At 50.8% G+C, this 57,671-nt stretch carries 54 protein-coding genes, 1 other RNA gene and 1 pseudogene (1 of these 56 running past the window's edge); 34 read left to right on the forward strand and 22 right to left on the reverse strand.

Translation table 11 applies throughout. The annotated features are described in order from the left end of the window. Positions 1-5: 5 nt before the first annotated feature. The 8 genes from K7X24_RS19490 to K7X24_RS19525 form a co-directional block, all read right to left on the reverse strand. Positions 6-722 (reverse strand): 4'-phosphopantetheinyl transferase, encoded by a 717-nt coding sequence (locus K7X24_RS19490; protein WP_224557761.1) that lies wholly within the window; start codon positions 720-722, stop codon positions 6-8. A gap of 149 nt (positions 723-871) precedes the next feature. After that, on the reverse strand, positions 872-2,149 hold the full coding sequence (locus K7X24_RS19495; protein WP_224557763.1) for a NupC/NupG family nucleoside CNT transporter: 1,278 nt from the start codon (positions 2,147-2,149) through the stop codon (positions 872-874). Positions 2,150-2,589: 440 nt separating this feature from the next. Further along, on the reverse strand, positions 2,590-3,387 hold the full coding sequence (locus K7X24_RS19500; protein ID WP_224557774.1) for a TatD family hydrolase: 798 nt from the start codon (positions 3,385-3,387) through the stop codon (positions 2,590-2,592). A gap of 114 nt (positions 3,388-3,501) precedes the next feature. Then, positions 3,502-3,690 carry a CsbD family protein gene (locus tag K7X24_RS19505; RefSeq protein ID WP_010284712.1) on the reverse strand — a complete coding sequence of 63 codons (189 nt, stop codon included), beginning with the start codon at positions 3,688-3,690 and terminating at the stop codon, positions 3,502-3,504. Positions 3,691-3,820: 130 nt separating this feature from the next. Beyond that, positions 3,821-3,982 carry a DUF1328 domain-containing protein gene (locus K7X24_RS19510; protein ID WP_003019081.1) on the reverse strand — a complete coding sequence of 54 codons (162 nt, stop codon included), beginning with the start codon at positions 3,980-3,982 and terminating at the stop codon, positions 3,821-3,823. A gap of 145 nt (positions 3,983-4,127) precedes the next feature. Beyond that, positions 4,128-4,736 carry a molecular chaperone OsmY gene (gene osmY / locus K7X24_RS19515; RefSeq protein ID WP_010296295.1) on the reverse strand — a complete coding sequence of 203 codons (609 nt, stop codon included), beginning with the start codon at positions 4,734-4,736 and terminating at the stop codon, positions 4,128-4,130. Positions 4,737-5,240: 504 nt separating this feature from the next. Beyond that, the gene (gene prfC / locus K7X24_RS19520) at positions 5,241-6,830 is read right to left on the reverse strand and encodes a peptide chain release factor 3 (protein ID WP_039481772.1); all 1,590 of its coding nucleotides are present in this window, start codon (positions 6,828-6,830) and stop codon (positions 5,241-5,243) included. 208 nt (positions 6,831-7,038) lie between these two features. Beyond that, positions 7,039-7,737 carry a YtjB family periplasmic protein gene (locus tag K7X24_RS19525; protein WP_224557785.1) on the reverse strand — a complete coding sequence of 233 codons (699 nt, stop codon included), beginning with the start codon at positions 7,735-7,737 and terminating at the stop codon, positions 7,039-7,041. A gap of 156 nt (positions 7,738-7,893) precedes the next feature. Between K7X24_RS19525 and serB the strand changes: the two genes are divergently transcribed. The 3 genes from serB to nadR all read left to right on the forward strand — a co-directional run bounded on the left by serB (position 7,894) and on the right by nadR (position 11,640). Next, positions 7,894-8,871 (forward strand): phosphoserine phosphatase, encoded by a 978-nt coding sequence (gene serB, locus K7X24_RS19530; RefSeq protein WP_224557788.1) that lies wholly within the window; start codon positions 7,894-7,896, stop codon positions 8,869-8,871. Between the two features lie 17 nt (positions 8,872-8,888). Beyond that, positions 8,889-10,271, forward strand: coding sequence for a DNA repair protein RadA (gene radA, locus K7X24_RS19535; protein ID WP_224557802.1), 1,383 nt, complete (start codon positions 8,889-8,891; stop codon positions 10,269-10,271). 115 nt (positions 10,272-10,386) lie between these two features. Beyond that, positions 10,387-11,640 carry a multifunctional transcriptional regulator/nicotinamide-nucleotide adenylyltransferase/ribosylnicotinamide kinase NadR gene (nadR, locus tag K7X24_RS19540; RefSeq protein WP_224557813.1) on the forward strand — a complete coding sequence of 418 codons (1,254 nt, stop codon included), beginning with the start codon at positions 10,387-10,389 and terminating at the stop codon, positions 11,638-11,640. Here the strand turns inward: nadR and K7X24_RS19545 are convergent. The 3 genes from K7X24_RS19545 to zapA all read right to left on the reverse strand — a co-directional run bounded on the left by K7X24_RS19545 (position 11,637) and on the right by zapA (position 12,911). Beyond that, complete coding sequence (locus K7X24_RS19545) at positions 11,637-12,284, reverse strand: 5-formyltetrahydrofolate cyclo-ligase (protein WP_224557823.1); 648 nt, start codon at positions 12,282-12,284, stop codon at positions 11,637-11,639. The genes nadR and K7X24_RS19545 overlap by 4 nt on opposite strands. 39 nt (positions 12,285-12,323) lie before the next feature. Continuing rightward, positions 12,324-12,507, reverse strand: a non-coding RNA gene (ssrS, locus tag K7X24_RS19550) — 6S RNA. Between the two features lie 74 nt (positions 12,508-12,581). Next, positions 12,582-12,911: a cell division protein ZapA gene (zapA, locus tag K7X24_RS19555; RefSeq protein ID WP_010284667.1), complete on the reverse strand. Its 330-nt coding sequence runs from the start codon at positions 12,909-12,911 to the stop codon at positions 12,582-12,584. 192 nt (positions 12,912-13,103) lie between these two features. Between zapA and K7X24_RS19560 the strand changes: the two genes are divergently transcribed. From K7X24_RS19560 to K7X24_RS19610, 11 genes are all read left to right on the forward strand, one after another. Further along, positions 13,104-13,691, forward strand: a complete 588-nt coding sequence (locus tag K7X24_RS19560) for a YecA family protein (protein ID WP_224557825.1) — start codon at positions 13,104-13,106, stop codon at positions 13,689-13,691. A 74-nt stretch (positions 13,692-13,765) separates the two neighbouring features. Next, entirely contained in the window at positions 13,766-15,091 is a 1,326-nt protein-coding gene (gene pepP / locus K7X24_RS19565) for a Xaa-Pro aminopeptidase (RefSeq protein ID WP_039493867.1), read from the forward strand. Positions 15,092-15,136: 45 nt separating this feature from the next. Next, positions 15,137-16,315, forward strand: coding sequence for a 2-octaprenyl-6-methoxyphenyl hydroxylase (gene ubiH, locus K7X24_RS19570; RefSeq protein ID WP_224557828.1), 1,179 nt, complete (start codon positions 15,137-15,139; stop codon positions 16,313-16,315). Between the two features lie 27 nt (positions 16,316-16,342). Then, the gene (gene ubiI / locus K7X24_RS19575) at positions 16,343-17,554 is read left to right on the forward strand and encodes an FAD-dependent 2-octaprenylphenol hydroxylase (RefSeq protein WP_224557829.1); all 1,212 of its coding nucleotides are present in this window, start codon (positions 16,343-16,345) and stop codon (positions 17,552-17,554) included. A gap of 348 nt (positions 17,555-17,902) precedes the next feature. Further along, positions 17,903-18,382, forward strand: a complete 480-nt coding sequence (locus K7X24_RS19580) for an Hcp family type VI secretion system effector (RefSeq protein ID WP_224557831.1) — start codon at positions 17,903-17,905, stop codon at positions 18,380-18,382. A gap of 115 nt (positions 18,383-18,497) precedes the next feature. After that, positions 18,498-19,151, forward strand: coding sequence for a hypothetical protein (locus K7X24_RS19585; RefSeq protein ID WP_224557833.1), 654 nt, complete (start codon positions 18,498-18,500; stop codon positions 19,149-19,151). Beyond that, positions 19,151-19,579 carry a hypothetical protein gene (locus K7X24_RS19590; protein ID WP_180783691.1) on the forward strand — a complete coding sequence of 143 codons (429 nt, stop codon included), beginning with the start codon at positions 19,151-19,153 and terminating at the stop codon, positions 19,577-19,579. Before K7X24_RS19585 ends, K7X24_RS19590 begins: the two co-directional genes overlap by 1 nt. Before the next feature lie 202 nt (positions 19,580-19,781). After that, positions 19,782-20,078, forward strand: coding sequence for a DUF2645 family protein (locus K7X24_RS19595; RefSeq protein ID WP_103861515.1), 297 nt, complete (start codon positions 19,782-19,784; stop codon positions 20,076-20,078). 90 nt (positions 20,079-20,168) lie between these two features. Next, on the forward strand, positions 20,169-20,492 hold the full coding sequence (locus K7X24_RS19600; protein ID WP_103861516.1) for a DUF2645 family protein: 324 nt from the start codon (positions 20,169-20,171) through the stop codon (positions 20,490-20,492). Positions 20,493-20,507: 15 nt separating this feature from the next. Further along, positions 20,508-20,942 (forward strand): hypothetical protein, encoded by a 435-nt coding sequence (locus K7X24_RS19605; RefSeq protein WP_224557835.1) that lies wholly within the window; start codon positions 20,508-20,510, stop codon positions 20,940-20,942. 40 nt (positions 20,943-20,982) lie between these two features. Next, positions 20,983-21,285, forward strand: coding sequence for a DUF2645 family protein (locus K7X24_RS19610; protein ID WP_103861518.1), 303 nt, complete (start codon positions 20,983-20,985; stop codon positions 21,283-21,285). 50 nt (positions 21,286-21,335) lie between these two features. Here the strand turns inward: K7X24_RS19610 and K7X24_RS19615 are convergent, their stop codons facing one another. Continuing rightward, positions 21,336-22,373, reverse strand: coding sequence for an NADP-dependent oxidoreductase (locus K7X24_RS19615; protein WP_224557846.1), 1,038 nt, complete (start codon positions 22,371-22,373; stop codon positions 21,336-21,338). Positions 22,374-22,467: 94 nt separating this feature from the next. Then, positions 22,468-22,974, reverse strand: coding sequence for a TIGR00645 family protein (locus tag K7X24_RS19620; RefSeq protein WP_010285299.1), 507 nt, complete (start codon positions 22,972-22,974; stop codon positions 22,468-22,470). Between the two features lie 325 nt (positions 22,975-23,299). Here K7X24_RS19620 and rhaT point away from each other — a divergent pair, with 325 nt between their 5' ends. The 4 genes from rhaT (at position 23,300) to K7X24_RS19640 (ending at position 25,919) form a co-directional block, all read left to right on the forward strand. After that, on the forward strand, positions 23,300-24,334 hold the full coding sequence (gene rhaT, locus K7X24_RS19625; protein WP_224557848.1) for an L-rhamnose/proton symporter RhaT: 1,035 nt from the start codon (positions 23,300-23,302) through the stop codon (positions 24,332-24,334). Positions 24,335-24,530: 196 nt separating this feature from the next. After that, positions 24,531-25,046 carry a hypothetical protein gene (locus tag K7X24_RS19630; RefSeq protein WP_224557850.1) on the forward strand — a complete coding sequence of 172 codons (516 nt, stop codon included), beginning with the start codon at positions 24,531-24,533 and terminating at the stop codon, positions 25,044-25,046. A gap of 16 nt (positions 25,047-25,062) precedes the next feature. Beyond that, positions 25,063-25,449 carry a DUF2750 domain-containing protein gene (locus K7X24_RS19635; RefSeq protein ID WP_224557852.1) on the forward strand — a complete coding sequence of 129 codons (387 nt, stop codon included), beginning with the start codon at positions 25,063-25,065 and terminating at the stop codon, positions 25,447-25,449. 71 nt (positions 25,450-25,520) lie between these two features. Then, the gene (locus tag K7X24_RS19640; protein ID WP_224557854.1) at positions 25,521-25,919 is read left to right on the forward strand and encodes a hypothetical protein; all 399 of its coding nucleotides are present in this window, start codon (positions 25,521-25,523) and stop codon (positions 25,917-25,919) included. A gap of 244 nt (positions 25,920-26,163) precedes the next feature. Here K7X24_RS19640 and K7X24_RS19645 read toward each other — a convergent pair whose 3' ends face one another. Together K7X24_RS19645 and K7X24_RS19650 are read right to left on the reverse strand one after the other, a co-directional pair. After that, on the reverse strand, positions 26,164-26,592 hold the full coding sequence (locus K7X24_RS19645; protein WP_224557856.1) for an SMI1/KNR4 family protein: 429 nt from the start codon (positions 26,590-26,592) through the stop codon (positions 26,164-26,166). Positions 26,593-27,124: 532 nt separating this feature from the next. Beyond that, positions 27,125-27,739 (reverse strand): YagU family protein, encoded by a 615-nt coding sequence (locus tag K7X24_RS19650; RefSeq protein WP_224557858.1) that lies wholly within the window; start codon positions 27,737-27,739, stop codon positions 27,125-27,127. 623 nt (positions 27,740-28,362) lie between these two features. Here K7X24_RS19650 and K7X24_RS19655 point away from each other — a divergent pair. Genes K7X24_RS19655 through K7X24_RS19670 form a run of 4 tightly spaced genes read left to right on the forward strand, consistent with a single transcriptional unit; the run spans position 28,363 to position 33,475 of the window. Next, positions 28,363-29,976: an ABC transporter substrate-binding protein gene (locus K7X24_RS19655; protein WP_188246973.1), complete on the forward strand. Its 1,614-nt coding sequence runs from the start codon at positions 28,363-28,365 to the stop codon at positions 29,974-29,976. Further along, positions 29,954-30,913, forward strand: a complete 960-nt coding sequence (locus K7X24_RS19660) for an ABC transporter permease (protein ID WP_029367586.1) — start codon at positions 29,954-29,956, stop codon at positions 30,911-30,913. Before K7X24_RS19655 ends, K7X24_RS19660 begins: the two co-directional genes overlap by 23 nt. Continuing rightward, positions 30,906-31,772, forward strand: a complete 867-nt coding sequence (locus tag K7X24_RS19665; protein WP_010285293.1) for an ABC transporter permease — start codon at positions 30,906-30,908, stop codon at positions 31,770-31,772. The genes K7X24_RS19660 and K7X24_RS19665 overlap by 8 nt, the downstream gene beginning before the upstream one ends. Continuing rightward, on the forward strand, positions 31,769-33,475 hold the full coding sequence (locus K7X24_RS19670; RefSeq protein WP_224557868.1) for a dipeptide ABC transporter ATP-binding protein: 1,707 nt from the start codon (positions 31,769-31,771) through the stop codon (positions 33,473-33,475). The genes K7X24_RS19665 and K7X24_RS19670 overlap by 4 nt, the downstream gene beginning before the upstream one ends. 119 nt (positions 33,476-33,594) lie before the next feature. Here K7X24_RS19670 and K7X24_RS19675 read toward each other — a convergent pair whose 3' ends face one another. The 4 genes from K7X24_RS19675 to rhaS form a co-directional block, all read right to left on the reverse strand. Continuing rightward, a complete protein-coding gene (locus K7X24_RS19675) occupies positions 33,595-33,900 on the reverse strand; it encodes a type II toxin-antitoxin system RelE/ParE family toxin (RefSeq protein ID WP_010296214.1) in 306 nt (101 codons plus the stop codon). Next, complete coding sequence (locus K7X24_RS19680; protein WP_010296210.1) at positions 33,888-34,178, reverse strand: CopG family ribbon-helix-helix protein; 291 nt, start codon at positions 34,176-34,178, stop codon at positions 33,888-33,890. Before K7X24_RS19680 ends, K7X24_RS19675 begins: the two co-directional genes overlap by 13 nt. A 61-nt stretch (positions 34,179-34,239) precedes the next feature. Then, entirely contained in the window at positions 34,240-35,094 is an 855-nt protein-coding gene (locus K7X24_RS19685) for a helix-turn-helix domain-containing protein (RefSeq protein WP_039507370.1), read from the reverse strand. Positions 35,095-35,118: 24 nt separating this feature from the next. Beyond that, positions 35,119-35,958: an HTH-type transcriptional activator RhaS gene (gene rhaS, locus K7X24_RS19690; RefSeq protein WP_103861532.1), complete on the reverse strand. Its 840-nt coding sequence runs from the start codon at positions 35,956-35,958 to the stop codon at positions 35,119-35,121. Between the two features lie 336 nt (positions 35,959-36,294). Between rhaS and rhaB the strand changes: the two genes are divergently transcribed. The 11 genes and pseudogenes from rhaB to K7X24_RS19745 all read left to right on the forward strand — a co-directional run. Further along, positions 36,295-37,785, forward strand: coding sequence for a rhamnulokinase (gene rhaB / locus K7X24_RS19695; RefSeq protein WP_224557887.1), 1,491 nt, complete (start codon positions 36,295-36,297; stop codon positions 37,783-37,785). Then, positions 37,782-39,044 (forward strand): L-rhamnose isomerase, encoded by a 1,263-nt coding sequence (locus K7X24_RS19700; protein ID WP_224557897.1) that lies wholly within the window; start codon positions 37,782-37,784, stop codon positions 39,042-39,044. The genes rhaB and K7X24_RS19700 overlap by 4 nt, the downstream gene beginning before the upstream one ends. A gap of 4 nt (positions 39,045-39,048) precedes the next feature. Then, the gene (rhaD, locus tag K7X24_RS19705; RefSeq protein WP_127031242.1) at positions 39,049-39,873 is read left to right on the forward strand and encodes a rhamnulose-1-phosphate aldolase; all 825 of its coding nucleotides are present in this window, start codon (positions 39,049-39,051) and stop codon (positions 39,871-39,873) included. Positions 39,874-39,982: 109 nt separating this feature from the next. Continuing rightward, positions 39,983-40,297: an L-rhamnose mutarotase gene (rhaM, locus tag K7X24_RS19710; protein WP_224557908.1), complete on the forward strand. Its 315-nt coding sequence runs from the start codon at positions 39,983-39,985 to the stop codon at positions 40,295-40,297. Positions 40,298-40,725: 428 nt separating this feature from the next. Continuing rightward, positions 40,726-42,303: a methyl-accepting chemotaxis protein gene (locus K7X24_RS19715; RefSeq protein WP_224557921.1), complete on the forward strand. Its 1,578-nt coding sequence runs from the start codon at positions 40,726-40,728 to the stop codon at positions 42,301-42,303. 412 nt (positions 42,304-42,715) lie between these two features. Next, positions 42,716-45,427: a magnesium-translocating P-type ATPase gene (gene mgtA / locus K7X24_RS19720; protein WP_224557932.1), complete on the forward strand. Its 2,712-nt coding sequence runs from the start codon at positions 42,716-42,718 to the stop codon at positions 45,425-45,427. A 437-nt stretch (positions 45,428-45,864) separates the two neighbouring features. After that, positions 45,865-47,814 carry a methyl-accepting chemotaxis protein gene (locus K7X24_RS19725; RefSeq protein ID WP_224557944.1) on the forward strand — a complete coding sequence of 650 codons (1,950 nt, stop codon included), beginning with the start codon at positions 45,865-45,867 and terminating at the stop codon, positions 47,812-47,814. 703 nt (positions 47,815-48,517) lie between these two features. Further along, complete coding sequence (locus K7X24_RS19730) at positions 48,518-49,186, forward strand: carbonic anhydrase (protein WP_411961357.1); 669 nt, start codon at positions 48,518-48,520, stop codon at positions 49,184-49,186. Further along, positions 49,183-50,652, forward strand: a complete 1,470-nt coding sequence (locus tag K7X24_RS19735) for a SulP family inorganic anion transporter (RefSeq protein WP_224557948.1) — start codon at positions 49,183-49,185, stop codon at positions 50,650-50,652. Before K7X24_RS19730 ends, K7X24_RS19735 begins: the two co-directional genes overlap by 4 nt. 414 nt (positions 50,653-51,066) lie before the next feature. Further along, positions 51,067-53,094 (forward strand): S8 family serine peptidase, encoded by a 2,028-nt coding sequence (locus tag K7X24_RS19740; RefSeq protein ID WP_224557959.1) that lies wholly within the window; start codon positions 51,067-51,069, stop codon positions 53,092-53,094. A gap of 278 nt (positions 53,095-53,372) precedes the next feature. Further along, positions 53,373-53,906, forward strand: a pseudogene (locus tag K7X24_RS19745) (HNH endonuclease); the annotation flags it as partial. 68 nt (positions 53,907-53,974) lie between these two features. On the opposite strand, the gene K7X24_RS19750 reads toward K7X24_RS19745, so the two are convergent. From K7X24_RS19750 to K7X24_RS19760, 3 genes are read right to left on the reverse strand one after another with little or no spacing between them, the layout of a single operon-like run. Next, positions 53,975-55,318, reverse strand: a complete 1,344-nt coding sequence (locus tag K7X24_RS19750; protein ID WP_224557961.1) for a HEAT repeat domain-containing protein — start codon at positions 55,316-55,318, stop codon at positions 53,975-53,977. A 40-nt stretch (positions 55,319-55,358) separates the two neighbouring features. Next, positions 55,359-56,147, reverse strand: coding sequence for a nucleotidyltransferase domain-containing protein (locus K7X24_RS19755; RefSeq protein ID WP_411961356.1), 789 nt, complete (start codon positions 56,145-56,147; stop codon positions 55,359-55,361). A gap of 4 nt (positions 56,148-56,151) precedes the next feature. Continuing rightward, positions 56,152-57,387 carry an RtcB family protein gene (locus tag K7X24_RS19760; protein WP_103157560.1) on the reverse strand — a complete coding sequence of 412 codons (1,236 nt, stop codon included), beginning with the start codon at positions 57,385-57,387 and terminating at the stop codon, positions 56,152-56,154. Positions 57,388-57,578: 191 nt separating this feature from the next. Between K7X24_RS19760 and rtcR the strand changes: the two genes are divergently transcribed. Continuing rightward, positions 57,579-57,671, forward strand: partial view of an RNA repair transcriptional activator RtcR gene (gene rtcR / locus K7X24_RS19765; protein ID WP_224557970.1) — the start only. The gene runs 1,485 nt beyond the window's last position; the window shows 93 of its 1,578 coding nt (coding positions 1-93); it begins with the start codon at positions 57,579-57,581; its stop codon lies beyond the right edge, outside the window.

Consider the following 57,671-nt stretch of genomic DNA (forward strand, 5'->3'; position numbering starts at 1 on the left):
CTTTTTTAGCAGCAGAGAAAGGTGGTGACGTCGTACTCTCTTAACAGATACGCGCCTTTAAAACGGCGTCCGGCGTAAAACATTGGCGTCAGATCGGTCAGCAGTTCCAGCTCGAACTCGCGTTTGGTGATATCCAGCGCCACCAGTCGGGCATCCAGAAAATCGAAATAGTGCCTAACTTGCGGGTAAAGCGCCTTGAACAGGCTCTCCTTCGCCGAGAAGCTGATCGTCAGCAAACAGCTAAATGCCTCATCCCGCTCCTGAAACCACTGGAACTCTTCATCGCCAATGATGCCGGGCCACAGCGACTGCGCACGCTCGTCGGACATAAATCCTTCGATATCCACACCCACGCACGATAGCGCATCGCTACGTAAATGGGCGGCGCAGAGTACGCTGTCTTTGTTATGGCTCAGCGAACCAGCAATATTTCCCGGCCACTGCGGCGAGCGGTCTTCTCCGCTATGCAGAACAAAACCAGGGTGATCCAGCTTGTTCAACACATGTTTGGCAACACAACGCCCAGCCAAAAATTCGGCACGTCGTTTCGGTACGGCGCGCTCTAGCGCGTCGGAAAAAGGAATGTTCGCCTCGGCAAAAAGCGCGTCGTCGTAGGCAGACAAATGGAAATGGCAGCGTGCAGTAATACCTGGGTAGGCGGCACCGTCCGTTGCCCGTGGAAAAGAAATCCATTCAACATCATCAATAAAAGCAGAAAGCATGTTGCTCCACTCAGGCAAGCATATCGCACCCGCATTCGGTAAATGCTGCGCAAGCCACGCTTAAACCCTGAATAATGTAGGGGCTTAAACGAACAATGGACGACTTTCGCCGCCCATCATCTCGCTACTGCAAGAATGCCTGGTTACATTTACAGGGCCAGGAAGAACCCTGCGATGCAGGCGCTCATCAGGTTAGAAAGCGTACCTGCCGCAACCGCTTTCAAACCAAAGCGGGCAATATCCTGACGCCGAGTCGGTGCCATACTGCCCAAACCTCCAATAAGGATAGCAATAGACGAAAGGTTAGCAAAGCCGCACAGCGCGAACGAAATCACAGCTTTGGTATGATCCGACAGAACCTGCAAACCAGCGGCCTGCACCACCTCATCCGCTTTCAGATATTCACTGAAATTCAGGTAAGCAACGAACTCGTTGACGATCAGTTTTTGCCCAATGAACGAGCCCGCCACGGTTGCCTCACTCCACGGGATACCAATCAGGAACGCGACAGGCGCAAAGCACCAACCCAGAATCAGTTCCAGTGACAGCTGCGGGTAGTCAAACCAGCCGCCAATGCCGCCCAGAATACCGTTCAACACGGCGATCAAGGCGATAAACGCCAGCAGCATCGCCCCCACATTCAGCGCCAGCTGCATACCGGACGCCGCACCGCTTGCCGCCGCATCGATGACGTTAGCCGGGCGATCGTCTTCATCGACAAAGCCAACCATCTCATCATGGTCGTGCGTTTTTTCCGTTTCCGGCACCATCAGTTTGGCGAACAGTAACCCGCCCGGGGCAGCCATGAAGGACGCTGCAATCAGGTATTCCAACGGCACGCCCATCTGGGCATAGCCCGCCATCACCGCACCGGCAATTGAGGCCAACCCACCACACATCACGGCAAACAGTTCTGACTGCGTCATGTTGGCAATATACGGACGGACCACCAGCGGCGCTTCCGTTTGACCGACAAAGATATTGGCCGTCGCAGAGAGCGATTCAGTACGGGAGGTGCCTAGCAGTTTCTGCAATCCGCCACCGAGTACCTTGATGACGATCTGCATAATGCCCATGTAGTACAACACGGCGATCAGAGAAGAGAAAAAGACGATAATCGGCAAGACGCGGAGTGCGAAAACAAAGCCACCACCGCCAAATACTTCGAACATTTTGTCGGAGACCAGACCGCCAAACATGAACGAAACGCCTTGATTTCCGTAGGCGATAACGTTTGCTACACCGCCCGTCAAACCTTCCAGAATCTTGCGGCCTACTGGTACATACAGCACCAGCGCACCGATACCGATCTGAAGAATGAAAGCACCGGCTACGGTGCGCAATCTGATAGCTTTACGGTTATTGGACAGCATAACCGCGCACAGCATCAGAACAATCATGCCGATGAGACTCATAACGAGTTGCATGTGTAGTTCCCTATAACGCATGAAAAAGTGAGAGCATAATAAAAATCGGGTCACCAGAACGGTAAACACGCGCTGGCGAACTAATCCCATACTCTAAATAATTCAAGTTTCAGGCAGGCGGCAAGCGAAGGCATCCCGATGAGCTTACTCAGGTAAGTGATTCGGGTAACTGAACGCGGCCAACGCACATGTAACTTGAAGTATGACGAGTATAAAGACAGGCCCGTGAAGGTCGCTAATTTATGTCACAAATACATACAACATCGAACAGTCAAAAACACTGAAAAGTGATCTTCATCACAATTTTATGGTTGGCATATGAAATCGAAATGACTGTTCTGCTTGTTGTTGCACAGAAATAACAGAAAAGCGGAAGCAAAAGATTCTTCCACTTGGGGGAATCGTAGTGGTGTAACAGTAGCGTCGTAACACTTTCAGCGTTACGTCGGGCTCAGCCGTCCAAACAGCCTGAATGAATTCTGCCACAGCGCTTCGGCAATCTCTTCAGGCGATTCTGCACGTAGCTCACACAGCGTTTGAAATGCGCACGAAATACGTTCAGGTCGGTTTGGCTGCCCCTGATAACCACTCATCGGCATATCGGGCGCGTCGGTTTCCAGCAGCAGCCGATCTAACGGCAGCTGCGCGATTGCCTGACGCGTTTTATTCGCTCTGTCATAGGTTATGGTTCCCCCTACGCCGATGTAATAGCCCAGCCGGATAAAAGCCTGCGCCTGTGCCAGGCTACCTGCAAACCCGTGAACCACGCCGGTACGCGGCACATCGATACGGCGCAGTAATTGCGCCAGCCTGTCGTGGCTGCGTCGCGAGTGCAGAATCGTCGGGAGATCGTATTTTTTCGCCAGCCGAAGCTGAGTATCAAGGAAGGTAAGCTGCCGCTCAAACTGCGGTTCCGGCATATAGAGATCCAACCCAATCTCCCCCACCGCCACCAGTTTGGCGGGTAACTGGCGCAGTTCGTCTTCCAGACGGAGCAGGTCGCTCTCCTGATGCTCGGCGATATAAAGCGGGTGAAGGCCCAGTGCGGCGTAGAGCGGTGAGTAAGTGCGAGTGAGCGTCAACACGCGCTCAAAATGCTGAGAAGCCACGGCAGGAATGATGATGCGCTCAACCCCAGCATCTTGCGCCAGATGCAAGCTTTCCGGTGCATCATCATAGAATAAGGGGAAATCAAAATGGCAGTGGGTATCGATAAAACGGTATCGTTCAGAAAGCACGTTGCTTCTCTCCGTCAAGATTAGACCCGTCAAGATAAGGCGACCTAATCTACGCCCAAGAACTATCCTGCCAAAACCTCATGGCAGAATCGGACTTGTCGTTGCGGTGAGGCCTCAGTGTAACGTGGTTTTCTCTGAGGATACCTCTTCGTGCGCTTTTCCGTAACCCTCTTGCAAGACACCGGACAGGTAATCGTTACTCCCTTCCAGCCAGGCGCAGTCGCTGTCAAACCAATCGGCCCACAGCGCGAGGAAATTCCCTTTCCACTGTTTCCATTTGCCAACAACGATATCGCTATTCATCATAAACCTCCTGATAAACTGTCGAAATGCAGCAAATACGTGAACAGTGTGCCGGTAAAATATGACAGCCGCGTGGCGCGGCTGTGTGCTCTGTATGACATTTCTTTCTATAGAGAAAGAATGCGCTGTGCTACGGCCGTTTCCGACCCGTGAACAAGCTAACCAGAAACAGAATAATACCGACTACAAAGACGATTTTTGCCGCGCCAGCTGCTGTGCCGGCCAACCCGCCGAAACCCAGTGCCGCAGCAATGAGTGCGATGACTAAAAATATAATGCCCCAACGAAACATACGCTCTCCTTACCAGACAAAATGAAAAATCATGGTGGTCATCCTGACGCGATTCTTGCGTCCTGACTGCGTATCCACAGGTGGTGTTTTATTATGCGGATTAGGTAGGGTTATCCGCCATTACGGATAACCCAGTATCAAATGGTTATTTAACTGTCAGGTCGTTCTTGACGCTTTTCACACCGTCGACGGCCTTCGCAATACTCTCAGCACGGTCGGACTGTGCTTTGTTATCCACCCCGCCGCTCAGTTGCACGACGCCAGCCTGCGTTTCGACTTTCACTTTACGGGACGGAACAATGTCATCCGCCAACAGCTTGGCCTTAATGGTGCTGGTAATCACGGCATCATCGGCATACGCGCCAACCGATTGTGATTGATTATCTTTCACCTGCAGTTTATCGCTGACAGACTGGACACCCTCAACCTGCGTAGTGATTTCTACCGCACGGGAGCTCAATTCCTGACTACCGACAAAGCCGCTCAGCGTGACGACGCCATTTGATGTTTCAACGGAAATATCGCTGCTGGTAATCGATTTGTCTTCCAACAATGCACTCTTCACTTTTGCTGTGATAGCGCTGTCACTGACGTAGCCAGAGGCTTTATTGGCGGAGCTATCGATTTTTGCACCCGTTGTGTCCGCGATACGCTCTACTTTCTGCCCTAACGTTTCTTCAGCCATAGCACCGCCAGCCAGAATCGACCCCAGAGCAACTACGATCAGCGATTGTGTCAATTTGGTCTTTTTCATCGATGTCTTCCTTCTTATGCTCTTCTATAAACCCGAAAAACCGATTTGGGTCACGTTAACGCCTGCACCGTCATCAGCAAATCAAGGTGATAATGACGTTATCAATACTCCGATGATTCCCTCTACTTGCATAAAAAAATCAGAGTATTGAATTGCAAAGACGAAACAAATCAAAATAATGAACCAACTTAAATTGCACTAACAGTTGAACAAGCTAAATCAGTTAACACGCTGTTAACTATAGCCTACAGAATGGAAAATCACAGAGGAACAGGGGAATAGGCGCAGCAATTCAGATTTGTCTGTTGCACTGAAACGAGAAATAAAAGCAGGAAGGAAAAAAGACTAATACATTGTTTTTTAATACATTTAAAAATAAAAACACCCGGCACTTTTGGCCTAAAGCCAAGCATAACCGGGTGATGATTATTTTAACAACATGGTCACTATTTAAACGCCACAGCCACTACTCTTTTCGTGAAACCGTGGCACTACCAATCAAAATTAATGCTCACGCGTTTGGTGGAACTTCACTTCTGGATAGCGTTCCCGCGTCAGGTTCAGGTTCACCATCGTCGGTGCGATATAGGCCAGATTATCACCGCCATCCAGCGCCAGATGCTGTTCGTTCTTACGCTTAAACTCTTCGAATTTCTTCACATCGCTGCACTCAACCCAGCGCGCGGTAGAAACGTTCACTGACTCGTAAATCGCCTCAACGTTGTATTCCGTTTTCAGACGAGCAACCACCACATCAAATTGCAGCACACCGACCGCACCCACGATAAGGTCGTTGTTGGTCAATGGACGGAAGACCTGCACCGCGCCTTCCTCGGACAGCTGTACCAGCCCTTTAAGCAGCTGTTTCTGCTTGAGCGGGTCACGCAGGCGGATACGACGGAACAGTTCCGGCGCAAAGTTGGGGATACCAGTGAATTTCATGTCTTCACCCTGCGTAAACGTATCACCAATCTGGATAGTGCCGTGGTTGTGTAACCCGATGATATCGCCGGGGTAGGCTTCTTCAATGTGGGAACGGTCGCCCGCCATAAAGGTCAGCGCGTCTGAAATCACCACGTCTTTGCCAGTACGCACCTGACGCAGCTTCATGCTTTTTTCATATCTCCCGGACACGACGCGCATAAAGGCCACGCGGTCACGGTGTTTCGGGTCCATGTTGGCCTGAATCTTGAACACAAAGCCGGTGAATTTCTCTTCCGCTGCCGTCACTTCACGCGTATCTGTTTTACGCGGCATCGGCGCAGGTGCCCAGGCGATTAGCCCATCCAGCATATGGTCAACGCCGAAGTTCCCCAGCGCCGTACCAAAGAAGACTGGCGTCAGTTCACCTGCCAGAAATGCGTCCAGTTCAAATTCGTGCGATGCCCCTTGCACCAGCTCCAGCTCTTCACGCAGCTGTGCAGCCAGCTCTTCGCCAACGGCGGTATCCAGTTCCGGGTTATCCAGCCCTTTAACGATACGCACTTCCTGAATCGTATGGCCTTTACCGGTCTGATACAGATAGGTTTCGTCTTTATAAAGGTGGTACACGCCTTTGAACAGTTTACCGCAGCCAATCGGCCAGGTAATCGGTGCGCAGGCAATCTTAAGCTCGCTCTCGACTTCATCCAGCACTTCCATCGGATCGCGGATGTCACGGTCAAGTTTGTTCATGAACGTCAGAATCGGGGTGTCGCGCAGACGAGTGACTTCCATCAGCTTACGCGTACGATCTTCGACCCCTTTCGCGGCGTCGATCACCATCAGGCAACAGTCCACCGCCGTCAGCGTACGATAGGTATCTTCGGAGAAATCTTCGTGCCCTGGGGTATCCAGCAGGTTAACCAGACATTCGCGGTAGGGAAACTGCATCACGGACGTGGTGATGGAGATACCACGCTGTTTTTCCATCTCCATCCAGTCGGATTTCGCATGCTGGTTCGAACCACGCCCTTTTACCGTACCGGCAGTCTGGATCGCCTGTCCGAACAGCAGGACCTTTTCGGTAATCGTGGTTTTACCGGCATCGGGGTGAGAAATGATAGCGAACGTTCTTCTTTTGGAGACTTCGCGGGCGTATTCACTTGGAGACATGATTTTCAGGTTTCTTTTGTTAGCCACCCGGCGTCAGCATCAAGTCAACAACACACCGATGTCAGATCGTCAGGCAAAGCGGAAATAAACTGTAGCCGAGCATTTTCCCTGATTTAACGTGCAGACACAATCGGTGATGGCATAAACAGCAAAGCAGGTCGCTATCACCTGCTTTGCTGTTTATTTAGTACGCCTAGCCACCAACGTATCAGAGGCTTTTCTCTTCCCCGTCTTTTTTCACTACCGCGCCGCTGTCCGGCAGCGTTTCACGTTCCACCTCATCCCCTTCTTCTTTCACTGGCGTACTGGCGGTGAGAAGGTAAGGCGACTGCTGCCAGCGAGTTCGATGATTCTGCAAGAGCGTACGGGTCAGAATGATGCCGATAGCCAGTGAAAGCAAAATCATCAGACGCAGAATATTGGTCGTGTTATCGACCTGTCTGGCTTCGGTCGCCAGCACATGGGTATCTAAGGTAATCCGCAGGAAGCCGATCGGCCCTTCTTTTCCCTCAATCGGCTGTACCAGTTGATGGTTAAAGTAGCTACCGACCCGATTGCCGTCCAGCGCCAGCCGATCTCTCAACTGCACTTGCTCACCAATATGCGCCACCAGCGAGCCGTCCTGCTGATACACGCCAGCATCCAGAATGCGGCTGTGATCGGTAAGCTGTTTAAGGATGGTATTAATTTTTTGACTATTATCATCCACGCTGCCCATCAGCGGAGAAAGGCTGTAAGCCACCTGTCTGGAGAGCGTACGCGCCAGATCTTCAACCTGTTCAGATCGTGCCATCTGGTGGCTCAAACTGAAATAGGACGCACCTTGCATTAATACCACTAGCAGAGCGAGGCAAATCAGCACAATTGCCGTGCGGTGTAGACGAAATTTCACCCGGGCGCGAACCATGATAATCCTTACACGATTTGGATACTTTCATGTTGCCAGAAGCGCCAACGATAGGATAGCTTGTTGCCCAGTTTTTGGAGGGATATGTTCGGTCGACGCCACATCCTTCTTTATCACACGACTTTATCGCACTACTGCCAGCAGAGGATTTACCCCATGTCGAATAGTCTGACCTATCGTGACCTCCCTGATGAGATCAACTGTTGGCCGGGACTGCCATTATCACTGAGCGGTGACGAAGTGATGCCGCTTGACTACCGCGCTGGCGACACTGGCTGGCTTATTTATAGCGACGTCCTCGATAAAAACCTGATTTCCCGCTACCAGCGTAAACTGGGCTGTGCGATGGTGATCGTGAGCGCCTGGAACGTGGGCGATTATCAGGTCGTGCGTTTGGCTGGCACGCTGACCCCACGCGCAACCAAACTGGCCCACGAACTGGGCATCGATGTCGCGGCCATGCGTAACGCGCCAACGCTGCGTTCGCCGGGTTTACTGGTGATGGACATGGATTCCACCGCGATTCAGATCGAATGTATTGATGAAATCGCCAAACTGGCGGGTACAGGCGAACTGGTCGCTGAAGTTACCGAACGCGCGATGCGTGGCGAGCTGGATTTCGCTGACAGTCTGCGCCAGCGCGTAGGGACATTAAAAGGTGCCGACGCCAATATTTTACAGACGGTGCGTAAAACGCTGCCGCTGATGCCGGGCCTGCGTAATATGGTTAGTCAGCTTCAGGAAGCAGGCTGGCACGTCGCGATTGCATCGGGCGGGTTTACCTACTTTGCTGATTATTTACGTGATGAGTTAGGTCTGATCGCCGCCGTTGCCAACGAATTAGGCATGCAAGACGGCAAGTTGACCGGCGACATCATCGGCACGATTGTCGATGCAAAATATAAAGCGACCACGCTGCAACAGCTGGCGGAAAAGCTGGAAATCCCAATGCATCAGACCGTTGCGATTGGTGACGGCGCAAACGATCTGCCGATGATCAAGGTAGCCAGCTTAGGCATTGCCTATCACGCCAAACCGAAGGTCAATGAGCAATCTGCGGTGACTATCCGTCATGCCGACCTGACTGGTGTACTATGCATCCTCAGCGGCAGCATGAGACACGAAAAGCGTTAATCAGTGGGAGGTGATACGTGGCAAAAGCCGTCAAACGGGCGTTTGTATGTAATGAATGCGGGGCTGACTACCCGCGCTGGCAAGGGCAATGTAGCGCCTGCCATGCCTGGAATACCATTACCGAAGTCCGCCTGGCCTCGGCGTCTGTGTCACGTTCTGACCGTCTCACTGGCTATGCAGGCGAAAGCGCTGGCGTCAGCCGGGTACAGAAGCTCTCGGAAATCAGTCTTGAAGCCCTGCCGCGCTTTTCTACCGGCTTTCAGGAGTTTGACCGCGTTCTGGGCGGCGGCGTCGTTCCCGGCAGCGCCATTCTGATCGGCGGTAGCCCCGGCGCGGGTAAAAGCACCCTGCTGTTGCAAACGCTCTGCAAGCTGTCAGAAAACATGAAAACCCTGTATGTCACCGGCGAAGAATCGTTGCAGCAGGTGGCAATGCGGGCGCACAGACTCAATCTGCCGACCCAAAATCTCAACATGCTGTCGGAAACCAGCATCGAACAGATTTGCCTGATTGCCGAGCAGGAACAGCCGAAGCTGATGGTGATCGACTCCATTCAGGTCATGCATCTCGCCGATATTCAATCGTCTCCCGGCAGCGTGGCGCAGGTGCGTGAAACCGCCGCCTACCTAACGCGCTTCGCCAAAACGCGCGGCGTTGCTATCGTCATGGTCGGCCACGTCACCAAAGACGGTTCGCTCGCCGGGCCAAAAGTATTGGAACACTGCATCGATTGCTCCGTGCTGCTGGATGGCGATGCCGATTCTCGCTTCCGCACCCTGCGCAGCCATAAAAACCGTTTCGGCGCCGTTAATGAGCTGGGCGTGTTCGCGATGACGGAACAAGGTCTACGCGAGATCAGCAATCCGTCGGCGATTTTCCTCAGCCGCGGAGACGAAATCACGTCCGGCAGTTCGGTCATGGTGGTGTGGGAAGGCACACGTCCGCTGCTGGTCGAAATTCAGGCGCTGGTGGATCAATCGATGATGGCCAACCCGCGTCGCGTGGCGGTCGGGCTGGAGCAAAACCGATTAGCCATCCTGCTGGCGGTGCTGCATCGCCACGGCGGCTTGCAGATGTCGGATCAGGATGTATTCGTGAATGTCGTCGGCGGCGTTAAAGTCACCGAAACCAGTGCCGACCTGGCGCTGTTGCTATCGCTGGTCTCCAGCTTCCGCGACCGCCCGCTGCCGCAAGATCTTGTCATTTTCGGTGAAGTCGGTCTGGCGGGCGAAATCCGCCCGGTTCCCAGCGGACAAGAGCGGATTACCGAAGCCGCCAAGCACGGCTTCAAACGCGCCATCGTTCCTCATGCCAATATGCCGAAGAAAGCCCCTGCCAGCATGCAGGTGTTCGGTGTGAAAAAGTTAGCCGACGCACTGGCGCTCCTCGACGATCTGTAAACACATCACGGAGAAGAACGCCTCCCATCTCAGCTAAACAGGAATGTGAAAGAGTGGCAGATATTGCCTTATCTTGTGGTATTTTGTTTAGTAGGCTAAACAAGAGTATTGCACCATGTCATCATTTGATTACCTGAAATCTGCTATCCGCCAGAAGGGTTGCACCCTACAGCAGGTTGCCGACGCAACCGATATGACCAAAGGCTATCTCAGTCAATTACTTAATGCCAAAATCAAAAGCCCTAGCGCACAGAAGCTGGAAGCGCTGCATCGCTTTCTTGAACTGGAATTTCCTCGCTACGAAAAGAATATTGGCATCGTCTTCGGCAAGTTCTATCCACTACACACCGGCCATATTTATCTGATTCAGCGTGCATGCAGCCAGGTCGATGAACTGCATGTGATTTTAGGTTACGACGAACCGCGCGACCGCCTGCTGTTTGAAAACAGCTCGATGTCACAACAGCCTACCGTCAGCGACCGCCTGCGCTGGCTGCTACAAACCTTTAAGTATCAGAAAAATATTCATATTCACGCCTTCAATGAGCAAGGAATGGAGCCTTACCCGCACGGCTGGGATGTGTGGAGTAAAGGGATTCAGGCGTTTATGCAGGAAAAAAGCATCACGCCAAATTTCGTCTACACCAGCGAAGAGCAGGATGCCGCACAATACCGCGAGCATCTGGGCATTGAGGCCGTCCTGATCGACCCGCAGCGATCTTTTATGAACATCAGCGGTTCACAGATCCGCCACGATCCCTTCCGCTACTGGGACTATATCCCGACCGAAGTGAAGCCGTTCTTTGTGCGTACCGTTGCCATTCTTGGCGGCGAATCCAGCGGTAAATCCACACTGGTGAACAAGCTGGCAAATATCTTCAACACCACCAGCGCCTGGGAATATGGTCGCGATTACGTGTTCTCCCATCTGGGTGGCGACGAGATGGCGCTGCAATATTCCGACTACGACAAGATTGCGTTGGGCCAAGCGCAGTACATTGATTTTGCGGTCAAATACGCCAATAAAGTGGCCTTTATCGACACCGATTTCGTCACCACACAGGCGTTCTGCAAGAAATATGAGGGCCGTGAGCACCCGTTCGTTCAGGCGCTGGTCGACGAATACCGCTTCGATCTGGTGATTTTGCTGGAAAACAATACGCCGTGGGTGGCCGACGGGCTGCGCAGTTTAGGTAGCACCAGCGCCCGCTCGGAGTTCCAGGACCTGCTGAAAACGATGCTGGCTAACAATAATATCCCATACGTTTACATCAAAGAGTCAGACTACGATTCGCGTTTTCTGCACTGTGTGGAATTGGTACAGCAGATGTTGGGTCACGATCGGCTACCCGAACCGATCAAAAGCTAGCGCATATTCCACTGCCAATGGTGGGAGGGGGTAATAACTTCCGGTAGCGGGATGTCCCAACTTTCAATCGGCAGTGTATCAACCTGCTGACAATCGTGGGCCAGGCCAATCGGGTAAGGCCCACGAGACATCTGGTTGCGATACTGTAACGTACGATCGTAAAAACCGCCCCCCATACCCAGCCGCTGCCCCTGATGATCAAACGCCACCAGCGGTGTCAGCAGGACGTCTAACTGTGGTAACGGCAGCACCTGACGTACATCCAGACACGGCTCCATAATCTTCAGACGATTGCGCACCAGCTCAGTGTCCGGTGCATAGCGCAGGAACAACAGATGCCCAGTACGAAACGGATGCAGAACCGGCAAATAAACGCACTTCTCCTGCTGCCACAGCTGTTGAATCAGCGGGTGCGTATCCAGTTCGCCATCAAATGACAGAAATACCGCCACACTCTCTGCCTGTATGATTTTCGGGTGCGCCATGACGCGTTCACTCGCCTGCTGCGCAAAGCGCGACTGCTGCTCTGGCGTCAGTAAACGACGCTGCTGACGCACAGCCTGACGAATCTGCTGACGCGATGCTGCCGTAGAAGAGAGTGAAGTATCGGGAAGTGCCGATGAAGATGAATCAGAAGATGACATGGGCTGCATTCGCCACGGGTCAAAAATGATAAAAGAAAGGGAATCTCCGAGATGCCGCCGCAGGCTGTAACCCTTGAACCCTTGGTTCAAGGTGAACATAACGTCGCAGTTTTAAGGCTTCTCGGACGAACCGAGCGTGCTCACCAACCGCAGAGCATTACATTCTGTTGGTATGAAATATCGGCTCAGGGGACTGGCCCGCTGACGAACATCTCAGAGAAATTTTATTCGTTACTTGCAATAAACCTTAGCACGTCTTATCGAGTAAAAACACCGTACTTTTGTGAAAATACGACGTTATTCAAATTGTGCACCTTGGCGTTCCGTGATCTTGCCTTGTTCCAGCAGCGCCTGTTCGATCGTCTGCTGCAACATACGAATACGCTGTTCCATATTCGACGCATAATCACGAGTCTTACCCCGCTCCTGCGCCAATTCATGACACACATTCAGCGCGGCAATAAACACCAGTTGCTCAGTGTTTGTGACTCTAGTGCGAACTTTAAGATCTTGCAACCGCTGGTTAAGATCTTCCGCCGCCTGATTCAACGCATCTTGTTGTTCTGGCGGGCAATTCACTCTTAACGAACGGCCAAAAATTTGAATATCTACTGGTTGTGCAGACATACCACCTTCCTGCCTTTTGTCGTTCTTACGCCCGCGTGCCACATAGCATGAGCATTACCCGTTACATCGGGCTCGTTAAAGCGGGCGCAACTATATATAGCCGAGATCTAAGATACAAGCCCTTTCTGGAATCGAAAGGGAGCTTGGTGGTAGCATAGCACGAACCCATCCAGCCAATGATGATGAATCCGCATGTCTATAGAGAATACGTTTCCTGCCTATGAAGGCCTTGACCAACTGCTTCACCAACAGCAGGTCGCGCTGACCGCAGCAGAAATGCACGGTTTGATCAGTGGGATGCTGTGTGGTGGAAACCATGACGACAGTTGGAGAACGCTGGTTTTTGAACTGACTAACGAAGGCATGGCGTTTACCCAAACGCTGTCGCAGCCGCTTCAGGAGCTGTATCAGGCCACGCGTGAAGCGCTGGAAGATGACGGCTTTCTGTTCCAACTTTTCCTGCCGGACGACTCGCAGGATGACGTGAGCGTTTTCGATCGCGCTGACGCGCTGGCAGGCTGGGTCAACCACTTCCTGCTCGGGCTGGGCGTGGCTCAGTCACAGTTGAACAAAGCCAAAGGCGAGCTGAAAGAAGCTATCGAAGATTTACGCAACATCGCACAGCTGGGCTACGACGAAGATGAAGACCAGGAAGAACTGGCGCAATCACTGGAAGAAATCATTGAGTATGTTCGCGTCTCTGCCATTTTGTGCCATACCGAATTTACCAGCCAACACGTTGTGACTGTGCCCGAGCAGCAAAAGCCAACGCTGCACTAAATAACGTAGAAAGGCATGCCTTATTCAGGGCGGAAGGGAAAGGCAACCGCACGGACTATTTTCAGGAGCAGGTGATGAATCCACAAGAATTTCTTCGTCGTCGTCAGGGTCTGTTGGAAAAAATGGCACCGGGCAGCGCGGCGATTATTTTTGCCGCGCCGGAAGCGCAGCGCAATGCCGACAGTGACTATCCTTATCGTCAAAATAGCGATTTCTGGTATTTCACGGGATTCAACGAACCAGAAGCCGTTCTGCTACTGGTAAAAAGCGATGCCAAACATCATCACAGCGTGATCTTCAACCGCGTACGCGATCTGACAGCCGAAATCTGGTTTGGTCGTCGTCTCGGTCAGGAAGCGGCACCAGCGAAACTCGGCGTTGACCGCGCGCTGCCATTTGGCGAAATCGGCGCACAGTTGCATCTATTATTGAATGGGTTGGACGTGGTGTACCACGCACAAGGGCAGTACGATTATGCCGACAAACTGGTCTTCGCCGCGCTAGACACCTTGCGCAACGGCTCCCGTCAGGGCTTTGCTGCCCCGGCTACGCTGACAGACTGGCGCCCGTGGGTGCATGAGATGCGCCTGTTTAAATCACCAGAAGAAATTAGCGTGATGCGCCGCGCCTGTGAAATTACCGCGCTGGCCCACACCCGCGCCATGCAAAAATGCCGTCCCGGCATGTATGAATATCAGCTTGAAGGCGAAATTCACCACGAATTTACCCGTCACGGGGCGCGTTATCCTTCTTACAACACCATCGTCGGCAGCGGTGACAACGCCTGCATCCTGCATTACACCGAAAATGAAACGCAAATGCGTGACGGTGATTTAGTGCTGATTGACGCCGGCTGTGAATACAAAAGCTATGCTGGCGACATTACCCGCACCTTCCCCGTCAACGGCAAATTTACCGCGCCGCAGCGTGCCATTTACGACATCGTGCTGCGCTCACAGCTGCGTGCGCTGGAACTGTTTGGCCCAGGTCGTAGCATCCGTGAAGTGAACGAAGAAGTGGTGCGCATCATGGTCAGCGGGCTTATCAAGCTCGGCGTGCTGAAAGGTGAAGTGGAAGAGCTGATTGCCGAGCAGGCACATCGCCAGTTCTTCATGCACGGTCTCAGCCACTGGCTGGGTCTGGACGTGCACGACGTTGGAAATTACGGCACCACCGATCGGGGCCGCCCGCTTGAACCGGGTATGGTACTGACCATCGAGCCGGGTCTTTACATCGCACCTGATGCCAAAGTGCCGCAGCAGTACCGGGGAATCGGCGTACGTATCGAAGATAACATCGTGATCACCGAAAACGGCAATGAAAACCTGACGGCAGGCGTAATCAAAGACGCTGATGCCATCGAGGCGCTCATGGCGCAGCAGCATGATAAGCAACACTAAGCAGCGCTTTCAAAGGGCAACGACATCATTGCAAAGGACAACAGCATGGCGGTCATGATTGTCGGTGGTGGGATGGCAGGCGCAACGCTGGCGCTGGCGATATCGCGGCTTTCGCAGGGCGCAATCCCGGTCGATCTTATCGAGGCGCACTCGCCACTCGGCAAGGAACATCCGGGTTTTGACGCACGCGCCATCGCGCTGTCTGACGGCACTCGTCAACAGCTAGCAGCGTTAGGCATCTGGCAAGCGCTGTCGGGTAACGCAACGGCGATAACCGACATTCACGTCAGCGAACGCGGGCACGCCAGTGTGGTGAATCTGAAGGCCTCGGACTATCACGTTCAGGCGTTAGGCCATGTGGTTGAACTGCACGACGTCGGGCAACGCCTGTTTTCCCTGCTGCAACAGGCTCCGAGCGTGCGTCTGCATTGCCCGGCCAAAGTCGTTGCTGTCACGCGAACGCAGGATAATGCAACGCTAACGCTGGACGACGGCACCGAGCTAACGGGCCAACTGCTGGTCGCCGCCGATGGCTCACATTCCATGCTGTCGCAGTCCTGCGGCATTCAATGGCAGCAGCATGATTATGATCAGATTGCGACCATCGCCAATGTAACAACCGCAGAACCCCATCGCGGACGCGCGTTCGAGCGGTTTACTCCGCACGGCCCGCTGGCGCTCTTGCCGATGAGTAACGGTCGCAGTTCGCTCGTCTGGTGCCATGATAAACACCGTCAACATGAGGTCGATAGCTGGAGTGAAGCAGACTTTCGCCAACAGCTACAGCAGGCTTTTGGCTGGCGTCTGGGGCCGTTCACCCACATCGGCGAACGCCACAGCTATCCACTGCGCTTACTCACGGCCAGCCAGCATATTAGCCATCGGCTGGCGCTGGTGGGTAACGCCGCGCAAACGTTGCACCCGATTGCCGGACAGGGCTTTAATCTGGGGATTCGCGATGTCATGTCGCTGGCGGAAACCCTCGTCGATACAGCGAAAAAACAGCAGGATATCGGCCAGTACAGCGTACTCAGCGGCTACCAACAGCGGCGCGAGCCCGACCAACACACCACGGTGGCGATCACCGATGGACTGGTCAGGCTATTCGCCAACCGCTATGCCGCGCTGACCGTCAGCCGCAATCTGGGACTGATCGCCATGAATAACCTACCGCTAATGCGCGACGCCTTTGCTCGTCGCACGCTGGGCTGGGTAGAACGTTAATTAAGCTCGCCAACAGGAAATACGGAAATGCAATCATTCGACGTGGTTATTGCCGGTGGCGGTATGGTCGGTCTGGCGCTAGCCTGCGGCTTACAGGGCAGCGGCCTGCGCATCGCCGTTCTGGAGAAACAGGTGGCCGAACCTCAGCCGCTCGGGAAAGACTATGCCCTGCGCGTCTCCGCCATTAATGCCGCCAGCGAATGCCTCCTGCGCCATATCGGCGTCTGGGAAAATCTCGTGGCGCAACGCGTCAGTCCTTACAACGATATGCAGGTATGGGACAAAGACAGCTTCGGTAAAATCAGCTTTAGCGGCGAAGAATTCGGCTTTTCCCACCTTGGGCATATCATTGAAAATCAGGTGATTCAGCAGGTACTGTGGCAACGCGCCTCTCAGTTAAGCGATATCACCCTGCTCTCCCCCGCGTCGTTAAAACAGGTTGCCTGGGGTGAGAACGACGCCTTTATTACGCTGCAGGATGACAGCATGCTGACCGCTCGGCTGGTCGTCGCTGCGGACGGCGCCCATTCGTGGCTGCGCCAGCATGCGGATATTCCGCTGACCTTTTGGGACTACGGCCATCACGCGCTGGTCGCCAACATTCGTACTGAACATCCCCATCAGTCCGTTGCGCGTCAGACGTTTCACGGCGACGGTATTCTGGCGTTCTTGCCGCTGGACGATCCGCACCTTTGCTCGATTGTCTGGTCGCTTTCTCCGGAGCAGGCTCAGGCGATACAGAGCTTATCTGCCGAAGAGTTCAATCGTCAGGTCGCGATGGCGTTTGATATGCGCCTGGGGCTGTGTGAGCTGGAAAGCGAGCGCCAGACTTTCCCTCTGACCGGACGCTACGCCCGCAGTTTTGCGGCACACCGGCTGGTGCTGGTCGGCGACGCGGCGCACACCATTCATCCGCTGGCAGGGCAAGGTGTCAATCTGGGCTTTATGGATGTCGCCGAACTGATTGCGGAAGTGAAGCGCTTACAGGCGCAGGGAAAAGACATCGGCCAACACCTTTATCTGCGCCGCTATGAACGTCGCCGCAAACATAGCGCTGCGGTGATGCTCGCCAGCATGCAGGGGTTCCGCGAACTGTTTGACGGTGACAATCCGGCGAAAAAGCTGCTGCGCGATGTCGGTCTGGTGCTGGCGGACAAACTGCCCGGTATTAAACCCACGCTGGTTCGTCAGGCAATGGGATTGCACGATCTACCAGACTGGCTTAGCGCCGGAAAATAATAAAAACAGAATGGATAATAAGCCTCGCCGCTTAAGCGGCGAGTTATCAATAACGTTTTCTTTTTAATTAAAACACTAACTTCTTCAACCATCCCCCTTGTTATTTTAGCCACTCGTCTTTTTTATTTATATAAAAAACCATCACTCAAATATAGTTAGCATGGTAATAAATAAATTTTATCCCGTATGAGCATTTAACATTAAAAACAAACAATTATAGAGTTTTGGAAGGGGCATCTTTCTGACAGAAATCATATTTATTATTAAATAGTCGAGTTCTTCTTTTGTTCAATAAAGATTTACGTTATAACGTTCCCAACAAGGATTTTTTAACAGGGAGTAATACGAATGGCTAATTCTATTTTCATGAAGATAACGGGAAAAATTCAGGGACTGATCTCTGAAGGGTGTTTAAGTATCGATTCCGTAGGAAATAAAAATATATCTGGTCACGAGGATGAAATTTTTGTTTATGCAACGAATTACGACTTATCAAGAGATCGACACGTCAATCATCATCCCTTTTCCGTGACCAAAGTCGTTGATAAATCCACACCGCTCCTGCTAACCAGCATCGCCAACAATGAGCTAATGGAAGTTGAATTGAGGTATTACCGTACCTCCGCCAGCGGGACACAAGAGAACTACATGACAATCACATTAAGAGATGCCTCTATTGTCAACCTCTCTAATCAAAATCCCAATTCATTGACGCATAACGACATGCAGCCATTTGAAATCCTGAGCCTGCGTTATGAAAGCATTACCTGCCAGCACAATATCGCGGGTACATCGGGATACAGCATATTAACTGAAAATATGTACTGATAAGCCATAAAACACACCTCATTATTTCTTTAATACATTATGGTTTTTTATGAGGAGGGATAGTGAGCAACAAATGGCAACTCAATGATAAAACCTTCAGTCGGAGTCAATTGGAATGACAACAAGAGAACATATAAAAAATGAGCGTTTAATTTATACCGAACAGCTTGGGTGGATTGATTTAGGCCACGCAAAAGGTGATGATGCGAGGGATTTGTGGGGGCAGCTCATCAGTGAACCTACGAATCCGTTACTCAAAGGATATTTCCTGGTTAATTATTCTCAGGCCATGCATTATCGCCGTGTACAGACGGGGGTTCATGCGCAATGGAAGATAAAAAGAGGGTTATCGATAGAGACTAAACGTTCTATTGCGCTCTCCATAATGTTTTACGTCTCTCTAAAGTTTGAAGGGTTACAATCTAATCCCCTGTTCTCGCTTGCTACGGATAGCGGTTTTAGCTGTGAAGATCTGGTTTCCAATTTAGTCGGTTTTTATTCAGTAGTTCTTCCCAGAGACTATATTTCACTTAGTCAGAAAAAATCGAAAGAATATGCTTTTAAAATATGGGATTACTATGGCCCAGTGGGAAGATATAAGAATAATGAACTCAGACCACTCATTTTCCCCGATCCAGAAATGCATGCTTACCCTTATAAAAGACCATTACCACCTTATCTGTCAGCGATAAAGCCTTTTTCATCTTACGAAAACGATCTAGTTATCAACACGATTGATGAGAATGTATTTTTGGGATTTAAGTTTTAATGAAAACGATCTTAACTATCTTCATTTCATTATCTTCCCTGCTATTTTTTTGGGGATGGCTTATCATCGTTCCTTATACCGTTTATACGGAGAAAGACATTTTTAAATACTATACATTAACCTATAAAGAAATCAGAGACGTACCGAGACTATCAAATAATTATTATTTTTCTTATGGGCCTAGTGATGAATCGACCCCTCAAACCAGTGCTATATATCTTTGTGATTTAACTCATATTAATGAGACTTACAGGGAATTGCTTTCTTATGTTGAAAGTACCAAAATACCATTAATTGATGGTTTTAGTTTAGGTAATTACCCGAAATTTCAGGAATATTTTCAGATTGTAAAAACGAAAGAAAAAAACAATAAAACAGGAAAAGAAAGCGAATGTCTAATGTTGATTTTCTCTAAGGAACAAGGATAATTAACACTATAATTTAATGAATAGCGTAATCGATTAAAAAATGAGTACATTCGCGTTTGAGCTGTCCTTGGCTTAGAAATAAGTCCAAAAGGCGTTATCATTAATAAAAAATGACTACATTTATAACGTCAATTTTCATTTCTATTCGGTCTTATGTCTTTTCTATACACGGGTTAATCTCTGTCCGTACAGATAATGCACTATGAAAAACATAAACACATTACTCTTTGCTTTCTGTTTTTATCTCTATTCACTTCTCTGCGCTCTAATCATATTGATCACATCAATAAGAGACTATGAAGGAATGGTTGATGGGGTAGAAATAAGAAATCTCTGTGAGATACCTGAAGCGGACTCCGATGGTTTCTTTGCGTTTATTATCATCCCCCTATCAATTCCTTTCTTGCTTGTAAAGAAAAGCCTGGCTAGGATAATCACTTATATTGTGATTTTATTTTATTATTTATGGAGTTTTTATATTAGATTTTATTTTTGCTAGAATAAAAAATCATAACACCTTCGCATAGTAGCCCAGGGTTATAAAAAAGCATCATTAATATGTGGTTAAAAACGGCTGAGTGATTGATAAATGTTAAGAAAAAATAGCTATATCTACAACATCTATTTTTATGCCTATTCTGCGTTATGCCTTTTTTGGATCAATGCTTTTTCTACCATTGAATATGAATGGATGATAGATGGCGACTCAGTTGCAGATTTCTGTGAAGTTCCAGAAGGCGATACTGATGGTTCTTTCAGTTTTATCATTGTTCCTTTATCTATACCCTTTTTTCTGGCTAATCGCCTTCTGATTGAACGAAACATACTAAGAATAATCACCTATCTTGCGATACTTATGTACCACTCATACCGTTTCTATACGCGGATTAGTCTCTGTTCCATAGCTCATTAAGAAAGAGTGAATGACATGCTAACATTCAAATATAGTGACTTCATAAAAGCAATATTTTTACTATTTTTCTCAATTGGCGTATTTATTATTTCCGCAGGTTTACTCTACGAAGAAAGCTATCACTACAAAAAAGATGATTACTTTACACATTATACTTTAACCCTAGATGAAGTAAAAGACATACCTGTTATTTCTGACAACTACGAATTTTACTATTATTCATCAGATGGCACGCAGCGATTAACCAATGGCGTAGTTTTTTATAACCCAATGCCTGAGCGTAAAGCTGAATTGATAAAATACATAGAGACGCTTGGATTTAAAAAAACCAAGAGCATTCCATGGATTTATGGAAATATAAGTGAAGTATGGATAAAAGGACATGATGAGGTTAATATAATACAAGATGATAAAAATAGAACGATTGATATCTCATTTATTAAATATTAATATTCATTTTTCATAAAGATTAAAAAAGGAATTTGAAAGCATGATTAGTAAAAATCACATATATAGCATCTATTTTTATGTTTATTCTGTCCTATGTCTTTTTTTAATTCATGCTTTTTCATCAATCGAATATGAATGGCTATTTGGTGACAGCTCACTTGAAAATTTTTGTGAAAATCCGAGAAGCTATGCTGATAGTTTTTCAAATTTCATTATCATCCCTTTGTCTATCCCTTTTCTTTTGGTTAAACGAACACCACCAAGAATAATTACCTACCTTGTTATTCTCATGTATTACTCAGGCAGTTTCTATACACGCGTGACTATCTGCCCGTACTGGTAACATACTCTGTCGAGTGCAAAACTCGCCGCCGCAGCGGCGAGTCCGGTGTATCAGGCATCTGGCCCGATTCTGACCACTAACTTACCGAAGTTTCGGCCGTGCAGCAGGCCGATAAAGGCCTCTGGGGCATTTTCCAACCCGTCGACAATCTCTTCCCGATATTTGATCTTACCTTCCTCCACCCATGGCGAAACATCCTTCCAGAACTCATCGAAGCGATGACCATAATCATCAAAGATAATGAATCCCTGCATCCGAATACGTTTCTTCAGGATCGTCCCCATCAGTAGCGGTAAGCGATCCGGCCCATCCGGTAACCCTGTGGCATTGTAGCCAGAGACGAGTCCGCACACCGGAATACGCGCCGAGGTATTCAGCAGCGGCAACACGGCGTCAAAGACTTTTCCGCCGACGTTTTCAAAGTAGATGTCGATTCCCTGCGGGCAGGCTTGTTTCAGCTGTTCGGCAAAATCATCCGCCCGGTGGTCAAGACAAGCATCAAACCCCAACACCTCAACCGCGTAGCGACATTTCTCTGCGCCACCCGCCACACCAACAACCCGGCAGCCTTTCAATTTCCCGAGCTGCCCAACCGTCGCACCCACCGGGCCGGTCGCGGCGGCCACAACCAGCGTTTCACCCGCTTTAGGCTGGCCGATATCCGTTAGGCCCATATAGGCGGTGAAGCCCGGCATACCCAGCACGCCCAATGCGTAGGAAGGATTCGTCGGCGACTGACCCAGATTCGTTAATCCTTTACCGTCAGAAATCGCATAATCCTGCCAGCCGCTGAAGGACAGCACCCAATCGCCAGTCTGATAATCCGGGTGTTTTGACGCCACCACGCGGCTGATTGTCCCGCCGACCATCACGTCATTCAGTTCGACAGGTTTGGCATAAGAAGGGGCGTCGCTCATGCGGCCACGCATATAAGGGTCAAGGGAAAGGAACACCGTACGCAGCAGGATATGCCCTGAATCGACCTGTGGGACAGGCTGCTGTTCCAGACGGAAAGTCTCTTGTGTTGGCGCGCCGTGCGGGCGCTGAGCCAGAACCACACGGCGGTTAATTTGATCGGTTTGCGGCATAATATCCTCCGTTAAACAAAGCGTGTTGATAAAATCACTTCGTTAACAATAGGATCTGTTCTTTCATCTGGCTACGCAAACCGTGCGGCGTTCATTATGCCGTTTTGCTTTTTTCGTAACGCGACATGCGATCCAGATACCCCATGACAAGTGCAGACAGCACAAACGTCAAATGGATAATCACATACCACATCAGCTTGTTATCCGGAATATTACGGGCATCCATGAACACGCGCAGCAGATGGATCGACGAGATAGCGACAATCGAGGCGGCAACTTTGTTTTTCAGCGAGCCGGAGTCCATCTTACCGAGCCAGTTCAGCTTTTCTCTGCCTTTGGAGATATCCAGCGCCGAGACAAAGTTCTCGTAACCGGACAGCATCACCATCACCAGCAATCCGCCGACCAGCGTCATATCGATCAGTGACAGCAGCACCAGCACCAAATCTGCTTCAGCGATATCCAGGATATTGGGCAGGACGTGGAACACCTCCTGGAAAAATTTGATCGCCAGCGCCAGCAAACCCAGCGATAGCCCGAGGTAAACAGGGGCAAGCAGCCAGCGCGATGAGTACATCAGATTCTCAATAAAACGTTCCATAACTCACTATATGCAGGTGGAAAAGAGGGAAATAATAGCGAAAAGTCCTGCTGTGGTGTTAATCAATTCTTGAGCAGAATGCACCATTTACAGAATGCTCTGCCCTGTCGTGCCCTCAGCGATGATTTCCGCGTTTTGTGATCCGGCCTGCACTCACCTTCAAACCGATGCCGTCCTCCTGCTGCTCGTGGCACGCATCTGAAGGTTCACCCTTTTTCACCTTCCTACACTGTCTAGCGCCAGCAGGTCTGGCAGCAATCATACACTGCACTCTACATTCAGAGCCGAATACAGGCTTACCACAAAGTAAAACAAGGGGTTACGCATGAACGATCCTATTTTCCTTGGTATTTTCTGGCATTTCATCGGTGCGGCCAGCGCGGCCTGTTTCTATGCACCGTTTAAGCAAGTCAAAAACTGGTCGTGGGAAACCATGTGGTCACTGGCCGGATTTTTCTCGTGGATTATCCTGCCCTGGAGCATCAGCTGGTGGTTACTGCCTGATTTTTGGCGTTATTACGGTTCGTTCGATATGGCGACCCTACTCCCTGTTTTTCTCTTCGGCGCGATGTGGGGCATCGGCAATATCAACTACGGCCTGACAATGCGCTACCTTGGCATGTCGATGGGCATCGGTATCGCCATCGGCGTCACGCTGATTATCGGTACGCTGATGACACCCGTCCTGCAAGGTAAGTTCTCCATTCTGTTTGGTTCGGCGGGCGGACGCATGACGCTACTGGGCGTGCTGGTCGCAGTCATTGGCGTCGCCATTGTTAGCTACGCTGGCTTACTGAAAGAGCGTGCACTCGGTATTCGTGCCGAGGAATTCAACCTGAAAAAAGGGCTGATTCTAGCCGTGATGTGCGGCATCTTCTCCGCTGGCATGTCCTTTGCGATGGATGCCGCGAAACCCATGCACACCGCAGCACAAACGCTGGGGATCAATGCGCTGTATGTCGCACTCCCCAGCTACGTAGTGATTATGGGCGGTGGTGCCATCGTCAATCTGGGCTTCTGCTTCATTCGTTTGGCAACCTGCAAGGGCATTTCATTAAAAGCCGATCTGGCACAGGCCAAACCGTTACTGATTGCCAACGCGCTCTTCGCCATTCTGGGCGGCGTCATGTGGTATTTGCAGTTCTTCTTCTATGCCTGGGGACACGCCAACATTCCGGCTGATTACACCTACATCAGTTGGATGCTGCACATGAGTTTCTACGTACTGTGCGGCGGCATCGTCGGTCTGCTGTTTAAAGAGTGGAAGGCCGTTGGTCAGAAGCCAGTACGCGTGCTGGTTCTCGGCTGCATGGTCATTATTCTGGCGGCGAATATCGTCGGACTAGGAATGGCCGTGTAAGCGCCTTATCATCGCGTTCGGTGCCACCAAAGCGAGTACCGAATGCGATGGCACAGCATCCATCAGCTGGCGGAAAAAATGCGTTGAGCCGTTGATATTACTGCATTCCTCCCTATATGCTGCCTTTCTGAATACGCCATTATTCATCATGATGCGAACCCAGCCTCATCGAATACACAAAAACTAAGGATTCGTCATGGGGACCTCTGAAAAAATCGCTTTCTTCATGCTACTAAAAGCCTTCGATCGGCTGGGCAATGTCCTTCAATCGATGGACATTACTTTACCGAAAGCAGTTGTTTTACTTACAGACGATCTTTGGGGCTACCTTGCCTCAGAAGCTCAGTACATCAACATTAATCCAGCGCTTGAGGCTATCGATGCTGCCGTGGAGGATGAACAGGGTGCGAATAGCGAGGAGATTTTAAAAAACCTTTATCTATACGCCTTTTCAGATTTTCTGATGTTTTTCTCCGAAGGAAAGGCAAACCTAGAAGCCGCAGAACCGTCGATTATTGATGTTTATGATTACATGGCGGCTCAACAATTTTTACTCAACGAGAAAGAAGGAAAAGCGGTCATTTTGAGTGATGATGACGAAGAAAAGATAAAAAATGATCCACTGTATGTGAACGAACTGACTGCTCTGAGAACAGACAGGGCTTTCGCTGAAAACATCGTTTTGTGGGACAACGCGGTGGCATTCCGATGAGGATATTATTTAAATAATGACGAGCGCGCACCTTAAAAAAATTGAAAATATTTATCGTTTAGACTCACAAGAAAGGTGTGATTACTTTATCCGTAAGATTACTGATTTTGAAATTGTTTGGGGATTATTTAATGAGGGATGGGCAACGGCGATATCCGATCAGAAAATGGCAATTCCCTTCTGGCCGGAGGAAAGTTTTGCCACACTGTGCGCTAATGATGAATGGGCTGGATTCACAGCAAAAGCCATTGAGTTAAACGAATTCCTATCACGTTGGCTCCCTGGGATGCAGAACGACGGTAGAATATGTCAGATTTTCCCCATTCCAAGTGAACACGGTTTTTTCATTCCTCCTGCAACCTTACTGCACGCCATTAAAGATGAATGTGAACAATACGAGTGACCGTTCAGTTTACAATTTATCCCGAAAGACATTTATTTGAATCTTGTGGAAATGAGCAAAGGGAAATGACGATGTCAGCGTTTTTTAACGAAATAGACAGGCTTTCCCCGAGAGAGTTGCAACGCTATGCTTCCGTCTGTTTGCAGGCCTATTGCAACGCAAAATTAATCCAACACCCATCGATCGACGTGTTGATAGCTCATCTTAATCATTACCCTGAGAGTGGCAGTCTGGTTGAATGGGAAAGGAAAGGCGCGTTGCTGCCGCTAAATGGGCGGGGAGATGATATACCACAAGATCTGATCCTATCGATCTCACCACAGGATATTGAAACATTCTCTTATCTTGTTGATATCGTAGTAGAGGTCGGAATCGTGGATATGTACGGGGCACCAACAACGCTTCCGGCTGAGTTTGTTACGAAGATAGCCTTGATTCTGTCCAAAAATAATATCGACCTGCCTGAGTGAAACCTGCATTCGCACCGAAAATGGTGATGTCTATTTTAAAGAAACATCCCTAGACAACCGTGCTGAATATGACGTGCGACTGACCCATGAGGACGATAGCTCTCTGTGGCTTCAGGTTAACGTTAAATCAGTTGATCTTTACGTGCTCGTGCGAGAAACCCTAAACGGGAAACCTTTCAAATGCTTTGAAGATGGGGATGCGGAGAGTGAAGTAGAACTCAACGAGGCTTTTCGCCTCAACACATTACTCAATCCGCTCTGACACCGTCAGGAACGCGCCAAAATTATCCGCCTGCTGGGTTGCTTCTCCCGTTTCGTGTGACCATAAAACAATAATCGGCTCCCCTGCTTTTCCTAATACGGCGTAATCAAAACAGTAATAATCTCCCGTACCACACTCCGCAAAAGGCAGAAGGGTAGAGAAATCCTGTGCCGTATCGGAAAAATTGCTCAGCCACGCCTGCCAATCTTCTTCAAAATGACGAACGATTGATTCCCATGTTTTTCTCGGGTCGCGGGAATCAAATACTGGGAATATCGTTAATGCTCCAAGCGCTCTGCCATTATTCACCAGAAGCCAGTCCGAAAAAGAGAGAGGCAGCTTACGGCCTAGTTCACGTCCTGCGGCTTGAATAGCCTCTATCGATGTGCCAATGACGCGTATTCTGGCCATCGTTCCTCGCTTATTAAAATGCATCTCACTTTGGTCAAATCCTTTAATCAGGTCACTTCTTCCGCCAAACAGACATACCATTTGAAGTTATTTCAATAAGTTGTCCGTCATTATCGTAGTGACAGAACCATTCATCCTTACTAGCCCACCCTTTGAAATGCGGCCTGAAGTCGTACCCTATTTATTTTTACCCGAAGGAACGAGATTCATCATTATCAGCGGCCGGACAGGGTATAAGGTCGTTTGGACTGATGAGACAGGCTAGATACTACTTCCTGCTTCTGTCTGAATCCATCATTTCCCCATCTTTCGTCTTTCTCGTCATGCACGTCGTACAGTGCGAGTAGTATTGTTCGTGGGTAAGATCAAATGTGTTTTATTAGCAGGAAAGTAAAAACGCCCTGAGAATCTCAGGGCGTTCGGGAATGGACTAAAACTTCCACTGCTAAATTATTTTATTACCAAATAATAGCGCGATACTGAAAATAATAAGCGTCGAAATATTTAACATTATCTAAAATAAAATCACGACTTATCGTGAAGCATTCAACGGAATCTCTGGATCAGGTTCGTGAGTCATGCGGTTACGTAAATCACGACGAATAATTTCAATAGACCAGAACCAAATGAGGTGGCCTACGATTTCTGATACATGTTCATACCAAGGGAGAACAAACAGAGACGGCGTGAGGCCCATCAACGGAAATGAAATCATATGGACAAACAGTTGAGCCAGTGCACCAGCCAGCAGACCCTGCCATAGTTTTATTTTAGGAAACACCTCTGCAACAACGCAATAACCCAAAGCAAAAACAATAGAAAAAATAATATGCGTCACACCAACCCAATTGAATACATGGCCGGCAAAGGTATAAACCGCCGCATTAGGGTCAACAACCCCAAGCCAATCGCGTAAAAAAATGTAGGGTGGGTTAAGAAAATTACGAGAGCAATCAATTTGCTCGGCAGCTCTAATCAGTGACTCAGGCGCACAAGCACCGCTAAACATATCAGTAGGGCTGCGTGGAGGAAGCGGATTTTCTGCGCCCCACTTTACAAAAGAAGAAACAATACCTGCAATCAAGCCAATAAAAGCAGCTAATCCATAGCGTCTCCGAGAGGGAGGTGTTTGTTCAAAAAATTTCATTTTTTTACCAATCTAACTATTAAAGGTTATAGTCTTACATAGGTATCATGTACTTATAAAGATGTTAATTGATATATTGAACAACCTCGCTAGTATATTTTGTTATTAGCAATGTGATTTTAAATTTTTATCACACAGAAAAATGAGGGCATTAGTTGATTTTTTGTGAAACCTTTATTAAAAAATTGAAAAACCAGATTCGATAAAATATACAAAATGTATATTTATTCCGAGAAAAATGAATACAACTCGCCAATAAATAGTCGATAAAAAATAGTTTGGTTATTTTTTTGTGAAACCATAACAGTGTAGTCACTCACTCTCTGTGGGATGAGGAAACTCAGCAAACCGCATCCCATCTCCCTGTCTTACTCTTACTTAATTCTGCCGGAACCCATCTGAGTGCTGATGTGCCTCACGCAAAAGAAAATCATATAACCCGTTAATTTTAATTAAAAAAATCATCAAAAATGAACATAAAAGCGTCTCATCAACCGTTTTTGTCATATATATTTTTATGGAATTGAAAATCCATTTTTATTCTTTTACATGCATAAGACCGCCCACTAGAGTAGCGAAAGACCGCCGTGTATGGCCTCATGTCATCGTAAAGGACACAGGGAATGGAAAAAAATCACCCGCAAGTTACGACTCTCGCAGCAGGATTACTCACGCTGCTTTTCGCACTCAATCCCGGTGCTTACGCTGCACAAAGCGGTGAAAAACCGGTATCCGGTGGTATTCTGAACGTAGGTCTGGGTAGCGATACGCCGATCATCGACCCGCACATTACGGCCTATGGCGTAACAGCGCTGATTTCCCGCAACGTGGTCGATTCACTGGTAGGACAGGCGGAAGATAACCGCTTTACGCCCTGGTTGGCGGAAAGCTGGAAAATTAACGACAACAACACCGAGTACACTTTCCACCTGCGCAAGGACGTGACGTTCAGCGACGGCACCAAGCTGGATGCGGAAGCGGTAAAATACAACATTGAGCGTATTCTCGATCCGAAAACCACCTCCAGCTACGCGAAATCGCTGTTAGGTCCTATCGACAAGATCTCAACGCCGGATGACTATACGATTGTGCTCCACTACAGCTCACCGTTTGCGGCGCTGTTACAGGGCCTGAGCCTGCCATATCTGGGCATTCAATCGCCGACGTACCTGAAGAAAACACCAAACACCAGCACCACCGTGGTGGGTTCCGGTCCGTTTATTCTTGATTCCTTTGTGAAAGGCAGCGGCAGCAAGCTGACGAAGCGCCCTGATTACAACTGGGGACCGGGTTATGCCAAGCACACTGGCCCAGCCTATCTGGATGGTCTGGTGTTCAAATATCTGCCAGAAGCGTCGGTTCGCCTTGGCGCACTGAGCAGCGGCCAGATTCAGGCCATTGACGCCGTGCCGCCTGCCAATTTCCCGACGGTGAAGCGCAATCCAAAGCTGGAAGTGATTACCTATGAGAACCCGGGCGTTAACCGCGTACTCTATCTCAACACCACCAGAGGCCCTTTCCAGGATGTCGCGGTGCGTAAGGCATTCCAGAGCGCGGTAGATACCAACGCGGCAGTGAAAGTTGCCTTCTTCGGTACACTGAAAGCCGCCGATAACGTTCTCGGCCCGGCCACGCTGTACTACGATCCGAGCGTCGCGTCCCGCTGGGGCTTTGATGTGAAAAAAGCCAACGAACTGCTGGATAACGCAGGTTGGAAACAGAAAGACGGCGAGGGCTTCCGTACTAAAGATGGCAAGCGCCTAAGCGTCAGCTTCGTTTACGCCTCAACCAACGTTGAAGCCGCAGATGTCGCGCTGTTCCAGGCGGTGCAATATCAGGTGAAGCAGGCAGGCTTCGAAGTCAAACTGACGCCAGTTGATGCGGGTGAATTCACCACACGCACCAATGCCAACGAGTACGATATCGCCTCTAACTTCTTCGTGCGCGCAGAGCCAGACATTCTGCGTACCGTGTTCGATTCGGCCTATGCGCCACCGAACGGTAACGGCTTTACTCGCATCAGCGTGCTGGACGGTAAACTGAGAAAAGCCATTGGCGCGGGTGACGCGGAACGTAAACAGCTCTACAGCGAAATACAGCGTGAGGTCATCGATCAGGCGTATGTTGTTCCGCTGTATGTTCCAGCCTACCAACTCGGCCTGTCCAAACAGGTACAGGGCATAAGCTGGGCCACCAACGCAAAACCGAACTTCTATGATGTCTGGATTAAACGTTAATCTGTACGCGCTAGGTAAACGTCTACTCACCATTCTGGCTGTGCTCTGGGGCGCAGCCACATTGACGTTTATTGCCGTCAAACTGATCCCCGGCGATCCCGTCGCTATTCTCAGCGGCGGCGATAACGTGGTGGATGAAGCCTATCGCGCCGTACTCATCAAACAATTTGGGCTCGATCAGCCGCTGTGGGTGCAATATCTGCGCTACTGTGGACAGGCGTTGCAGGGCGATTTTGGCGTCAGCTATCTCTACCGCCTGCCAGTCGGCAGCGTGATTAGCGATGCGATGCACGAAACCCTGCCGCTGGCGCTCGGTGGCCTGATTCTGGCTCTGTTCCTCGCAATTACCAGCGCGCTGCTCACCGCGGGTCGCTATGGTGCGCTGCGCACTAGCGTATCGTGGCTGGAACTGACGCTGCTTAGCACACCGGTCTACTGGATTGGTATCGTGCTATTAAGCCTGTTCAGTTTTCGCCTGCAATGGTTTCCAGTCACTGGCAACGACGGTTTTATGTCGCTGGTGTTACCGGTTATCACCCTGGGCTTGCCGATTGCAGCCATTCTAAGCCAGGTACTGCGCGACGGTTTGGAAGATGCGCTCTCCCAGCCGTTCTCGCTCACTGTACGCACGCGCGGCGTCAGCGAAATCAGGCTGCGTTTCCGTCACGGTTTGCGCCACGCGGCGCTGGCCGCCTCAACGCTGACCGGCACCTTGCTGGCAAGCGTACTCGGCGGTTCCGTGCTGACCGAAACTGTCTTTGGCCGCGCGGGTATCGGGCAGGTCACGCTGAGTGCAATTGAAAACCGCGACATGCCGCTGGTGCTCGGCGTCGTCATGCTGTCCGCGTTCCTGTTCGTCGTCATCAATCTGCTGGTGGATGCGCTGTATCTCCTCATCGATCCCCGCTTACGCAAGAAGGCGAGCGCCCATGAGTAGTGAACCAATGCCCTTCACGCAGACGCCATCAAGAAAAACCTATCGCAGCCCATGGCTGAGCACAGCGACGCTGCTGCCTGCCGCTATCGTTTTCCTGCTGGCGCTGGCGGTCTTTTTCCCCTCGCTGTTTACCAGCCGCACCGCCGATGAAATGGATATGGGGGCGGTATTCCAGTCGCCGAATAGCACTTACTGGTTCGGCACCGATCAACTGGGGCGCGACATTTTTTCCCGCATTGTTCACGGCACTTCGCTGTCGCTGGGTATTGGCGTCGGCGCGATGCTGATCGCCTGCTTCGGCGGCGTGCTGTTTGGTACGCTCTCGGTGCTCGCACCGCTGCGTATCCGTCAAGTTCTGGTACGCCTGCTGGACATCATGCTGGCGTTTCCCGATCTGTTGCTGGCGCTGCTGGTGATCGCCGTACTAGGACGCGGCCCGGAAAACACCATGCTGGCCGTCGGTCTGGCGGGGATCGCAGGTTATGCGCGTTTGATCCGTTCTCAGGTGCTGCAAGTCAGATTATCCGGCTATGTTGAGCATGCGATTGCGCTGGGCGAGCACCCGCTGTATATCGTTTTTCGCCATATCATTCCCAATACGCTGCGTCCGCTGTTGATTGTCGCCACCATTGGCGTCGGCCACGCGGTGCTGTCCGCCTCGGCGCTGAGCTTTTTGGGATTGGGCGTCGTTCCGCCGACCGCCGAATGGGGCGCGTTACTGGCTGACGGACGCAACTTCCTTGATATCGCACCGTGGGTCAGCCTGCTGCCCGCCAGCGTCGTCGCACTGTCGGTAATTTCCATCACGCTGCTGGGGCGTCGTTTACAGGCTATTTTGGCAAAAGGAGAGGCACGATGAGCCTGAACACACTCCCTCACTCCTCTCATTCGTCTTCAGATGCACCGGCGAAGACGCCGCTGCTACGTGTAGAGAACCTGAGTGTCACGTTTCCCAGCCCTTTCGGCCCTGTTCGTTCGGTTAAAAATCTCTCTTTTCAGGTGAATGCTGGAGAAATTCTGGCACTGGTCGGCGAATCGGGTTCAGGAAAATCCGTCACCGCCCGCACGCTGGTGGGTCTATCCGGTGAAAACGTTGACGTACAAGCAAACGCGATTGAACTCACGCGCCATGATGGCAGCCTGTGCGATTTACGCTATCTGACTGACCGAGACTGGCGGGCGATTCGCGGCCGTGAAGTGGGCTTTGTTTTGCAGGACGCGCTGGTGTCTCTCGACCCGCTGCGCAAAATCGGTCAGGAAGTCGCCGAGCCGATTCTGACCCATCGCCTGTTGCCCCGCGAGCAAATTCCCGCCCGCGTCGCCGAACTCCTGACAAAAGCAGGCATTCCCGATCCTGAGAATCGCGCGGCGCAGTATCCACACGAGCTGTCTGGCGGCCTGCGTCAACGCGCGCTTATTGCTTCCGCGCTGGCAGCGGGTCCACAGTTGCTGATTGCCGATGAGCCCACCACCGCGCTGGATGCCACGGTGCAAAAGCAGGTGCTGAAAGTCTTCACCGCCTTGGCACAGGCGGGGCATGGTGTTCTGTTGATCACTCACGATCTTGCCGTCGTTGCGGACGTCGCGGATCGCGTCATTGTCATGCAGCACGGCGCGCTGGTAGAAGGCGGTGAGGCGAGGCAGATCCTGTCAGCGCCGACACATCCCTACACCCGCAAGCTGCTGGCAGCGATCCCGACCGCATCTACGCGAGGAAAGTGGCTGGCCGGTGTCGATCCGCTACAGAGCGGTATTGCACCATCAGCGGCGTCTCTGGCAGCGAATCACGCCAACACCGACGCGATAGCCCTGACGGCGGATCGCATTGCGGTGTCGTTCAAGCGCCCGGACGGTAGCCGGATGCAGGCCGTCAATCAGGTTTCTCTCCAGATCAAGCGCGGCGAAACGCTGGGTATCGTTGGGGAATCCGGCTCCGGTAAAACCACGCTGGGCAAAGTCATTTTGGCGCTGCAAAAGCCAGACAGCGGGGAAGTCCGACTCGCGGACAATGCCTGGAGCACGTTAACGGAACGCGAGCGCCGCCCGCTACGCGCCCGCATTCAGACGATCACACAGGATCCGCTCAGTTCGTTCGATCCACAATTTACCGTCGCCCAGATTCTGCGTCAGCCGCTGCGCTTGCGCCGCGATCTGAGTGACGATGAGAAACAGCGACGTATTCTGACGCTGCTGGACTATGTCGGCTTGACGCCCGATCTGCTGACCCGACGCCCTACGGCGCTGTCCGGCGGTCAACGCCAGCGCGTCTCCATCGCACAGGCGCTGGCCTCAGATCCTGAAATCCTGATCTGTGACGAGCCGGTATCGGCACTGGATGTCACTACACAGGCGCAGGTGTTGGATTTACTGGTGGCGTTGCAGCGCCAACTGGGCCTGACGATGCTGTTCATCTCCCACGATCTGGGCGTGGTACAGCACATGAGCCACCGCATCGCGGTCATGAAGGACGGGGATATCGTAGAAACCGGGCCGGTCGAACAGATCTTCAATCAGCCGCAGCATCCTTACACGCGCCTGTTGCTCTCGACGGTGGCGGAATAGGGGTGTTGAAGCGGGAATTCATGTCGAAGCAGGAGAGTCATGTCGAATTGTCGTGGCACGCTGAATGTGACTACTCGAGCATATGGCTCCGCTGACCGATAAATCTCAGAGAGACAGTATTACGGGTTTTGATAACCGGCTTCTTTTTGATGTTTAACGGTCAGTATCACTACTCTGCCGGTCAGCTCATCGTGACGGTAAAGCATCACGTACCCGCTGCTGCCGAATTCGATCACCAACTCCTGATATTCAAGGGGAAGATGTTCCACTGGTCGTCCGATATTCGGCAGCGCTTCTAACTGACGAATGCCCCGAATCAAAACTTCAGCGGCCTTTTTCGCGGCCAGCGCATTTTTGTTTTTTAGAAAATCCTGTAGACGCTGCAAATCACGCCTCGCGCGTTCTGAAACGATCACTTGTGGCATGCAGGTGCATCCTGTTCATGTCCAGAACCCCAGGATTCTAACCAAGTGACGGTCTCATCTGCGGTGATATGTTTGCCAGTGTCCTGATAGTCTTCCCACGCGGCCAACGCCTCTTTACGGTACTGGCTGCGTTTTTCTTCCCGCTCAACGTATTCGGCAATCGCTTCCAGCATCAGCGCATGGGCCGAGCTGTTGCGGTCATCGGCCAGCGTTTTCAGTCGTTCTTTAATGTCCTGATCAATGCGCAGCGTCGTGGTTTGACGTGTGGTGTCAGCCATCATGTGCTCCGGTTAATATCATTGGTGTCACCAGTGATATTAACCCCGAACGATACGGGTGTCACTCAACATTCAGGAAGCGCTGTCGATAAGCGCTGGGCGAAACGCCGAACGCCTGATGGAACACCACAGAGAAGTAATTACTGTCCTCAAAGCCACACAGCGCGGCAACGTCGCCGATGGTTTGCAGATCATAACGCAGCAGCTCCATCGCCTTACATAGCCGCAGCTGGCGCAAGTAATGTGGCACGCTCATGCCCGTTTGCTCTTTAAAGCGCGAACGCAAACTGCGGGCGCTGAAGTGGTGCTGTTCGCAGAAGGCTTCAAAGCGGAACGGTGCCGCGATGCTGGCACGCAGCGCATTCATCAACATATCCAACTGGTGCGCATCGGCCAATTGCGGACTGTCCGGCGTGTGGCGATAGCGCGCCGCCAGCAGCGCAATCTGCAACAACAGCGCTTCACTCAGTTGCAGCGACAGCGCATCCGATTTCATGCACTCCTGTCTCAGCGCATCCACCTTCTCACGAAGGGTATCCATACCTTCCGAACCTAAACACCAGTGGCGCTGGCTTTGTGGAAGCTCCCCGCTCGGCAGTAACGCTTGCCAATCGGCAGATAACGTCAGGCGATTGCGAATATAGAGAATGTTGTCCAGTTCAAGCTCGTGGACGGATTCATAGCTGTGGCGATCGTTCGCGGAGACATAGAACATATCGCCGCGAGTAATACGGTACGGCACATCGTTCCAGAGGTGCAGACCATTGCCACGCCAGACGATGACGAGTTCATCAAAATCATGATGATGCAGCGGAAACACGGGCTGTGGGTGCCGTTCGGCAACCATCACGGCATTCTTGTCGGTGAGGAAATAGTCTTCAGTCTGTAATTTCAAACCCCGTATTGCTGTCGCCATTCCCTCACCCGCAGTTGCCGTTACCTACTCTTCACGAGAAAACGCCTGATGGCGCAGTGATTTAGGCGCCTGCGAGAATGCCTTGCGGAATTGCGTCGAGAAGTGATTGCTGTCGCTAAATCCACAGGCGTGCGCAATAGTGGTGATGGAATCATCACTCTGCTGCAACCGCCGACGAGCCTCCAGTAATCTTAACCGATTCAGATAGCGTTGTGGCGTCATACCGGTGTGTTGTTTGAGCTGACGATGCAGCGTACGCAGCGGCAGTGAGAACTGATCGGCCAGACTGCCCCAGTTGACCTCTTCGCTGTAGTTGTTTTGCAACCAGCCCAGCAGCGCCTGTACCCCCTGACGTTCGGGGCCGTTGGCCTGCGTCTGGAAGCAGTGTTGGCGCAGTTGCACCAGAATGTGCAGAAACAAACTCTCGCTGGCCGCGATCGCTTCCGGTGCATCGCTCTGCGCCAGTTCAGCTAGACTGTTCATCGACTGTTTCAACTGCTGCATTCCCACCGCATTGACCTGCCACTGCCCTTGCCATTCGCCGTTCGGGCCATACGGCAAAAAGGCGGCGATATCGGAAAGGAAGCGGAATCCACGCGGCGAGCGGTACAACATGTTGGTCAGGCACAGCCCTTCGACGTCTTCAAACAGATGCCGATCGTTATCACGAACGAAGAATACCGAACCGCTGCACAGTGCATAGGGCTGATCGTTAAACACATGGACGCCTGCGCCCTGCTCCACCAGCACAATTTCCCAGAAATCATGATAGTGCTCAGGAAACGCCGCTTGTGGGGTACGCGGCTCCACCGCAACCGTTACGGCACGCGAAGTAAAAAAATCATCACCACGAAGTAACGTCATTTCAGTTCTCCATTCAGCCTCTGGCAAAAGTGCAGCCTTTGAAAAAGGGTAGCCATAAGCCACAAAACCAGCCTTGAAATACCGTCACCCGCACGCCGTCTGGCTGCTCTTTTTTTAAGATCGCACCGCCTAATTGATTGAAGTGTGGTAAGGATCACATCGCCTTTTCCCTGATTTTTTCGTGGTTATTCCCTAAATAATTTCCCAGATTGTGAGCCCTTTCACGGCCAGCTTTGTCATTTTGCCAGCCGCCTGTTGTTGATGGCACTCATAGGAAGGTGGCTTCTGTTACCGCTCTTTACACTGCAACACATCCAACAAGTAAGGAGTGCGGCTATGGCGGTGAAGAATATCGTGGCGGTGGATTTAGGTGCATCCAGTGGTCGGGTCATGCTGGCAACCTTGCACACCGCAACGCAGCATTTGACGCTGAAAGAAATTCACCGTTTCAGCAATACGCTGGTGTTTCAGGACAACCATCACCAGTGGGATCTGGCTGCGCTGGAAGGTGACATCCTCATCGGATTACACCAAATCGATGCCATGGGTATCGCCCCCGATAGCATCGGGATCGACAGTTGGGGCGTGGACTATGTGCTACTCGATAAGGACGGGCAGCGTGTTGGCCTGCCGTATTCCTATCGCGACCACCGCACCGACGGCGTAATGGCCGCGGTTACCGCAGAACTGGGGAGTGAGGCGATCTATCAGCGTACCGGCATTCAGTTCCTGCCGTTTAATACGCTGTACCAGCTTAAAGCGCTGGGCGATGCGCCCTCTGACGGTCTGGATCAGGTGGCACACCTGCTGATGATCCCCGACTATTTTCACTATCGCCTCACGGGGAATGTCGTCTGCGAATACACCAACGCCAGCACGACCCAACTGCTTAATCTGGAAAAGAAAACCTGGGACAGCGAACTGCTGGAGTATCTGGGCATCCCGCGCCGCTGGTTGAGCGATCCGGTACAGCCGGGGCACGCCGTCGGAAACTGGGCAGCGCCGAGCGGACGACACATTCCCGTTACTGCTGTCGCCACGCACGATACCGCCAGCGCGGTAGTCGGCGCACCGTTGCTGAGCCGCGACAGCGCCTACCTTAGCTCCGGCACCTGGTCGCTAATGGGCATCGAGAGCGACACGCCGTTTAACAGTCCGCAGGCGCTGGCCGCCAATATCACCAACGAAGGCGGCGTAGACGGCACCTATCGGGTACTAAAAAACATCATGGGTCTGTGGCTGCTACAGCGCGTTTGTCAGGAGCGTAATATCAAGGATTTAGGCGCACTGATTCAGTCCGCCGCCGCCGTGCCCGCCTTCGCCAGCCTGATTAACCCCAATGACGATCGCTTTATCAATCCGCCGTCCATGCATCAGGCGATCCGCGACTATTGCCGTGAGCACGACCAGCCCGTGCCCCACAGTGATGCCGAACTGGCACGCTGTATCTTCGACAGCCTCGCGCTGCTCTATCGGCAGGTGGTACTGGAACTCGGCGAACTGCGCCACGCGCCAATCCGCCAGTTGCATATTGTCGGCGGTGGCAGCCAGAACGCCTTCCTGAACCAGCTGTGCGCCGATGTGTGCCAGATTCCGGTTCTGGCCGGGCCGGTCGAGGCCTCGACGCTTGGCAATATCGGCTGCCAACTGATGGCGCTGGGCGCCGTTGCCGACCTTGCCGCATTCAGGCACATGCTGACTCATAACTTCCCTCTGCATCGCTATACCCCGCGTGCGGAGAGTGATTTTGCCGGGCACTGGCGTCGTTTTCAGGCGCTCAGCCAGCCAGAAACCGCCCCACAGGGCAAAAAGGAGACTACGCAATGAGCACACCAATTGAAGCTGCCTGGCAGTTGGCAAAAGCACGTTATGCCAGCCTAAATGTTGACGTAGAGGCAGTGCTGGAACAGCTCGACCAGATTCCGGTGTCAATGCACTGCTGGCAAGGTGACGATGTGGCCGGATTCGAGAATACTGGCGGGCCACTAACCGGCGGTATTCAGGCCACTGGCAATTACCCCGGAAAAGCGAGCACGCCAGATGAACTGCGTGCCGATCTGGAACAGGCATTTGCGCTGATCCCCGGCCCCAAACGGCTGAACCTGCACGCCATCTATCTGGAATCCGCGCAGCCCGTCGCCCGTAACGATATTGCCCCCGAGCATTTCAGTTCCTGGGTCGCGTGGGCCAAACGCCACCAGCTCGGGCTGGATTTTAATCCGACCTGCTTTTCTCACCCGCTGAGCGCGGACGGTTTTACCCTGTCGCACCCAGAAGAAAAAGTCCGCCGTTTCTGGATTGAACACTGTCAGGCCAGCCGCCGGATTTCCGCCTACTTTGGGCGCGAACTCGGCACACCGTCCGTCATGAACATCTGGGTGCCGGACGGCATGAAAGATTTGACCATCGATCGTCTGGCATTCCGCCAGCGGCTGCTCAGCGCGTTAGACGAGGTCATCGCCGAGCCACTCGATCAGGCACACCATATTGATGCGGTGGAAAGTAAGCTGTTCGGGATCGGCGCAGAAAGCTTTACCGTCGGCTCCAGCGAATTCTACCTCGGCTACGCGACCAGCCGCGGCACCGCGCTCTGTCTGGATGCCGGACACTTCCACCCAACCGAAGTGATTTCCGACAAAATTTCCAGCGCAATTCTGTACGTTCCACGCCTGCTGCTGCACGTTAGCCGTCCAGTACGCTGGGACAGCGATCATGTGGTGCTGCTGGACGACGAAACACAGGCCATCGCCCACGAAATCGTGCGCCATAAGCTGCTTAACCGCGTGCATATCGGGCTCGATTTCTTTGATGCGTCGATCAACCGCATCGCGGCCTGGGTCATCGGCACCCGTAACATGAAGAAAGCCCTGCTGCGCGCACTGCTAGAACCGACAGAAACGCTGCGCACACTGGAACAAAACGGCGATTACACCGCGCGTCTGGCCCTGCTGGAAGAGCAAAAATCGCTACCGTGGCAGGCCGTGTGGGAACACTACTGCCAGCGTCATGACGTCATCCCGGGCAGCGAATGGCTGCAACAGGTGCGTCAGTATGAAGAAACCATCCTCACTCAACGTCAAGGGTAAGACTATGCAAGCAATTCTCTCTTCCTGGTTTGTACAGGGAATGATTAAAGCCACCAGCGACATGTGGCTCAAAGGCTGGGACGAACGTAACGGCGGTAACGTCAGCCTGCGCCTGACGGCTGAGGATGTGACGCCTTATGAAAGTGATTTCTACCCACAACCGCGCCACGAGGCGTTATCACAGCCGATGCCTGCGCTGGCAGACTGCTGGTTTATCGTCACCGGCTCCGGCAAATTCTTCCGCAACGTGCAGTTGGATCCGGCTGATTCACTGGTGGTGTTGCAGGTCGATAGCGACGGCAAAGGCTATCGCATTTTCTGGGGGCTGACTAACGGCGGCCTGCCGACGTCTGAACTGGCCTCGCATTTCCAGTCACACATTGTGCGTATGGGCGTGACCCACGGGCGCGACCGCGTCATCATGCACTGCCACGCGACCAACCTGATCGCCCTGAGCTATGTGCTGGAGCTGGATACCGCTAAGTTCACGCGTGAACTGTGGGAAGGCAGCACGGAGTGTCTGGTCGTTTTCCCAGACGGCGTGGGGATTGTGCCGTGGATGGTGCCGGGCACCGATGCCATTGGCGATGCCACTTCCGAACAAATGAAGCGTCATTCGCTGGTGCTGTGGCCCTTCCACGGCATCTTCGGCACCGGCCCAACGCTGGATGAAGCCTTCGGCCTGATCGATACCGCAGAGAAATCCGCTGAAGTGATGGTGAAAGTGAGATCGATGGGCGGTAAGCAGCAGACGATCTCGACCGAAGAGCTGATCGCGCTGGGTAAACGTTTCGGCGTCACGCCACTGGAAGCCGCGTTGCGCGTGTAGGTCGTGTAACGCATGCAGTGCGTGTAATGCGTATAGCATTAGCTTCAGCCTCAACTCGCCACGGCATCACCGCCGTGGCGTTCTGCCAATGACTACGGGGGATTAATCCATGCTGCGTAAGGCTTTTGTGATGTCGGTTTTTCCTGACTGCCACGATGAATATCAGCGTCGCCACAATCCTATCTGGCCGGAACTGGCCGAGGTGCTAAAGAACCACGGTGCGCACCACTACAGCATTTTTCTGGATAAACAGCGCAATCTGCTGTTTGGCTATGTCGAGGTCGAGTCCGAAGCACGCTGGGAAGCGATTGCACAAACGGATGTATGCCAGCGCTGGTGGAAACACATGGGCGATATCATGCCCTCCAACCCTGATAACAGCCCGGTTAGCGATACGTTGGAATCGGTGTTCTATCTGGACTAAGAATAATCATACGGCCGATAATATAATGAACATATTACTGCCGTAATAGTATTCCTGAAGACAGTAAAAAGAAATACTTTGTCATTTAATTAGCGCCTCGTTACATATAATCATTAGATTTATTGAATTACTAAAAATTTATTGATTATTGATGGCAGTCACATTTTATTTTCTTTATTTGTGAATGTTATATTTTCACATTATGAATAAAAACACTTATTAAAATAATGTTTAAAAATCCTGGAATATTAAAAATAATCCATTACCATTTTGAAATTAATCAGCATTTAATCTCGACATAAAGCGATAAATGGAGAGTAAATCTCATTTACTCTCCAACGCATCTTTATCGTATTACATATTATAAAGATATTATTTTATTTGCCGTTATCACTACTACCTTCTCTCTATAATCAATAAGAATAGCGATGAAATTCTCTCAATTCACAGTGTTCTCCAAGTTATTACTCGGTTTTTCCGTTCTGATAGCAATGATGTTGCTATTAGGTGTGGTTTCACTACTCCAGCTTAGCGTTAATAATAGTCGTATTGATGAATTAAGCAGCAGCAGCCTGCCCGGCGTGCGATATAGTCTGGAAATGCGCGGCGCATTGTCTGAAACGCGTTTGCAGCAAATTCAGTATATTGATTCTAAAACCCCCGAGGAGCGCGAAGGCCACCGCAAAGAATTACTGCAAAACGCCGATGCCTTTCTTGCCGCGTTTAAGAACTACCAAACCGTTGCTAACAGCGAGGATAAAAAAGCACTGATTAAGGTGATTGGCGAAAATTTCTCCGACTTTAACTCAGTCAATGCCACGCTGGTTGATACGGTCAATCGGGGCGATTTGGCAGAAGCCAGCAAAATCAGCGGCGCAAGTTCTTCCAAGTATCGTAGTCAGCTAATGAAAGATCTGGCCCGGCTGGTGGAGATGGAAGTGGCGACAGCAAAAGATATCGTCGACGGTGCCAATTCGACGTATCGGACGTCACAATATTATGTCTGGGGATTGCTGCTACTCGCTCTGCTGACGACCGCCGTTATCGCCACCCTTATCTCACGTAATATTTCGCGCCAGCTCGGCGGCGACCCACATTACGCTCAGGAAATCATGACCGAGATTGCTTCCGGTAATCTCACCACGGAAATCAAGCTGCGTCAGGGGGATAACAGCAGCCTGCTAGCCTCCATCAACTACATGAACCAGCAGTTGATGAGCATCGTGCATACCATCATGAACGGCAGTGAATCCATCTCGCTGGCGTCCAGTGAGATTGCTCAGGGCAACAGCGACCTGTCACAGCGTACCGAAGAGCAGGCGGCTTCGCTGATTCAGGCATCGGCCAATATGCAGCAGTTGACGCACACCGTGCGCCAGAATGCGGATAACGCCAAAGAAGCGAGCCAGTTGGCGCAACAAACTTCTGAAACCGCTTCTCAGGGCGGGCTTATCGTGGACAACATGCTCAAGCGTATGCATGAGATCTCCGACAGTTCACAGAAGATTGTCGATATTATCGCCGTGATCGAAGGCATTGCCTTCCAGACTAATATCCTTGCCCTGAACGCCGCAGTAGAAGCGGCCAGAGCAGGCAGCGAAGGGAAAGGCTTTGCCGTCGTAGCGGGCGAAGTACGGACGCTGGCACAGAAGAGCGCCAACGCCGCCAAAGAGATCAAAACGCTGATCGAAGGCACCGTCGAGAAGATTACTGACGGCTCGGCACGGGCAGACAAAGCCAGCCAGGCGATGTCAGAAATTGTGCTGTCGGTGAAAAAGGTGACAGATATCGTGGCGGAGATTTCTCAGGCCTCCAACGAGCAGCATATTGGCATCAAAGAAATTAGCCTAGCGGTAGAACAAATGGATCGGGTCACCCAGCAGAACGCCGCGCTGGTTGAAGAATCCGCCACGGCGGCGCACGCCATGACAGAACAAGGCGAACAGCTACGTGATGCCGTTCGTTTCTTCAAAGTTAACCAAGACCACATGCTGAGAATCCATTAACTCTCCTCTGCCCCGTCGACCACTCGACGGGGTGACACAGAGACCGCCAATCTTACTCACGAACGAACGTTGACGTCCGGTTTAGGTAAATGCGGTTATAGTTACACCACTAAACTACGTACTCTATTTTTACATGTTCTGTTTTGTTTCTACGTACCCTGTTTCGTCAACCGACGACTATTTTGATTTTATATTTCGCCACACGGCGATAAGGAGGCAACATGGACGAGCACCCTCGATGGCTCGGTAAACCGCATCCGTTAGAATAAGGACACGTCTTCTTCCTCGACCTCTCCATTCTCTCTGTCTGCGCTGTTTACCCCCTTAATATCTTCATTTTCCCGCCTTATATCCCTTTACCTGGGATGCACGCCCGTGCGCGGCGGATAGGCAACATTAAGAGAGCAGCATCATGACCGATACGATCACGCAAACGGGGCATCGTCGCGCCCGTAAAACGCCTACGGCCACCTTTGCCATTGCCCGTGAGGCGCAAAACAGCCTCGATCAAACACTGGCTAACCTGAATACCCATTTGCACGGCTTAACCTATGATGATGTCACTGAGCGTCAGCAGGCCTATGGCGAGAACCGTGTCGCCCATGAAAAGGCTCCGCACGCGCTGGTGCAGTTGGTTGCCGCATTTAATAACCCGTTTATTTATGTACTGATGGCGCTAGCCGCCATCAGCTTTTTTACCGACTATTGGCTACCGCTGCGCCATCACGAAGAGACATCGCTAACCGGTGTGATCATCATTTTGGTAATGGTCAGCCTGAGTGGTTTGCTGCGCTTTTGGCAGGAATTTCGCACCAATAAAGCCGCAGAAGCACTAAAATCCATGGTACGGACGACAGCCACTGTATTGCGCCGCTCCCACGCCAACGCTACCGCTGTCATGCAGGAAATTCCGCTTCAACAGTTGGTGCCCGGCGATATTCTAACCCTCTCCGCTGGCGACATGGTGCCTGCAGATGTCCGGCTAGTGGAATCTCGTGATCTGTTCGTCAGCCAAGCAGTACTGACCGGTGAATCACTGCCGATCGAAAAATACGACGTATTCAGTGATATCAGCGCCAAAGGCTGTCAGCCCACAAGCTGCGGCGGAGAGAGCGATTTGCTGGCGTTATCCAACATCTGCCTGATGGGAACCAATATTTCCAGCGGCACGGCAACAGCGATCGTCGTGGCAACCGGTAGCCACACCTACTTCGGCTCACTGGCAAAGTCCATCGTCGGCACGCGTTCCCAAACCGCCTTCGATCGCGGCGTCAACAGCGTAAGCTGGTTGCTGATCCGCTTTATGATCGTGATGGTTCCCGTAGTGCTGTTAATTAACGGCTTCACCAAAGGTGATTGGATGGAGGCCAGCCTGTTTGCGTTGGCAGTCGCGGTCGGCCTGACGCCAGAAATGCTGCCGATGATTGTCTCTTCCAATCTGGCGAAAGGCGCAATCGCCATGGCACGGCATAAAGTGGTGGTTAAACGACTGAATGCGATTCAGAATTTTGGCGCAATGGACATCCTGTGCACCGACAAAACTGGCACGCTAACACAGGACCGTATCATCCTCGAACATCACCTCAATACGCAGGGTCAGGTTGATGAGAACGTACTGCAACTCGCCTGGCTCAACAGCACGCACCAGAGCGGTATGAAAAATCTAATGGATCAGGCGATCATTCATTTCGGCCGTCATAATCCCGCCATCGCCACACTGAGTCGCTATCGAAAAATCGATGAGCTACCGTTTGATTTTATTCGCCGCCGCCTGTCCATCATCGTTGCTGATGAACATAACCAGCAACGCCTGATTTGCAAAGGCGCAGTAGAAGAAATGCTAGCGGTCGCCACGCATATCAGTGAGAACGGACAACGGTATGAACTGGATAGCGAGCGTCGCAACACGCTGAAGACGCTAGCAGAAAGTTACAACCAGCAAGGGTTCCGCGTGCTAATGATTGGTACCCGAGAACTGAGCCCTGTGGGCAGCACGCTGCCGCTCAGTGCCAAGGATGAACGCGACCTGACTCTCTGTGGCCTGCTAACGTTCCTCGATCCACCAAAAGAAAGTGCTTCTGCCGCCATTCGCGCCCTGCATGAAAATGGCGTGACGGTTAAAGTCCTGACGGGCGATAACGCCATTATTACCAGCAAGATCTGCCGCGATGTCGGACTGGAGCCGGGTGAGGTATTAGAAGGGAACGATATCGATGCGCTCAACGATGAACAGCTCGGTGTATTAGTGGAACAGCGCACCATCTTTGCTAGGCTGACGCCGCTACAAAAATCCCGCGTGCTGAAAGCGTTGCAAGGGAATAACCATACGGTCGGTTTTTTGGGTGACGGTATCAACGATGCCCCTGCCCTGCGCGATGCCGATATCGGAATCTCCGTCGATACTGGCACGGATATCGCCAAAGAATCTGCCGATATCATTCTGCTGGAAAAGAACCTAATGGTGCTGGAGGAAGGAATCATCAAAGGGCGCGAGACGTTCGGGAACATCATCAAATACCTGAACATGACCGCCAGTTCCAACTTCGGCAACGTATTTTCGGTGCTGGTCGCCAGCGCCTTTATTCCGTTTCTGCCGATGCTGGCGATCCACCTGTTGATTCAGAACCTGATGTATGACATCTCCCAATTGTCGCTGCCATGGGACAAAATGGATAAGGAATTCCTGCGCAAGCCCCGCAAATGGGATGCCAAAAATATCGGTCGCTTCATGCTGTGTATCGGGCCGACGTCATCGATTTTTGACATCACCACCTACGCGCTGATGTGGTTCGTGTTTGCTGCCAACAGCGTCGAGCATCAAGCCCTGTTCCAGTCAGGCTGGTTTGTTGAAGGGTTGCTGTCACAAACGCTAGTGGTACACATGCTGCGCACTCAAAAGATTCCGTTCATTCAAAGTACGGCAGCGCTACCTGTGATGTTGATGACTGGGCTGGTGATGGCGATGGGCATCTACCTGCCGTTCTCTCCGCTAGGGCCGTTGGTCGGCTTACAGCCGTTACCGTGGGAATATTTCCCGTGGCTGGCCGCCACGCTGATTGGCTACTGCACCGTCGCTCAGTTGGTCAAACACGCCTATATCCGCCGCTTCGGCCAATGGTTCTAACCCCTTACATCATCTTCACGGTGGGCGTACTGTCGCCTGCCGTATCAGGAGCACATATGAAACCCTCTCACCACGCATTCCGAGTCGTTATCTTTTTTCTAGCCCTGATTTCACTGATTAACGTCACGATGCTACTCACCGTAATGTAGACTGTAAAAATACCGATACAGTGGCAAAAATAAATACCACCTTGGATGTATGATAAGTTAACGATCTTATTGCATAAAAAAGACAAAAAAATACATAAGCAACTAAATAATAAGCAATATATTTTTCTTGATAAGGTGGTAATAAAAATAGACAGGTTTTTTTTGAGGGAATGATGACGTCAGCGCTAAACCATTGTCTTATCGCGCCGAAACTAAAATAAACCCCTGTCTACTTTTGCAAACTGCACATGTCAGGAACGGACGACTTGCAGACTATGGAGCACACCTATGAAATCCCTTCATCACATCTCGATCCGTAGTAAGTTCATTCTAGCCCTCCTTCCCCCCATTCTTGCCCTGCTATGGTTCAGTTTTTCCGGCGTTATAGAGCGTCGCAGCACGGAAAATGAAATGATCCGCATGGAGAAACTCATTACGCTAGCGCGTGATGCCGGTGAGTTCGCCCACCAGTTACAGCGTGAACGCGGTTTGAGCGCGGGCTATTTTGGCAGTCAGGGAAAAAATTTTGGCACGGAACTCACCACGCAGCGGCAAGCCACCGATCGGGCACAGCAGGTGCTTGAGCAAACTGCCGCAAACCTGAGCCGCGCCGAACTTGGCGATGCCGTCAGCGAAGAACTCGGCCGCGTCACACAGAAAACACAGCAACTTGCGGAACATCGCCGCAGTGTCGATAGCATATCGATACCCGTCGCCCAAGCCATTGGCTACTATTCCGACTCGGTCAGTAATCTGCTGAATATCGTCGGGGATATGGCCCATCTGGTCAGCGACGGCGGTATCGCCCAGCGGCTGGCGGCCTATTACAATCTGCTGAACGTCAAAGAACAGGCTGGGCTTGAACGCGCCGTGCTCTCCAACGCGTTCTCTGCCAATAGCTTTGCTACTGGTATGTTTGAACGTCTGAACCAGATGGTTGGCCGGGGAGATGCCTACACCACAGCCTATAACATGTTCGCCAATCCCGAGCTGCGCAGGGCTTTTGAACAGGCCCTCAGCAATCCTTCTGCACAGAGCGCACTTCAGATGCGTAATAAGGCCATCACCTCGCCTGGCGGCAATTTTGATATCGATGCTACTCAGTGGTTTAACCAACAAACGGCAAAAATCGATGAGTTGAAAAAGATTGAACAGCTCGCCACCAACGACCTGACGGCACAGGTGAATACCTTAGCCGCTAAGGCCCGCCAGTCATGGATTAGCTATCTGGCCGGTGCGCTGGTTTCTCTGCTCATGGCGCTCGGCCTTGCTTCCATGATCATGCGCAGCATCAACGAGCAACTTCAGCAAACGCTGACGACCATTCGCGAGATGGGCGGGGACCTTACGCGCCGCCTGCGAGTGCCGGGAACCGACGAGCTTTCACAACTGAATCAGGCGTATAACGCTTCACTGGAAAACATCGCCGACATGGTGGTGAGTATTAAGCGCAGTTCGCAGACGATCGGGCAAGCCAGCAGCGAGATCGCCAACGGCAATCAAGATCTGGCGCAGCGTACCGAAGAGCAATCCGCTTCGCTGGTGCAAACCGCCAGCAGCATGGAAGAAATTACCGTTACGGTGAAACAAACCGCCGACTTTGCCGGACAGGCGCGTCAATTGACGACGGAGGTGGACGATCAGGCGCACCGCGTCGGAACCATTACCGAGTCGGCTAGCGGTGCGATGGAAAAAATTCAGGACGCCAGCCAGCGCGTGAATGCGGTGGTTTCCGCCATTGATGCCATTGCCTTTCAAACCAACCTGCTGGCGCTGAACGCGGCGGTTGAGGCCGCTCGAGCGGGGCAGCATGGCCGCGGGTTCTCTGTCGTCGCAGCGGAAGTGCGTCAGCTGTCGCAGCGCAGTGCAGACGAAGCGGGCAAAATCCGCGCGCTCATCGCCGACAGTATTGCCAGCGTTAGCGAAGGGACGAAGCTGGTGAATCAATCAAACCGGGGAATTAACGACATCGTCGTCGGCACCCGTAAAGTGCGCGATCTGGTGAATGAAATCGCGGTCGCCGCCGATGAGCAATCGCTGGGCATCGCGCAAATTAACGAAGCGCTCAGCCAGTTAGAAATGGTCACGCAGCAAAATGCGACGCTGGTTTCTCAGGCTTCCGTTGCCAGCCAGTTACTGGATGAACAGGCGATTGAAATGGAATCGCTGGTCAGTCGTTTCAAGGTTGAGGACAGCGCACCGCAGCAGACTTTGCGACAAGCGCTGTTATCAAGATAGTGCGTATTCTCGTTTGAGAAACTCGGACTTAGGTGACCAACAGTAGCTATCTACTGATCTTTTAGCCGGGCGATACCGCCCGGCTCCACCTCATTATGTAGACGATATATCCCGTATATCTCCCATCACTCCGCCTCTATACCCGTCATACTTCAAGTTTCATATGCGTTGGCTGCATTCAGTCACCCGAATCACTTACCTGAGTAAGCTCATCGGGATTCCTTCGTTTGCCGCCTTCCTGAAACTCGAATTATTTAGGGTATATATTCTCTCTATTTATTTCCACACTTTATATTGGGTTAATTTAGATAAAATATATTTTACATTTCCAAACATAATTATAATTGGTACCCTCGTCACTTTAATTAACTAATTAAACTGGATATCAATAATGCATTACTTTATACAAAAAGGCTTGCCGATAAGGATATAAATTGCAATATCAATGCAACATTAAATACCTAACCTCAAAGAAGGTTAAGTAAAATGGTTTTTTATTATCATAAAGAAACAAATCACAACCAATTGTTTTAAAAGGATTAAAATGAAATAAAAATTATATAGAAAACAAATAACAATATAAGAAAAGTCTCAATAAACGTCACAATTTAGAAAACACCAGAACTAAATTTAATTATGCCTAACTTAATTAAGTGAAGGCTAATAGTTGATGATTCCGTTTTCCTTCCCAACTGGGCGGGAAATATCCCTGTGTTTTCTAAAGAGAGAGTTTAATTTGACGACATTAAAACCCCTATTAGCCAAAAATCGCAGTTGGGCTACGTTGCGCCGCCAACGCCATCCCCACTATTTCAGAAAGCATACGCAGGGCCAGACGCCCCACTCGCTCTGGATCGGCTGTTCAGACAGCCGAGTGCCTGCCGAAGTGCTGACGGGTTCTGCGCCCGGCGAGCTTTTTGTTCACCGCAACATCGCGAATATGGTGGTGGCAGACGACGATAACTTCATGAGCGTGCTGCAATATGCCCTCGAATACCTGCATGTTTCTCGCATCGTGCTCTGCGGCCACTATGGCTGTGGAGGTGTTCAGGCGGCGGTTAACCTGCCCGAAATGGGGCTTGCTCAGGAGGATTCAGCCCTTTCACGCCGCATCACAGATTTGCGTCAGGCGCTTTCGCCGCATATTGCCGCTTCGCAAGATAGCGATGCCGATGAAAGCACGCGCCAGAATCAGCTGGTGGAAGCCAACGTGCTGGCACAGTTCGCCCACCTGATCGCCTGTGAGCCGGTGCAGAAAGCCTGGCGCAATGGCGTTGAGCTTGATGTTTTCGGCTGTGTCTACGACCTGCATAGCGGCCATCTGAAAGAACTCATCCACCGTCACGCCCAGAAACAGGAGTCATCCCCATGAACCTGAGTACACTCCGATATGATATCCCCGCGGGGCTCGTCGTCTTCCTTGTTGCCCTGCCGCTGAGCCTCGGTATCGCGCAGGCCAGTGGTCTTCCTCCTTTTGTCGGTCTATTGACCGGCGTCGTCGGCGGTATCATCGTCACCCTGTTCAGCCCCTCTCGCTATGCCGTCAGCGGCCCTGCCGCCGGTCTGGTTACTATCGTCTCCGGCTCTATCGCCAGTCTGGGATCGTTTTCAGCTTTGCTATTGGCGATCATGCTCGCAGGGGTGCTGCAATGCATCATGGGCCAGCTGCGCGCCGGACGTTTTATTACGCTCATCCCCGGCACCGTGATTAAAGGCATGCTGTCTTCTATTGGCATCCTGCTGATTATTCAGCAAATTCCACTTGCCTTCGGCTCGGACGGTGAGGACGATCTAAAATCGCTCTTCGACACTTCCGAACCCGGATTTTCCGCCAGCGCGCTGACTGTCTGTCTAGTCGGGCTGGCGATTCTCTGGCTTTGGACCACCAAGCCCGTGCAGAAAATCAGCGCATTGAGCTGGCTCCCCGGCCCGCTGGTCGCCGTGCTATTTGGCGGATTATTTACCGTCTACGGCGATCGCCTATCCTCCGAAATGGTCGATAACCTGCCGCGTATTGTTCTACCGGAGTTTAGCAGTCTGGAACAGTTGATGGGAGAGATGATCCGCCCTGACTGGCAGGCGTGGAAGAACCCGGCGGTTTATGTCATCGCGGTGACTTTGGCGCTGGTGGCGAGTCTGGAAACGTTGTTAAGTCAGGAAGCGCTGAAGAAAATTCGCCCGCAACACCCTGCGCCCTCACCGGATAAAGAGATGCGCGCGCAAGGTATCGGGAACATGCTCAGCGGTTTTCTGGGCGGATTGCCGATTACTGCTGTGATCGTACGCAGCTCCGTCAACGTCAACGCCGGTGCGCGTACCAAGTTCTCCATCCTGCTGCACGGCGTGCTGCTACTGCTTTGCGGCCTGTTCATGACCGATTTGCTCAACGTCATCCCGCTTGCCAGCTTGGCAGCCGTGTTGCTGTATACCGGCTATAAGCTGGCTTCTCCGCAACAATTCCTGCTGCTGTGGCGTCAGGGTTTACAACAGTTCGTACCTTTCGCGGCGACCGTTATCGGAATCATCGTGTTTGGGATGCTGGCAGGCATCGGAATTGGCATCGTAACCCAGTTGGCTTTTAGCATTTATAAAAGCCACCGCAACGCGATGCAGCTCACACGCTACGGCGATCACTTTGTCCTGAGCTTTCAGCAGAACCTGACATTTGTGCATAACCCGCGTCTGCAAGGCTTGCTCAACAAGATCCCCGCCAACAGCGTCGTGATTGTGGAACACGACAATGCAGACTACATCGACCCCGATGTCCGCACGATGCTGGAAGATTTCCGCGAAAATGCGCAAGAACGCGGCATCAAACTCAGCCAGTGGCCGGTTTGACGCACTCATTATAGTGAATGACTGCAACGCCCTCAGCAGAGGGCGTTATTTTATCTTGCTAAATAGCTTTGCATAATAGCGTTGCACTTGCTGAAGGCCCCCCCACAAGTACTGGCCTCGCATGGTGAGAAGTGAAGCATCAATGTGTAACGTTATTTAGAAATAAACACTGCCGTTGATGTAATAATACCAGCCATATGGGCTATTCACTTCTAAATCCGCTCCAATATACTTAATTATTAATCCCTCATTGATTTTCTAATAATCAGCTGTAGGAAAATTGTTGTCTATTTGCTGAAAACCCAAAGTCTTAAAACGCTTTTAAGGCTCAAACAGGCATAACCATCATAGTAATTTCACATTTAAATAACTTACCAATGCTTTTATTTACACTTAAAAAACGAGGTTATCAAAATGAAATTAGAAATAATTAAATACATAGATGTCAATACAAACAAAATACTAGTAAAAGCATCTGAAAGCAACCAACAGGAGAAAACATTCAAATTATTTATTAATAATTTATTTGTTAGCTCAGTAAATACAAAAAATTCAAACTTGTTATTTAATGTCAACGAAGTTGGCACCTATACTGTAGAGATGTCATTTGCAGATGATAAGGAAGAACATCATAGCATTCGCTCAAATGAGGTTATTTTTCACGATCTGGCTGCAGTTAATCCGTTGAGATATGAAAAAGCGAATGAAAATAAAAAAATTAAAACAATAGATATAAAACATGATGATATAGAAGTATATTATTTGGAAATAAAAATTAAAAAAGGTAATTATGAAAACCTTAAAAGACTTAGAATCATTAATAACCCACTGACATTCACCCCACTTAATATTAGTTTAGAAAACATTGACATTGATGATAATGCACATCAATTTGAATATATTAAATATGATGGCGAGTCCAATTTTGAAAAACTACGTGAACTAGCAGAAAAAATAGAAGATCTAGATTTTGTAGAGTATTGTAGCGTTACACCAAATACGAGTAATTATCTGCCACCAAAAGAATTGCATAACGTAAATTATGATACTGAACATGATACTTTTTCTACTACCCCATCATTTCATGCACTGCAAACCTATCTGAATGAACCTCGAGGCATGAATATTATAAAAGCCTGGAATAAAGATATCAATGGTTCAACTGTCGTTATTCGACATTTAGATTTTGGTATTTATCGAAATCATGAAAATTTTAAAAATTCTAATATAACCGTAGTTCACAGTCGTCCTGAAACAGAAGACTGTAACCACGGCACTGCATCAACTGGATGTATTGTCGCGGCAAAAGAGAGCTTTGGCGTTACAGGTATTGCTCATGCTTGTAAATACTACTTTTATGATACTGGCGATCTAGATCTTATCGTAAGAGATAGTCAACCCGGAGATATTGTAAGCCTCGACATTCAGTTTTCATCTAATAATAAATTATTACCAGTCACATCCTCAAAATCCTGGTGGGACAAAATAGATATTTTGATAAAAAAAGGAGCAACAGTAATTCTGGCTGCGGGTAACGGAGGATTAAATTTAAGTTTACCTAGTGTTATGACAAACTATGGTGACAATGGTAGTATGCTGGTTGGTGCATGTACCCATAACTCTGGTAGGAGAGTTGGCTTTTCCAACTATGGCCACGAAACCTCACTTATCAATTCATGGGGAGACTGGAGCGTCGCCACTACGGGATACGGAGGCCTCCAGTCAGATGGCGTTAATCGGAGTTATACTGGCACATATTCAGGGACATCAAGCGCAACACCATTATGTTCAGGTGCAATTGCACTACTGCAAGATTACTCTAGGAAAAAATATAACTCTATTTTATCACCATGGAAGATGAGAGAAATTATTTCTCAGTCTGATTACAACGAAGGTGTTTCTGATGGTATTGGACATAGACCAAACATTAATTATTTGCTCCAAAAAATTGATATAATCAACTCTCACTCAATAGCAAACAAATATCCAAATAATTTTATAAATAATGCATATTGTATCTTACTCAATTTATATACAGATAAAAACTCAGAAGATAATTTTGAATTTAACTATGATGAATCAAATATTGACTCTGTTGGGTTCATATGCGCTTATAAGGAACAAGGACCGTCTGAATTAGGGTGGTCAGACTATGGAAAGACAAATATATATATTCCTGTAGTAGACTCAAATAATAATATAAATACACTTTATCTTCAAGTAAGCAAAAAAGATCTTTGTGGAACACGCACAATGAATAGTACAGGAAGGTGTGGATCCAGCACACCCAATAAATTCGAATTATCTTTTGAATACAACCAAGAAGACAATAAATATCTCCCCAAAGGATCATATAAAGGAACGCTGCCTTTATATGCAAAATCATGGTTTACAGATAAAAACTACCGTCTTAACGTTTTGGTAAATATAAGAATTAACTAGCTCACTACTGACTTTAATGGCTCGCTATTAAAAGTGTGGCGAGGCAGTGTTCCTAATAGCACTAAACCTCGCCATTACAGTTAACCTATCGGTGTGGGCTGTATTCGACCTCCTAGCTAAATAGTTTCTTCCCATCGGTACTATTTTAATAGGGTAATCAAAAATCGCACTGAACCTTTTCCATACACACCAATTATCCAGCCACAGGCAAGCACATGCATTTTACGTACTGACCTGGCATAGTTAACCGAATGCGCTAACGAACGGACGGAAAACGCATGGCTGCCACCAACCATTGGACGCGGGATCAGTTGCCGTTTGGCAAGTTCGATAAGCAGAATAAAACTATCGTTCATTACGCAACGTTGATTAACCGCACGCCCTCTACGCTGGCAATGAAATTGTCGAATCTCGCCAGCCTCGATCCGTTTATTATCGATTCTGGCCGCACCGGTTTGCGTGACGCATCCAACGCCGACCGAACGCTGTGGCAAGAGATGGACAGCAATCCTGAGTTATTTGAACAGCAGTGCCAACAGGTAATGGTATCGCTCGAAGCCAGCATATCGGGAGCGACAACCGTGCCATCACCATTACGGGCCAATGAGAGCGACATCCGCAATTATCATGGCGGCGAGCGCCTCGCACAGATTAAAATGCGTATTGGTCAGCAGCTATTCCGCAAACGCGTGCTCAGCAACTACGGCGAACGCTGCTGCGTAACCGGATTGGAAGAACCTATGTTGTTGGTTGCCACCCATATTCAGCCGTGGAAAACAGCAGCAGAGCATCGCCTCAATCCTAATAACGGCCCCTGACTGTCCAACCTGTCGCAGATGGCATACCATCGTGAGCATATTTTTTTGGCGCAGGGATAACATCAGCCATACAAAAATAGGGCGATATACGGGCTTTCACGCGAGATGACGTTCGGATGTTCATCCAGTTGCGTCCGCAAACGCGCCTGCTGCCGTGCATTCGGCAGAATGCCCGAACGGTTGAAGCACTGTATCCAGTACGCCACGCCAGCCTGCGTTAGCATGGCATTTTCTGGTTTAGCGTTATCCAGCAAGAACACCAGCCAATCCCATTTGTTCAGCTTGTGCGCTAGAAAGTAGTACACCTCAATGTGTTCTCTGGAAGACACACTTTCCAGACAACGTTGAAGCTCAGGCAGCGACAGATAAATTTTCTGCTGGTAAAACAGCTTCCGCGCAACCTTTGCAATAGCCAGCGAGGGGTGACGCAGAGAGGCTAACAGCTGCTCACGCGCGTCGTCACCAGCACACAGAATGAGAATGCGCAGGGCGCTGTAATAAAGGCTAGGATAGCGCTCGTCCAGATTTCGCTCCGCCAGCGCCATAATACCTTCATAGCGATGCTCATCCAGCCCCCAGAGCGTGATTTTGCGCACTGTGACGGTATTCGCCCGATCCAGTGCCGCAAGATAATGCGCAACCGGATCGCCGTTTCGTTCTCGCAGTAGCGTTGAGGCCCGCTGACGTACCAATGCGTTCTTATCAAACAGTAAGGCAACCAGTTGAGGCTCAGGCACAGGGAACGCATTGTCTATCACGTACTGCAACGCCACCTGCTTGATGGGTGCGAACGAGTCTTTCAACAGAATGGTCAACGCGTCGTGATCGACGTCCTTGTCCGCACTTAGCAGATATCGCGCCGCGTTCGCCCTGACTAACGGATCGCGATGCAACATCGCCTGACCAAAGATCTGCTTCAACGGGAACCGCTCACGCTCAGCGAGAATATCCAGTGATAATCGGGCAACGGTTTTGTCTTCCGAACACAATCCCGCCAGTAACGACAGCGCATGCGCCTCCTCGGACAGAAAGCTGACGATCTCATCCACCAACGGCTTATGATCTTCTCGCTGACACTGCAACAGCCAGAAAATGGCAGGCAAATTGGCGACAAAAGACGCGTTGTTATTCGGCGTTAACAGTCGCCGCACACTCTGCTTGGCAGCACGGCGCACCGGTTCCGCCCAATCGTTCACCCGTTCAATCAGCGCGGGTAATGCCACGACGTCGCCCATGAAGCCCAAACACAGCACCGCACGCTGCCGAATATGCCCGTTATAGTGACGCGTGAGTATTATCAGGTGTGACGCTGAACCCAGTGCATCACCCTGCGCAGGCTGATAATAGTTATCTGGCGAAACCACCAGCTTTTCTAACTGGTGTAGTAGTAAGTCGTATGATGCCATATTCCCTGCCCTCTTCTTTTTCCGTTGCTCGACAGACGCCTTACGCCATCACCACCCGGTACAGCAGCGTATCCAACATCGTATCGTCAGCAGCCTTACTGTCCAACACGGTCGCGCTACCAGAATCATTCAGCATTTGCGCGATGAACGCGTGGATAACGTCTCGACGAGGGCCGTATTCCGCCTCACCCGAGCGTTGCTTTATCGCCAGCAGTTGATGAATTTCAGCCAACAGGCGCGGATCGTCTACCGTTCCTGCGAGCAACTGCGAGAAACGCATGGGCGGCATACCTTTGCCTGCCTCTATCCAACGCACCGCCAGCAGCGGGCGCAGGACATAGAAATACTTTTTGAGGCGTACCGCGTCATCTTGCAGGTGACTACGAAAGTTCTTACGCGCCATCGACAGGTAGTGCCAACGAGCCTTGGACGGTGAGAACCACGTAGGCACTGCCGCCCGCAGTGCGGACGTCGCTTCCCGATCCTCCTGATAGACCACGGGCGAATCCAGCCATTCGATCAGCGTCGGGTTAGCTCGCTTGAGCAGGCCGAGCGCTTTACGCCATTCCCAGCCGCAGACGTCCAGCTCATCGTCGATAGGCAGTTCTATCACATCGCGCTGCGCTTCAACGCGTAAATACCACTCCGGCCGATGCACATAGAGAAAGCGCACATCGTAGTCACTATCTGTGGATGCAAATCCCCAGCCACGGCTACCCGACTCACAGGCATACAGCACTTTTACCTGATAACGTTCTTCTACATCCTGTAAGACTAATTTCACTCGCGTGCGCATAGCAGCATCAACACGATAATCGTTTTCCATCATGATCTTATCCTTTCACACACACCACCTGACGCAGTGTATGCACAATTTCCACCAGCGATGATTGTGCCGCCATCACCTTATCGATATCTTTGTACGCCATCGGGATTTCATCGATGACGTCGCTGTCTTTTCTACACTCGACGTGTGCGGTCGCACGGATCTGATCTTCCACGGTGAAGCGTTTTTTCGCGGCGGTACGACTCATCGTTCTCCCCGCACCGTGACTACAGGAACAGAAGCTTTCTTCGTTCCCCAGTCCGCGAACGATGAAGCTCTTCGCGCCCATCGACCCCGGAATGATCCCCATCTGACCTTTCTGCGCCGACACCGCCCCTTTACGGGTAATCAGCACCGATTCACCAAAGTGCGTTTCGCGTTGCACATAGTTATGGTGGCAGTTCACACCTTCCTGCTGGGTGGTAAACGGCTTAGTCACAATACGGGACAGCGCCGCCAACGTATGCGACATCATCACTTCGCGGTTATGACGGGCAAAATCCTGCGCCCACTCAACCGCTTCCATGTAATCGTCAAAATGCAGGCTTCCTTCCTCGAAGTACGCCAGATTACGGTCCGGCAGATTCGCAATGTGCTGCTGCATATCTTCCTGCGCGAGCTTGATGAATAGCGATCCAATCGCGTTCCCCACACCACGTGACCCGCTGTGTAACATCACCCATACGCGATCCACCTCATCCAGACAGATTTCGATAAAGTGGTTACCCGTCCCCAAGGTTCCCAGATGCTGATAGTTGTTAGTGTTCAGCAGCCGTGGATACTTATCCGTCAAACGTTTGAAACGCGGTTCCAGCAGCGCCCAATGCGCATCCACCGTCTGCGGCGGATTCTGCCAGGAACCGACATCGCGTTTGGAGCGCGACACGCTACGTCCGTGCGGCACTGCCCGCTCAATCGCGCTACGCAGCCCCATCAGGTTATCCGGCAGGTCGCTGGCCACCAGTGACGTACGCACCGCGATCATCCCACAGCCGATATCCACCCCCACCGCGGCGGGAATAATCGCGCCACGCGTTGGGATCACGCTACCAATCGTCGACCCTTTTCCCAGATGTACATCCGGCATTACCGCCAAATGTTTAAAAATAAACGGCATTTTGGCCGTATTCAGCAGTTGGTTACGGGCTTCCGGCTCCACGGGCACCCCCTGTGTCCACATTTTTACTGGCGCGCTATTCACTGGTGACATCATGTCGTAAGCCTGCGTTTTCATCTCTTCCATTTTTCATTCTCTTTGTTTGTCATTGTTCACCAGCAATATTGCGAAAGGCGTGCCAATTTTCCTTTTCAATCCCAAAAAAAACATAATGCATTGATAATTAACAAATAAAAAACACATCCCTGAAACTGGAAACGAAACAAAAGAACAGGTAAATTTATCCTATAGGATAATAATTTATATAAAGGTATAGCATGAAGCGTCGCGTCGTTATTGGTGTGTTGGGCACCACGCTGGACAAACGGGGTAAACGGGAGAATCGCTGGACGAAATGGCGACCGACTGTC

Source organism: Pectobacterium versatile (assembly GCF_020166435.1).
GTDB classification, from domain to species: Bacteria; Pseudomonadota; Gammaproteobacteria; order Enterobacterales; family Enterobacteriaceae; genus Pectobacterium; species Pectobacterium versatile.

Excerpts from the sequence above, each read along its gene's own strand:
- ubiI (WP_224557829.1), top strand. The coding sequence starts at position 16,343 with ATGCAATCATTCGACGTGGTTATTGCCGGTGGCGGTATGGTCGGTCTG.
- K7X24_RS19640 (WP_224557854.1), top strand. The coding sequence starts at position 25,521 with ATGTCAGCGTTTTTTAACGAAATAGACAGGCTTTCCCCGAGAGAGTTG.
- K7X24_RS19700 (WP_224557897.1), top strand. The coding sequence starts at position 37,782 with ATGAGCACACCAATTGAAGCTGCCTGGCAGTTGGCAAAAGCACGTTAT.
- K7X24_RS19610 (WP_103861518.1), top strand. The coding sequence starts at position 20,983 with ATGATTAGTAAAAATCACATATATAGCATCTATTTTTATGTTTATTCT.
- rhaB (WP_224557887.1), top strand. The coding sequence starts at position 36,295 with ATGGCGGTGAAGAATATCGTGGCGGTGGATTTAGGTGCATCCAGTGGT.
- K7X24_RS19595 (WP_103861515.1), top strand. The coding sequence starts at position 19,782 with ATGAAAAACATAAACACATTACTCTTTGCTTTCTGTTTTTATCTCTAT.
- K7X24_RS19660 (WP_029367586.1), top strand. The coding sequence starts at position 29,954 with ATGATGTCTGGATTAAACGTTAATCTGTACGCGCTAGGTAAACGTCTA.
- K7X24_RS19675 (WP_010296214.1), bottom strand. The coding sequence starts at position 33,900 with ATGCCACAAGTGATCGTTTCAGAACGCGCGAGGCGTGATTTGCAGCGT.
- K7X24_RS19600 (WP_103861516.1), top strand. The coding sequence starts at position 20,169 with ATGTTAAGAAAAAATAGCTATATCTACAACATCTATTTTTATGCCTAT.
- K7X24_RS19755 (WP_411961356.1), bottom strand. The coding sequence starts at position 56,147 with ATGATGGAAAACGATTATCGTGTTGATGCTGCTATGCGCACGCGAGTG.
- K7X24_RS19740 (WP_224557959.1), top strand. The coding sequence starts at position 51,067 with ATGAAATTAGAAATAATTAAATACATAGATGTCAATACAAACAAAATA.
- K7X24_RS19580 (WP_224557831.1), top strand. The coding sequence starts at position 17,903 with ATGGCTAATTCTATTTTCATGAAGATAACGGGAAAAATTCAGGGACTG.
- K7X24_RS19585 (WP_224557833.1), top strand. The coding sequence starts at position 18,498 with ATGACAACAAGAGAACATATAAAAAATGAGCGTTTAATTTATACCGAA.
- K7X24_RS19620 (WP_010285299.1), bottom strand. The coding sequence starts at position 22,974 with ATGGAACGTTTTATTGAGAATCTGATGTACTCATCGCGCTGGCTGCTT.
- ubiH (WP_224557828.1), top strand. The coding sequence starts at position 15,137 with ATGGCGGTCATGATTGTCGGTGGTGGGATGGCAGGCGCAACGCTGGCG.
- K7X24_RS19490 (WP_224557761.1), bottom strand. The coding sequence starts at position 722 with ATGCTTTCTGCTTTTATTGATGATGTTGAATGGATTTCTTTTCCACGG.
- K7X24_RS19525 (WP_224557785.1), bottom strand. The coding sequence starts at position 7,737 with ATGGTTCGCGCCCGGGTGAAATTTCGTCTACACCGCACGGCAATTGTG.
- K7X24_RS19495 (WP_224557763.1), bottom strand. The coding sequence starts at position 2,149 with ATGCAACTCGTTATGAGTCTCATCGGCATGATTGTTCTGATGCTGTGC.
- zapA (WP_010284667.1), bottom strand. The coding sequence starts at position 12,911 with ATGTCTGCACAACCAGTAGATATTCAAATTTTTGGCCGTTCGTTAAGA.
- K7X24_RS19645 (WP_224557856.1), bottom strand. The coding sequence starts at position 26,592 with ATGGCCAGAATACGCGTCATTGGCACATCGATAGAGGCTATTCAAGCC.
- K7X24_RS19635 (WP_224557852.1), top strand. The coding sequence starts at position 25,063 with ATGACGAGCGCGCACCTTAAAAAAATTGAAAATATTTATCGTTTAGAC.
- rhaS (WP_103861532.1), bottom strand. The coding sequence starts at position 35,958 with ATGACGTTACTTCGTGGTGATGATTTTTTTACTTCGCGTGCCGTAACG.
- osmY (WP_010296295.1), bottom strand. The coding sequence starts at position 4,736 with ATGAAAAAGACCAAATTGACACAATCGCTGATCGTAGTTGCTCTGGGG.
- K7X24_RS19670 (WP_224557868.1), top strand. The coding sequence starts at position 31,769 with ATGAGCCTGAACACACTCCCTCACTCCTCTCATTCGTCTTCAGATGCA.
- rhaM (WP_224557908.1), top strand. The coding sequence starts at position 39,983 with ATGCTGCGTAAGGCTTTTGTGATGTCGGTTTTTCCTGACTGCCACGAT.
- K7X24_RS19725 (WP_224557944.1), top strand. The coding sequence starts at position 45,865 with ATGAAATCCCTTCATCACATCTCGATCCGTAGTAAGTTCATTCTAGCC.
- prfC (WP_039481772.1), bottom strand. The coding sequence starts at position 6,830 with ATGTCTCCAAGTGAATACGCCCGCGAAGTCTCCAAAAGAAGAACGTTC.
- K7X24_RS19650 (WP_224557858.1), bottom strand. The coding sequence starts at position 27,739 with ATGAAATTTTTTGAACAAACACCTCCCTCTCGGAGACGCTATGGATTA.
- pepP (WP_039493867.1), top strand. The coding sequence starts at position 13,766 with ATGAATCCACAAGAATTTCTTCGTCGTCGTCAGGGTCTGTTGGAAAAA.
- K7X24_RS19680 (WP_010296210.1), bottom strand. The coding sequence starts at position 34,178 with ATGGCTGACACCACACGTCAAACCACGACGCTGCGCATTGATCAGGAC.
- K7X24_RS19560 (WP_224557825.1), top strand. The coding sequence starts at position 13,104 with ATGTCTATAGAGAATACGTTTCCTGCCTATGAAGGCCTTGACCAACTG.
- rhaD (WP_127031242.1), top strand. The coding sequence starts at position 39,049 with ATGCAAGCAATTCTCTCTTCCTGGTTTGTACAGGGAATGATTAAAGCC.
- K7X24_RS19750 (WP_224557961.1), bottom strand. The coding sequence starts at position 55,318 with ATGGCATCATACGACTTACTACTACACCAGTTAGAAAAGCTGGTGGTT.
- mgtA (WP_224557932.1), top strand. The coding sequence starts at position 42,716 with ATGACCGATACGATCACGCAAACGGGGCATCGTCGCGCCCGTAAAACG.
- K7X24_RS19630 (WP_224557850.1), top strand. The coding sequence starts at position 24,531 with ATGGGGACCTCTGAAAAAATCGCTTTCTTCATGCTACTAAAAGCCTTC.
- K7X24_RS19655 (WP_188246973.1), top strand. The coding sequence starts at position 28,363 with ATGGAAAAAAATCACCCGCAAGTTACGACTCTCGCAGCAGGATTACTC.
- K7X24_RS19505 (WP_010284712.1), bottom strand. The coding sequence starts at position 3,690 with ATGAATAGCGATATCGTTGTTGGCAAATGGAAACAGTGGAAAGGGAAT.
- K7X24_RS19715 (WP_224557921.1), top strand. The coding sequence starts at position 40,726 with ATGAAATTCTCTCAATTCACAGTGTTCTCCAAGTTATTACTCGGTTTT.
- K7X24_RS19665 (WP_010285293.1), top strand. The coding sequence starts at position 30,906 with ATGAGTAGTGAACCAATGCCCTTCACGCAGACGCCATCAAGAAAAACC.
- K7X24_RS19545 (WP_224557823.1), bottom strand. The coding sequence starts at position 12,284 with ATGTCATCTTCTGATTCATCTTCATCGGCACTTCCCGATACTTCACTC.
- K7X24_RS19590 (WP_180783691.1), top strand. The coding sequence starts at position 19,151 with ATGAAAACGATCTTAACTATCTTCATTTCATTATCTTCCCTGCTATTT.
- K7X24_RS19760 (WP_103157560.1), bottom strand. The coding sequence starts at position 57,387 with ATGGAAGAGATGAAAACGCAGGCTTACGACATGATGTCACCAGTGAAT.
- rhaT (WP_224557848.1), top strand. The coding sequence starts at position 23,300 with ATGAACGATCCTATTTTCCTTGGTATTTTCTGGCATTTCATCGGTGCG.
- serB (WP_224557788.1), top strand. The coding sequence starts at position 7,894 with ATGTCGAATAGTCTGACCTATCGTGACCTCCCTGATGAGATCAACTGT.
- K7X24_RS19510 (WP_003019081.1), bottom strand. The coding sequence starts at position 3,982 with ATGTTTCGTTGGGGCATTATATTTTTAGTCATCGCACTCATTGCTGCG.
- nadR (WP_224557813.1), top strand. The coding sequence starts at position 10,387 with ATGTCATCATTTGATTACCTGAAATCTGCTATCCGCCAGAAGGGTTGC.
- K7X24_RS19615 (WP_224557846.1), bottom strand. The coding sequence starts at position 22,373 with ATGCCGCAAACCGATCAAATTAACCGCCGTGTGGTTCTGGCTCAGCGC.
- K7X24_RS19685 (WP_039507370.1), bottom strand. The coding sequence starts at position 35,094 with ATGGCGACAGCAATACGGGGTTTGAAATTACAGACTGAAGACTATTTC.
- K7X24_RS19735 (WP_224557948.1), top strand. The coding sequence starts at position 49,183 with ATGAACCTGAGTACACTCCGATATGATATCCCCGCGGGGCTCGTCGTC.
- K7X24_RS19605 (WP_224557835.1), top strand. The coding sequence starts at position 20,508 with ATGCTAACATTCAAATATAGTGACTTCATAAAAGCAATATTTTTACTA.